This window comes from Micromonospora sp. MW-13 (assembly GCF_003434305.1).
Lineage (GTDB): Bacteria > Actinomycetota > Actinomycetes > Mycobacteriales > Micromonosporaceae > Micromonospora.
Map to the genome: position 1 here is coordinate 1 of NZ_QKKX01000027.1, position 41616 is coordinate 41616.

Here is a 41616-nt window from a genome sequence, read left to right on the forward strand (position 1 = left end):
CCCGACGGTGATGACGTGAACGACTCAGCTCCATAGGCACCGCCGCCCACGTCATCGACCGCCGCCCACAGTCCCGCCCGGGTCACCGTTTCCCCGCCGGCCGGGGACCGCACCCACGACCAGGCAATGGCCCTGCCCCGCGCCACCCTCCAGCCAGGCCACGGCATCGCGTGCGCCCAGGTCAGACACACCTCACCGGTCACCGCCATCGTTGACGGCGGGGGCAGCGGCTGCGGGTTGCGGTCCGCCTCCGGCCCGTCGCCGGGCTGTGGGAGCTGGTGGCTGATCACGCGGGCCTCCTTGGTCGATGGGAGGGGGCCCGCCCCGCCAGGGGGAGTGGAGGGGCGGGCCCGGGCGGTCGCGCCGCGTTCCCGGGGGTGGAAGGGGCAGCGGCTCCGCTGCGTGACAGTGTGCTGATTGCGGGACTACTGTCGGAAGTCGTTCCGCCCCCACCAGCCCAGCCGTCCGACTCGGCCGACGCGCGTGTGCAGAGGTGTGCAGATGAACCGGATGCCCATGTTGGAACTGTTCGCCGGAGAGCTGCGCCGCCTGCGGTCCGGCGCGGGCCTGTCGCAGGAGGCCCTCGGTGAGCGGGTGAACTACTCGGCGTCGCTGGTGGCGGCGGTCGAGCAGTGTCGCCGCCCGCCCCGGGAGGAGTTCACCCAGCGCTGCGACGAGGCGCTGCGGGCCGACGGGCTGCTGGTCCGCATCCGGGAGACGCTGGTGCGGGAGAGCCTGATGCCGTGGTTCCGCGAGTGGGTGACGATCGAGCAGGAGGCGACCGCGCTGCGCAGCTTCGAGCCGCTGGTCGTGCCGGGCCTGCTCCAGACCGAGGCGTACGCCCGCGCGCTGGAGCGCCCGGTCGGCGGCCCCGACGTGATGCGGGAGCAGTTGCGGCACCTGGTCGAGGTGGGCCGCCGGTCCCGGGTGCACCTGCACCTGGTGCCGCGCGGCGTCGGCGCGTACCCGGGGCTCAACGGCGCGTTCGTGCTCGCCACCCCGCCCGACAGCGACGACGTCGGCTACCTCGACAACCAGTTGCAGGGCACCATCGTGGAGCGCACGGTGGACGTACACTTGCTGCGGCAGGTGTGGGAGTCCGTGCGGGCGGAGGCGCTGCCGCACGGGGCCACGCTCACGGCGATCTCGGAGGCGGCAGAGGCATGGACCTGACTGGCGCGGTCTGGCGCAAGAGCACCCGCAGCAGCGGCAATGGCGGCAACTGCGTAGAGGTGGCCGACAACCTCCCGGGGGCGGTCGGGGTGCGGGACAGCAAGGACCGGCGGGGGCCGGTCCTGGTGTTCGCCCCGGCGGACTGGGCGGCGTTCGTGGCCCACGCGAAGCGGCGCTGAGGGCGGCCCGTCCCGCCCGCGTCGTCGCTGGGGATGACCTCGGCGTTCCTTCGGCTGCCGGTCTTGCACCCGCAAGTTACTCGGGAGTAGCGTTCGGGCATGAGCATCGACTCTCGCCAGGTGGCGGCCGGCATGCTGGAGGCCGTGCCCTTCGCCCGTACGCTCGGCGTCGAATTCGTCGAGGTGGCCCCCGAGGCGGAGGGCGGGGTGCGGGCCGTGGTCCGGCTGCCCGACTCGCCGGCCACCCACAACCACGTCGGCGGCCCGCACGCCGGGGCGATGTTCACCCTCGGTGAGACCGCCTCCGGCGCGGCGGTGCTGGCCGCGTTCGGGCAGCTCCTCGACCGGGCCGTCCCGCTGGCGGTGCGGGCGGAGATCGCGTACCGGAAGCTGGCGACGGGGTCGGTGCTGGCCACCGCCCGGCTCGGCCGGCCGGCCTCCGAGGTGATCGCCGAGTTGGACGCCGGCCGTCGGCCGGAGTTCCCCGTCGAGGTCGAGATCAGCACCGAGGACGGCACGCCGACCTCGACGATGACCGTGGTCTGGACGTTGCGCCCGAACCGCTGAGCGCGCCGCCGCCCCGGTCCCCGCGCGTCGCGGGGTGAATCCGGTTTGCCGGCTCCGGCCGGTGGATAGATTCGTACCGTGCTGGGCCTGCCTGCTCGTGTGACTGCCTGTCTCTTCGATCTGGACGGTGTGCTGACGCAGACCGCCCGGGTGCACAACGCGGCCTGGACGCAGACGTTCGACGCGTTCCTCCGGCGGCACGCGGCGGCCACCGGTGAGCCGTACCGGCCGTTCGACCCGGGGCCCGACTACAACCGGTACGTCGACGGGAAGCCCCGGGCCGACGGGGTGCGCTCCTTCCTGGCCTCCCGGGGGATCACCCTGCCCGAGGGCTCGCCCGACGACCCGCCGGAGGCGGACACCGTCAACGGGATGGGTAACCGGAAGAACGTCGTCCTGCGGGAGCGGATCCGCACCGACGGGGTCGAGACCTATCCGGGTTCGGTGACGTACCTGAAGGCGGCGGCCGACGCCGGCCTGCGCCGCGCGGTCGTCTCGGCGAGCGCCAACTGCCGGGACGTGGTCGCCGCCGCCGGGCTGGAACCGCTGCTGGAGGCCCGGGTGGACGGGGTGGTCGCCCGCGAGCAGGGGCTGCGCGGCAAGCCGCACCCGGACAGCTTCCTCGCCGGGGCGAAGCTGCTCGGGGTGGAGCCGGCGCAGGCGGCCGTCTTCGAGGACGCGTTGGCCGGCGTCGCCGCCGGCCGGGCCGGCGGGTTCGGCTACGTGATCGGCGTGGACCGGGTGGGGCAGGCCGACGAGTTGCGCGCGCACGGGGCGGACGTCGTGGTGACGGACCTCGCCGACCTGATCGACAGGGGGACACCCGCATGATCCGCGAACGCGCCTATCCGGTGGAGCCCTGGCACATCCGGGAGACCCGCCTCGACCTGGACGTGCTGGCCCAGTCCGAGTCGGTCTTCGCGCTCTCCAACGGGCACATCGGGCTGCGCGGCAACCTGGACGAGGGCGAGCCGCACGGCCTGCCCGGCACCTACCTGAACTCCTTCTACGAGCTGCGCCCGCTGCCGTACGCCGAGGCGGGCTTCGGCTTTCCCGAGTCCGGCCAGACCATCGTCAACGTCACCAACGGCAAGCTGATCCGGCTGCTCGTCGACGACGAGCCGCTCGACGTGCGGTACGGCGAACTGATCTCCCACGAGCGGGTCCTCGACCTGCGGACCGGGACCCTGCACCGGGAGCTGCACTGGCGTTCCCCGGCCGGCCGGGAGGTCAGGGTCCGCAGCACCCGGCTGGTGTCGTTCACCCAGCGGTCGGTCGCCGCGATCCACTACGAGGTGGAGGCGGTCGGCGGGCCGCTGCGGCTGATCCTCCAGTCCGAACTGGTGGCCAACGAGAACCTGCCGGCGCAGAGCCGCGACCCCCGGGTGGCGGCGGTGCTGGAGTCGCCGTTGCAGGCCGAGGAGGAGCTGACCACCCACGACGGCGGCCTGCTGATCCACCGGACCAAGGTCAGCGGGCTGCGGGTGGCCGCCGCCATGGACCACGACGTGCACGCCCCCGAGCACACCACCGTCGCGACCGAGGGGTACGAGGACTGGGTGCGTACCACCATCGGGTGCGTGCTCAAGCCCGGCGAGACGCTGCGGGTGGTCAAGTACCTGGCGTACGGCTGGTCCAGCCGGCGGTCGCTGCCGGCGCTGCGCGACCAGGTCGGCGCGGCGCTGACCGCCGCCCGCCTGGACGGCTGGGACGGGCTGCGCCGGGAGCAGCGGGAGTACCTCGACGAGTTCTGGGACGCCGCCGACGTCCGGGTGGAGGGTGACCCGGAGGTGCAGCAGGCCGTCCGGTTCGGGCTTTTCCACGTGCTCCAGGCCGGCGCCCGGGCCGAGCGCCGGCCGATCTCCGCGAAGGGCCTGACCGGCCCCGGGTACGACGGGCACGTGTTCTGGGACACCGAGATGTTCGTGCTGCCGGTGCTGACCTACACCCAGCCCAGCGCGGTGCGGAACGCCCTGTACTGGCGGCACTCCACGCTCGGACAGGCACGCGACCGGGCCCGGACGCTGAACCTCGCCGGCGCGGCCTTCCCGTGGCGCACCATCGAGGGCCCGGAGTCGTCGGCGTACTGGCCGGCCGGCACGGCGGCGTTCCACATCGCCGCCGACGTCGCCGAAGCGCTGCGCCGGTACGTGCTGGTCACCGGCGACGAGGGGCTGGAGCGGGAGATCGGCCTGGAGTTGCTGGTCGAGACGGCCCGGCTGTGGCGCTCGCTCGGGCACCACGACCGCGACGGCCGGTTCCACATCGACGGGGTGACCGGCCCGGACGAGTACACCGCCGTGAAGAACGACAACATCTACACCAACCTGATGGCGCAGCGGAACCTGCTCACCGCCGCCGAGTGCGCGATGCGCTTCCGGGACCAGGCCATCGACCTCGGGGTGACCGAGGAGGAGGCGGCGGCCTGGCGGGACGCGGCGAACGCGATGTGCCTCCCGTACGACGCCGGGGTCGACGTGCACGAGCAGGTGGAGGGGTTCACCCGGCTCCAGGAGTGGGACTTCGAGCACACCCCGGCCGAGAAGTACCCGCTGCTGCTGCACTACCCGTACTTCGACCTGTACCGCAAGCAGGTGGTCAAGCAGGCCGACCTGGTGCTCGCCATGCACTGGCGGGGGGACGCGTTCAGCGACGAGGAGAAGCGGCGCAACTTCCTCTACTACGAGCGGCGGACGGTGCGGGACTCGTCCCTGTCGGCGTGCACCCAGGCGGTGATGGCGGCCGAGGTCGGCTACCTGGAGCTGGCACACCGGTACCTGCGCGAGGCCGCGCTGATGGACCTGCACGACCTGAACGAGAACACCCGCGACGGGGTGCACATGGCGTCCCTCGCCGGGGCGTGGATCGCCCTGGTCGCCGGGTTCGGCGGGCTGCGCGACCACGACGGGCTGCTGACGTTCGCGCCCCGGCTGCCGAGCCGGCTGGGCCGGCTGGAGTTCTCGTTGCAGTGGCGGGGCATGCGGCTGCGGGTCGACGTCCGGCCGCACCAGACCACGTACGCGCTGCGGCACAACTGCACCGACGAGGTGGTGGAGCTGCGGCACCACGGCGAGAAGGTGCGGGTCACCTGCGCCGAGCCGGTCACCGTGCCGGTGCCGCCGTTCGACCCGCCCGGCTCCGAGCCGGAGCAGCCGCCCGGCCGGGCGCCCCTGCTGCACCTGCCGGAAGACGTCAGCTAGCCGCCGGCGGCGGGTCCCCGGTCGGGCGGGCGGCGCGCGCCCACCCGACCGGGAGGCTCAGAACTGTCGCCCGTTGGAGGGCCGGCCGGCCGCGTCGCGCGGGGAGACCGTCCGGGGGTCGTCGGCGGTGCGGGCCTGCGCCGCCTCGTCCGCCCAGTCCCGGCCGCGTTCGGCGTCCCGTTCCCGCCGTTCGTCCCGCTCGGCGGCCTGCTGCTGCGACCTGTTCTGCTGTCGGGCCATGACGATCCTCGCGATCCGTCGGGGCGCGGCTGCGCCGGTGCTGCGGTCACCCCGGGCCTTCCCGGCCGGCCCGGGCGCAAACGACGCCGACGGAGCGACGGGCTGCCGGTCAGGGCTCCAGGTGACGGGCGAAGCTCAGCCGCAGGTGGTTCTTCGGCCGGGCCCCGACGATCGAGCCGACCACCTCGCCGCCGCGGAACATCAGCAGGGTCGGCATCGACATCACCCCGTACGCCCGGGCGGTGGCCGGGTTCTCGTCCGTGTCGACGGTGACCACCCGCAGCCGGTCCCCGAACTCCCCGGCCAACTCGGCGAGGCTCCGCGAGACCGCCAGGCAGGGCGGGCACCACTCGGCCCAGAAGTCGACCACCACCGGCCGGTCGGCGGCCAGCACCGTCTCGGCGAACGTGGCGTCGGTGACGGCGGTCAGCGGGGGACGTCCCGTTTCCTGAAGCATGTTTCCTCCCGGTGCGCGATGGCCTGGGTGAGTTGGTCGTGCAACTGCCGCCGCACCGCGCCCGGCCGGTCGAGGTAGGCGTCCACCTCGGCGAGCTTGCGGCGCAGCACGGCCACCGAGTCCGGGCAGACGTCGCCGGAGGAGTGGCCGGCCCGCAGGCAGGCCACGAACGGCCGGATGTCGTCCAGGCCGAACCCCACGGCCAGCAGGGCCCGGATCTCGTGCACCACCCGCAGCTCCGCCTCGTCGTAGACCCGGTAGCCGTTGGCCGAGCGTCGGGGCCGGACCAGCCCCTGCGTCTCGTAGTACCGCAGGGTCCGGGTGCTCGTACCGGCACGTTCCGCCAGTTCGCCGATCCGCATCCGAACCTCCTCCGCCGGCCCGCCCTGCCCGCCACGCTAGACCTTGTCGCCGGTGTCAAGGCAACGGCGAATTCCGGCCGCCGGGGCGGGTAGTCAGGCGGGACGAGGAACAGGAAGGGGTGCCGAGATGGCGGCTCGTGGACAGGCCGGTACGACGACCAGGGGCGGCGAGGTCACGATCCCGGTGGGGGACGCCGGACTGCCGGCCGACGTGCTGGTGCCGGCCGGGGCGACCGGGGTGGTCCTCTTCGCGCACGGCAGCGGCAGCTCGCGGCACAGCCCCCGGAACACGGCCGTCGCCGGGGTGCTGCGCGAACGGGCGCTCGGCACGGTGCTGGTCGACCTGCTCACCCCGGAGGAGGACCGGGTCGACGCCCGGACGGCCGAACTGCGCTTCGACATCGGGCTGCTCGCCGACCGCCTGGCCGCGATCGTGGACTGGATGGCCGGCGATCCGGCCCTGAGCCGGCTGCCGGTGGGCCTGTTCGGGGCGAGTACCGGAGCCGCCGCCGCACTGGTGGCCGCGGCGGCCCGGCCCGAGCGGGTCCGGGCGGTGGTGTCCCGGGGCGGCCGGCCCGACCTGGCCGGCCCCGCCCTGTCCCGGGTGCAGGCCCCGACACTGCTGCTGGTGGGCGGCCTGGACGCGGAGGTGATCGGGCTGAACGAGGAGGCGGCGGCCGACCTCGGCGAGGTGGCCGAGCTGCGGGTGGTGCCCGGCGCGACCCACCTGTTCGAGGAGCCGGGCACCCTGGAGCGGGTCGCCGACGCGGCGGCGGACTGGTTCGCCGGGCATCTGCGCCCCGGGGCCTGACTCAGACGGTGGTCGGCTTTCGGCGACGTCCCTACCCGTCCGGCGACTCTCCGACACCCCCACCGCCGCGCTCGGATCCCGGGGGTGTCGCCTCCGGCGGGTCGGTGCCCGTCCCGGGAGCCCCGACCGGCCCGGTGCCGGTTTGCGGCCGGCGGCCCAGGGAAGGCCCTGCCAGGACCGAGTGGAGGAGGAACGCATGCGCGACTTCATGGACAAGGCGAAGGACTTCGCCGACAAGCACGACAAGCAGGTCGACCAGGGCCTCGACAAGGCAGGCGACCAGGCCGACCAGCGCACCGAGGGCAAGTACGACAAGCAGATCGACAAGGGTGTCGACATGGCCCAGCAGCGCACCGGCGAGGGCGACACCTCGCCGCGCTGACCCGACGCCGGTCGCGGCCCGCGCGCCCGCGAACAGGGCGTGCCAGGCCCGGCCGGCGGCGGGGCTACCCGCCGCCGGCCGGGCCGCCGCGAGCCTCTTCCGGGTACGAAATCCAACCCGGTCACTGGCCGAGGATCGACCTCTCTCGCTACCATCCGCATTCGGGGCATGACTCGCCGTGGAGTCGCGCCCGGCGGTCGGACGGCCCGACGGCGGGGCCGTGGACGAGAGGAATTCATCCGGTGACCGACACATCCGAGGCGACGACCGAGCGCTATCCGTTCAGCGACCCCGACCGGCTCAATCTCGACCCGCGTTACGCCCAGCTGCGCCGCGAGGAGCCGCTGATCCGGGTGCGGCTGCCCTATGGGGAGCCGGCGTGGCTGGCCACCCGGCATACCGACGTGCGTACGGTGCTCGGCGACGCCCGCTTCAGCCGGGCCGCGGCGGTCGGCCGGGACGAGCCGCGCAACACCCCCCGCCAGATCCAGGGCGGCATCCTGTCCATGGACCCGCCGGACCACACCCGGCTGCGCCGGCTCGTCGCCCGGGCCTTCACGGCGCGCCGGGTCGAGGAGCTGCGCCCGCGCACCCGGCAGATCGCCGACGAGCTGGTCGACGGCCTGCTCGCCGCCGGTCCGCCGGCCGACCTGGTGGCCCACCTGGCCACCCCGCTGCCGATCCGGGTCATCTGCGACCTGCTCGGCGTGCCGGTCACCGACCAGGACAAGTTCCACACCTGGTCGGAGGCGATCGTCTCGACCACCTCGCTGGGCGTCGAGCAGGCCGAGCGGTACATCGACAACCTGATCGCGTACATGGGCGAGCTGATCGCGCAGCGCCGCCAGGAGCCCACGGACGACCTGATCGGCGCGATGGTCCGGGCCCGCGACGCCGACGACCGGCTCAGCGAGGAGGAGGTGGTCCAGCTCGCCGCGGGGCTGCTCGCCGCCGGCCACGAGACCACCGTCACCCAGATCCCCAACTTCGTGTACGTCCTGCTGCACCACCCCGGCGAGTGGGCCCGGCTGCGGGCCGACCGGAGCCTCGTGCCGCGCGCCGTCGAGGAGCTGATGCGGTACGTCCCGCTCGGCGCGACCGCCGCCTTCGCCCGCTACCCCAAGGAGGACGTCGAGGTCGGCGGGGTGCTGGTCCGCGCGGGTGAGCCGGTCGTCGTGTCGATCGCGTCGGCCAACCGCGACGAGACCGTCTTCCCGGACGCCGACCGGCTCGACCTGGGCCGGGAGGTCAACCCGCACCTGGGCTTCGGGCACGGCGTGCACCACTGCGTCGGGGCCCAACTCGCCCGGATGGAGCTACAGGTGGTGCTGGACACCCTGCTCGACCGGCTCCCGGGGCTGCGGCTGGCGGTGCCCGAGTCGGAACTGCCCTGGAAGAGCGGCCTGCTGGTACGCGGGCTGACCGCGATGCCGGTGGCCTGGTGACGGGGCGGGGGAGCAGATGAACGCGGAGGAGGAGACGACCGGTTCCGGGTGGCGGTTGCACGTGGACCCGACCCGGTGCATCGGCTCGGGAATCTGCGCCGGGACGGCACCCGAGCACTTCACGCTGGTCGACGGGCTGTCCCGTCCGTTGGCCGAACGGGTGACGCCCGCCCAGGAGGTGATCGACGCCGCCGACTCCTGCCCGATGGAGGCGATCGTGGTCTCCGACGTGGAGAGCCGTCGGCAGATCGCCCCCGGGCCCTGACCCGACGGGTACGGCGTATCGCCGGCTGCCGGTGTGCGGCGCCGGCGGGCCGCGCCCGTCAGCCCTGGCGTACCCGGAAAGGGCCGGCCCCCGGGTGGGGACCGGCCCTCGTGGGTCGTGCCGGATCAGGAGCTGTAGCCGCGGCCCGCGATCCAGTTGGCCAGCTCGGCGACGTCCATCCAGTACTCCTGGACGGCCGGGTCCGCCGGGTCGGCGATCTTCACCGTGTTGCCGTCGTCCCTGTACTCCACCACGGTCAGGTAGTGGCCCGGGTAGCTGTGCTCCCGGCCCTCGGTGTCCACCGCGCCGCCGAGGATGTTGGCCACCACCGGCTCACCCGCGTCCACCGCGGCCTGCACGTCCACCCGCAGCCGCTCGACCTGTTCCTTGGACGCGACGTCCGAGCTGATCTCGGTGGTCTTGTACCTGCCGTTGGTGTACTCGTTCAGCACCCGGGTGATGTCGATGGCCGAGTCGGTGCCGTTCTCGGTCGTGCCGAGCTTGGCGGCCAGCTCGTCCTGGCTGACGGCCTTGCCCTCGGCAGACAGGGCGATCCGGGCCGACGCCGGGCCGCAGTAGTAGAAGTTCGGCTGGGCCTGGTACTCGTAGCCGGCCCGGCGCTCGCCCTTGTCGCCCTTGCCGCTCTTGTTCGTCTTGCTGGTCTTGTCGACGTGGAGCGCGCCGGTGGGCCCGGCCGGGGCCGCGTGCGCCGCCAGGGCGGGGCCGGCGACGGCGCCACCGGTCATCACCAGACCGGCGACGGACAGCATGCTCTTGCGCAGGATCGTGTTCATGTCGAAGCTCCGTTCGGGGGGATTGCCGCCTCCGGGGTCCGGAGGCGCAAGCACCAGGAAGGGGCGCTCGGCTCGTACGAGGGGTTCAACGCCCCGCCCGGCTGCCACGATTCCGGGGCGGGGGCGAGCCCGATCACGTTGATCATGGATTAACCCGGACATACGTCGCAATCGGCGCGGATGGTCGACGCGGTGTGCGGGATGTCGGGGCATCCGGTCGGGCGGAGACCGCCGTGTGCCGTACCTGGAGTTGACATGGCAGACCCGCCACGGGGGCGGCGGCGGCCGGGTCAGGGGACCGGGCGACGGGTCTCCTCGTCGTGGGGCTCCGGCTGACCGGGCAGTCGCCGCTCGGCGGCGCGGCGCTGCTGGACGAGCCGGCCCAGGTAGATCAGGGCAGCGGCGAGCACCCCGATGTCGTCCAGGTAGATCGGGTCGGGCAGCACGTCGATCGGGAAGATCGTGTAGACCAGGGCGCCCCAGAAGGCGACCTTGCCCCCCACCCCCAACGTGCCGAGCATCCTGCGGGTGCGTACCACCCGCACGGCGAGCAGCACGGCGCCGACCAGCGTCGCCGCGACGACCAGGGCGGCGATCGCCAGCAGCCACCAGTAGGGCTCGTTCATGCCGCCACGCTAGCCGAGATCACCAAGATCACGCTCGATAGCGGAAGCCGGGGCAACGGCACGGCCGTACGGCCACTGCTTCCCCGGATCCGGCGGAATGTCGCGGGCCCGGTGCGTCAGGCGGGGACGGTGGCGCGGCCCCGGGCGGCGGAACGTCCCCGGGTCACGGCGGCGCGCCCCCGGGCCACGGTCGGCAGGCCTGCGGCCACGGCCGGCAGGTCCCGGGTGACGGTCGGCAGGCCTGCGGCGACGGTCGGCAGGTCCCGGGTGACGGTCGGCACCTCGCGGGTGGTGAGCACCGGCATCTCGCGGGTCTGCTCGGCGGCCGGCGACCGTCCGTCGGTCACCCCGGGCAGCAGCGGCTGCTCCGGCTCGGCGGGCGCGGTGGCGGCGAACGCCTCCTCCCGGAGGGAGCGTGCGGCGACGACGGCCTGCTCGGCGGCCCGCCAGGCGGCCTGCTCCCGTTCCCGGGCCGCCTGCTGCCGGGTGCGCAGATGGTCCCGTACCGCGCGATGCAGCACCAGTTCCTGCTCGACCGGGTGCAGCCGGGGATCCCAACCGTTGCGGTGCGCGAAGACGTCGCTGAGCTGTTCCTCCGACAACTCCCGACGCCAGTACGCGTCCAGCGCGGCCCGGTGCAGGTAGCGCTCGCGGTCGGCGTACTCGGCGGGGGTGCGCTCGGTGTGCGGCCGGGGCAGGCCGGCGGCGGCGGCCAGCCGGCGGACGGCGTCCTCCGCGACCTCGCACGCCTGCCAGACGGTCTCCACCTCCTCCTGGGCGGACAGCCACTCGGCCCGCAGCCGCTGGGCGGAGGCCGCCGCGCGCTCCGCCGCGGTCGCCACCTCCCCCGCGTAGCGGTGCCGTTCCCGGTCCTCCGCCGCCTGTTCGAGCCGGCCCGGCATGGCGGCCTCGCGGAAGCGCCCGCCGATCACGGAGCGGAACAGGTCCGGCCGGACGACCAGCGCGGTCACCGCGACGGCGGCGACGCCGAGGAGGGCCAGCCAGATTGCGGCGGCCTGGGGCACGTCGAGCAGGACTGAGGAGGTTGCGGTCTGCATGGGGAGCACCTCGGGTGGGACGACGTGGACTGACGGTCATGGCCCGCCGGGCGGGCGGTGGGCCGCACGTGAACCGGTGCCGGACGGGCCCTCGCCGGCCCGTCAGCGCCGCGGGTGACGGTGGGCGTGGTCGTCAGCGGCGCGGGAGGGCGCGGCCGTCGGCGGGCTCGCGGCGAGCCGACGGGGTGCCGGGGCGGCGCGGTGCGGCGCCGCAACGGCCCGGATCGGCGCCTGCTCGGCCCGGGTCAGTGCCGGGGCGGGCCGCGCCGGACGACGGCGCCGCCGGCCGGGTCGACGGCGGGACGGTCGACCCGGCCGGTCGCCGTCGCGGTCGAAACCGGGGCGGTCGCCGAGGGCCGGGCGTTCCCGGGGGCCGGCCGGACGTGCGGGGCGGCCGGCCGGGCGCGCGACTCGGCGGCCGGGCCGGGCCCGGGGCGCAGCTCGGCCACCCGGCTGGTCACCACGGCGGGGCGGGCCAGCTCGGCGGCGGAGGCGGGGGCGGCGGCCGTCAGGGCGGATGCCCCGCCGAGGCCGACCGCGAGGACCAGGGCGGTCAGCGCGAGGCGACCCAGGTCCCGGATGCGGCGCAGCGCCGCCTGCCGCGACGGGCGTGCCCCGCGCAGCGTCACCGGCCGGGAGGGGCGGGCGAACGCTACGGACTGCACGACACCAACCTATCCCCGTTCCGGTCCACCCGCAGCCTCGGCGGAGCGCCGTGGGGGTGAGTCGGGCCACCAACCGTCGCTGTGGACAGACGGGCACCGGTGGAATTCGACGGCGGATCCATCGATGGAGATGGTCTTGTCGACAGTGGCCCGCAGGCCCCTCGTGCTGTCGGCCCGGCTCACTCGGCCCGCAGGCCGTCGGGGCGGGTCAGCCGCCAGAGAACCGGCAGGCTCGCGCCGGTGACCAGCAGCACCACCCCACCGCCGAGGCCGGCCCCCAGCGCGACCACCGGCCAGCTCACCGTGACCGGCGCGCCGACCATGCGCAGCAGCACCGCCCCGAGGCCCAGCCCGAACCCGACCGCGAGGCCGAGACCGACCAGCACCGGCACGGCCGCCTGCCAGAACACCGACCAGCCCAGCGCGCGGCGCGGGGTGCCGACGGCGACCAGCATGGCCAGCAGGCGGCGGCGCTCCCGCAGTTGCTCCAGCACGCCGACCAGCATGCTCGTCCCGAGCAGCAGCAGGGTCACCACGACGCCGACGGCCAGGCCGCGCTTGACGTTGACGAACTGCGTCGACCAGGTGACATCGGTCAGCGCGCTGACCTGGGCGCGCAGGTCCACCTCGGCGGCGGCGTTGCGGACCCGCTCCAGCGCGTCCGGGTCGCCCGGATCGACGCTGATCAGCGCCTCTGCGCTCAGCCCCGTCCACCGGGAGGCGCCGGCCGCGCCGGGGGTGACCAGCAGGCCGCCCCGTACCCAGCCGACCGGGTCCGGCATCGCGGGAACCGTGCGGGTCCGGGCCGGCACCGTCCAGGGGATCTCGTTCGCGCCCACGGTCATCCGGGTTCCGGGGACGGGTCCGGTGCCGGCGGGGCCGGACCTCTTGCCGGCCGGTCCCTCGGCGAGGAAGACGTCCCCGTCCGCGCAGGAGCCGAGCCGGGCGAACTCGGCCAACGCGGCGCAGTCGCCGATCCGCACCTCGGTGAACGGGGGTGCATCCGTGCCGGGCTGCTGCTCCCCGGTCGCCACCGTGGCCAGCGTTCCCGCGCTGCGGGTGACGCCGGGGGCGGCGGCCAGCCGCGCCAGTGCGGCCCCGGGGTCGGGCAGGTCGGCGAACCAGACGTACGCCTGGGCCCGCGAGGTGTCCTGGCCGGTACGCGTCGCGAACCGGTCCTCCACCCCGGCGACCAGCATCTGGAGGCCGATGCTGCCAGCCACCGCCACGGCGACGCCGTTGACCAGGCGGGCGGAGGTGGCACTGTCCAGTTGCAGCCGGCGCACCGCGAGCTGCCACGGCACCGGGCCACCGCGCAGCCGGCCCACCACCAGGTCGATCAGCCAGGGCAGCAGAGTGACCGTGCCGATCAGCACCAGCACCGCGCCGGCCGCCACCTGGTAGTCGTCGCTGCCGGCGGTGCGCTCGCCGACGCCGGTCAGTGGGTACAGCAGCGCCAGGCCGGCGGCCGGCAGCAGCAGCCGCCACCACAGGCGGCGGCGGACCGTCGTCCCCTGCCGGCTCACCCCGAGCGGTTCGACCACCACCCGGCGCTGGGCGACGAGAGCCACCAGCACCGCGAGCACCGGGACCGCGACCCCCACCGCCGCCACCAGCGGCAGGGACGGGCGCAGGTCCGACGCGGACACGCTGACGTTCTGGAGGGTGAGCAGCGGGGCGAGTTGGCGGCCGGCGGCGAAGAGCGCGCCGCCGACGGCGAGGCCGAGCACCGCGCCGGCCGCCGCCTCCCCGGCGGAGATCCGCCGGATCATCCCGGCGTCGGCGCCGAGCAGGCGCAGGGCGGCCAGCCGGCGGTCCCGGCGGTCGCCGCCGAAGCGGACCGCCGCGCCGACGAAGACCACGATCGGCAGCAGCAGCACCACGAATACGACCACGACGAGGACCATCAGGACAGGCGAGAACTCCTCGCTGGGCGGCCCGCCGCCGAAGTGGTCGATCCGCTGCGCCCGGTCCGCCGTCAGGGCGTTGCTGCCCAGGTAGAAGGCCAGCTCGTGCGGGCCGGTGAGACCCTGCGCCGCGATGGTGCCGGTGACCCGGGCGCCGCCGAGCCGGGGCGCGAACAGCGGGCCGTCGGGCGAGTCGAGCAGCTCCCGCAGGGCCGGGGAGACGACCACCTCACCGGCCGCCGGCAGTCGGGGCACCCCCGGCGGCAGCGGCGCGGCCGGGCCCTCGGCTCGGAGGATCCGGCCGCGCACCGGCCGCTCCCGGAAGACGGTGTCAACGGGTGCCACCAGCAGCGTGTTCGCCGCCGAGGTCAGCTCCGGTCCGTTCCCGACGTCCGCCCGGGCGTCGCCGCGCGCCGCCCTGGCGTCGAGCGCGCCCGGCACCGCCGCGGCGAGCAGCAGCATGGCCACCCCGACCCCGACCCCGAGCGCGGTCAGCACGGCCCGGGTCCACCCGTCCCGGCCGCCCGTGACGGCCATCCGCGCGCCCATCAGCAGGTCCGCCAGCGCCCCGGGCAGCCGGCCGGCCGCGCGGGGCGGCACCTCCGGTCCGGTCACGCCGCCCGGCGTCCGTGGCCCGGTCATGCCGCCGGCTCCAGGTTCCGGGTCCGGCCGTCCCGGACCACCACCTCCCGATCCGAGTACGCGGCCACCCGCGCCTCGTGGGTCACCAGCACCACGGCCGCGCCGGTCTCCCGGGCCGCCCCGGTGAGCAGGCGCATCACCCGCTCCCCGTTGAGCGAGTCGAGCGCGCCTGTCGGCTCGTCGGCGAAGACCACCCGGGGAACGGTCACCAGCGCCCGGGCCACCGCGACCCGCTGGCCCTGCCCGCCCGAGACCTCGCCGGGCCGTTTGCCGGCCACCTCGGCGACCTCCAGCCGGCCGAGCCAGTCGGTGGCCCGCCGCTCGGCCTCACGCCGGGCGACCCGCTCCAGCCGTAGCGGCAGGGCCACGTTCTCCAGGCAGGTCAGCTCGGGCACGAGCTGGCCGAACTGGAACACGAAGCCGAACTGCCCCCGGCGCAGGGCGCTGCGCTCCCGGTCGGACATGGCGGTCAGGTCCGCGCCCCGGTAGGTCACCCGGCCGGAGTCGGGCCGGACGATGCCGGCGAGGCAGTGCAGCAGGGTCGACTTGCCGGAGCCGGACGGCCCCATCACCGCCACCACCTCACCGGCCCGTACGGCAAGCGACGCCCCGACCAGCGCCGGCGTCGGGCCGAAGGCGCGGTGCAGGTCCTCGGCGACCAGCAGCTCCGTTCCGGTCGGGTCCTGCCCGGTCGTCGCCCCGCCGGGGGCGGTTGCCGCGTTCACCGCCGCACCGCCACGGCCAGCTCGTCCAGTCGGGCGGCGGTCAGCTCCAACCAGCGCAGGTCGGCTTCCAGGTGGAACAGGGCGTGGTCGCAGATGAGCTGGTCGGCGAGGTCCCCGCCGGTCTTGCGCCGGGTCAGCTCGCGCATCAGCCGCAGGTGCTCGGCGCGCTGGGTGTCCAGCAGGTCGGCGGCGGAGCGGCCGGTCAGCAGCGCCAGCACCACCTTGGTGTAGAGGGTGCTGTGCAGGTACGGCTCTGGCTTCTCCGGCTGGGACAGCCAGCGTTGCACGTCGGTCACCCCGGCCTCGGTGATGGCGTACCGCTTGCGTTCCGGGCCCTCGCCGGACTCGACCGAGTCGACCTCGACGAGGCCGTTGCGCAGCAGCCGGGACAGGGTGGCGTAGACCTGGCCGAAGTGCAGCGGGCGGGCCTGGCCGAACCGTTCGTCGTAGGCGCGTTTCAGGTCGTAGCCGTGGCGGGGGCTGGCCTCGAGGAGCCCGAGGAAGGTCTGACCGATCGACATGGCGCGACTATACACACCATGTATACGCATGATGGATAGCCAGGTCGGAGAAAGGCGCGGGGCCCTCCGGATGGAGGGCCCCGCGCCGTACGGGTGGAGAGGACGGGTCAGCTCGCCCCGAGCACCGGTGGAACGCCGGTGTCGCCGTCCCGCCAGACCATGTCGTCCTCGGTCAGCCAGGTCAACCGCTCGTCGGACTCGTCCTCGGCGGTCCGTCCGTGCCCGCCGAGCACGCCCGCCCGGCCGCCGGAGGCCCCGTTCGCGCCGACCCGGCCCACGCCCGTGGCGGCGCGGTGCTCGGCCGCCGCTAGGCCGCCGGCCGGCCGCGCCGGCACCGTCGCCCCGCCGCGGGCCGACCCGGCCAGCGAGCCGGTACCGCCGCCGAGCACACCGCCGGCCGGTGCCCCGGTGGGCGCCCCGAAGACCAGCCCCGCCCCGGTGCCGGCCGACGCGGCGGCGGTCCCGCCGCCCAGGCCGACCGTGCCCGGCGTGCCGCCGGTCGGCAGCGCCCCGCCGAGCCCCGGATCGGCGCCGGCGAGCGACGTCCCGGCGCCCGGGTCGGTGCCCAGGCCGCCGTCGACCGTGCCGGTGCCGCCGAGCGGCGTCGACCCGGTGTGCGGCGCGGGCGCCGGGCTGTCCGGGGCGGACACCGTCTGGTGGCCGGTGGTCGGGGTGCCCTTGCCGGGGCCCGGTGCGGCTGTCGGGGTATTGGCTCCGGGGCCGGCGGACGGCGTCGTCGTGGAGGTGGTCGGGTCGACCGGCAGGTCCCGGTCCGGCTCCGGCGGGGCGACCAGCCGGCCGTACGCGGACAGGTCGTAACCGGCGGCCAGCTCGGCCACCACCTGCACCATCCGCCGGTGGGCCTTCTCCTGCTCGGCCTTGTCCTTCTGGTGTCCCATGATGCCGCCGACGATCGCGCCGGGCAGGCCGAAGGTCGCGCCGCCCTTGAGCGCCCCGGAGACCGCCTGGTCGTGGTCGTCGGTCTCGTCCGGGCTCTCCGCGTCCTTCTTCGCGGTGCGCAGGTCGGTGGCCATCAGCGTCAGCCCCTGGCGGACGTCGGCCATCCCCTCGGAGAGGGTGGTCGAGTAGTCGACGATCAGCGACAGCCGGCGCTGGAACTCCCGCCCGGCGTCCCCCGTCCAGCCGTTGGCCAGCTTGTCGAGGTCGCTCCGCAGGTCGCGGGCGAGGTCGTCGAGGGTGCCCTTCATCGAGTTCCACTTGGTGGCCAGCCCGTCGATCTGGGCCGGGTCGCCGGCCTTCACGGCGTCGTACAGCTCCTGGTGGCTGACGTGCTCGTAGCGCGCGGTGTACTCAGACACGAGGGTCCTCCTGCCTGCCCAGCGCGTCGTCGACCCCGCCGAGGGCGGCGGCGATGTCGGCGGAGTTGGCCGCGTTGCGCGCCTCGGTGGTCTTGTAGTTGGTCAGGATCGTGCCGGTCGCGCTCTGCGCGGCCCGTACCGCGTCGCGGAGCCGCTCGACCTGCTGGGCGTAGCTCAGGTGCAGGTCGGAGTAGCGCCGGGCGTTGCTGGTCGCGTCCGCGAAGGTGCCCAGCTCCGGCGGCCGGCACTGCATCTCGGTGTTGAGTTTCTTGAGCACGGCCTCGGCCTCGGTGAGCCGACCGGCCAACCGCTTGTGGAAGTCCTCTAGGGACAGTACGTCGACTGTCGTGCGCCCGGTCATGGCAGCATCCCCGTAGTCCTCGTCGATAACCGTTGGCGAGGACCAGGTTAGTGGACGGCGGCCAACCTGGGCGACCCCGGCGAGAGCGGTCCGACGCCACCGACATGGCCGGACCCGGCCACCACGGTCACCCGCCGGTGGCCGGCGCCCCGGTCGCCCCGTCCTCCGCCGGCCGGCTCGGCTCGCCGCTCGCCTCCCGGTCCGGTGTGCGGCTCGCGCCCCCGGCGGGCGGGCGACCCGCTCCCTCGGCCGGGGCGCCGCCGCTCGCGGTGCCCGGGGTGAAGTACGCGAGCGCGTCCTCCCGTTCGAGGGTGGGGCCCGTGGGCACCAGTGACAGCAGCGACGCGGGCACCGCCAGCGGGGCCACTCCGCCGTACCCGAGGGCGGTCAGCGCGTCGCCCGACCGGGTGCCCAGCGGATAGCGCACCCCCTGGGCGCTGATCAGGTAGACCGTCGAGCCCGGCGCGCCCGCGCCGCCGTCCCCGGCGCCCGGGGCGGCCTGGACCAGCACGCCCTTCCCGCCCGGCAGCAGGACCTGCTCGGCGGTGCGGACCGCGTCCCGGGCGCCCTGCCGGACCGGCGGCGCGGCGGGGCCGCTCAGCTCGGCCGGCACCCGGTCGAAGACCTCCAGCGTGGTGGTGGGCGGCCCGTCCACGGCCCCCTTCCGGTAGCTGGCGCAGAGCACCGTGCGGCCCGCCTGGACCGGGTGCAGCGTCGGCAGCGTCCGCGGCGTCCCCTCTGGCTCCACCCGTTCCCGGGTCAGCAGCCGGCCGGCCTGGTCCGGGGTGATGTCGGTGACCCGCCCGCCGTCGCGCAGCAGCAGCAGGGCGGTGACCTCGCCGATCGAGGCCAGCCCCTCCCGGGTCAGCACGTAGTGCTGCTCGGCGGCCCGGAAGACGTCGCCGACCCGGGCCGCCCCGTCGCCCACGGTCAGCCGGCTGGCGTCCCCCTCGCCTTCGATGTCGGGCTCGCGGAGCACCGGACCCGCCGGCACGGCGTTGAGCAACTGCTCGCCGACGGTGACCGTGGGGGCACCGGCCATCCGCAGCGCCGCGGTCGCCGGGTCCCCGCCCGCGATCCGCAGCCGGGCGTCGCCGGTGAGCAGGTACCGCCCGCCGCCGACGGTGACCAGCACCGCCCGGTCGCCGAGCGGCACGCCGCCGGAGAGCGGCCGGTCGATCACCAGGTGGGTGGTGGAGCGGCGCGGGTCGGCCGGGTCGGGCACGTCGCAGACCGACCAGGGCAGCCCGATCAGCGACTTCCGGTCGGGCAGCGCGTCGGGGGCGCCGACGATCCCGACGGTACGCCCGCGCGGCCGGTCGGCGATCGACGCCTGCGACATGGTCCGCACCGCCGGGTCCGCCTCGTTGAGGATCAGCCGGGCCGAGGCGTAGTTCAGGGTCGGGTGCAGCAGGCCGTCCACGTAGACGTAGGTCGCCCCGGTCTCCCGCTCGATCACCAGCGTGTTCGCCTCCAGCGGCGCGGCGTTGCCGGTGAGCTGGCCGTACGCGCCGACGCCGCCGAGCACCACCGCCGCGGCCACCACGCTGCCGACCACCGCGAGGCCGAGTCGCCGCATCGGCAGGTTCGTGGTCTCCGGATCGCCGGACAGCAGCGCGGAGACGATCCGGCGGGTGACGAAGCGGTACGCCTGCACCTGGTCGCGGCGGGTCCGCATGACTTACCTCCGGCGGGATGGGTCCGCGACGATCAGGTCCGAGCTCCGCCGCGGGCTTCCCTACGATAAGGGGCCGTCGGCCGGGGAACGGGACCACCGCCCGCCCCGGACCGGCTCAGGAAGCCGCCCGTCCAGAAGGGACGCCACCGATGCCGCAGGTCCAGGCGCCACCCGGTCGTACGGCCACCGGCTCGGCCGACCCGCCAGCCCTGCCGGCGCCGCCCGACCGCGCGGTCGTCCCGGCCGACCGGCGCAGCCGGGGCCGGCTCGGTCCGGTCGTCGTCGGGCAGCTCGTCGTGGCGGAGCTCGGCGCCATCGCCGTGTCCTCCGCCCTCGGCGGCCCCGGCTGGCTGGTCGGGGTCGTCGCCGCCCTCGCGGTGGCGGCGGTCGCCGCCACCTTCGCCCGTCGCGGCGGCCGTTGGTGGTACGAGGACCTGCTGCTGCGCCGCCGGCTGCGGCGTCGCCGGGACCGGGCCCGGGCCGCGGTGACCGCCGGTGGGCCGGACGAGCCCCGGCTGGCCGCCCTGGCACCGGAGCTGACCGTGACGGAGCTGACCGAGCGGGGCACCCGCCTCGGCATCGGTCAGGACGGCCAGGGCTGGTTCGCCGCCGTGGCGCTGGACCCGCGTCCCGGAGCGCCCGCCGGTTCCGTCGAGGCGGCGGTGGTGGACCGGGCGCTGGCCGTGCTGGCCGAGTTCTCGGCCCCGGTCTCCCTCGCCCAGGTCGTCTCGCACACCCTGGTCTGGTATCCGGCCCCGGGCGCTCCCCCAGCCGCCCACCGCACCGTCTGGGTGGCCGTGCGGCTGTCCGTGCGGGACGCCCGCAACGAGACGGTGACCCGGGGCGGCGGGATGCTGGGCGTGCACCGGACCGTATCCGCCGCGGTCGGCCGGCTCGGCAAGGCGCTGCACGCCGGCGGCCTGAGCCACCGGGTCCTCGGCCGGGACGAACTGCGCGCCGCGGTCGTCTCGGCGGCCGGCATGGACCTGGCGCCCGCGCCGCAGGCGGAGACCTGGACCGGACTGCGCGGCGGCGGCTGGACCCAGCGTTGCCTGGCCCTGCGCGCCCGCCCCGGGGCTACCTGGGGTGCCCTGGTGGACGCGGTCACCGCGACCTCCGCCCCGTCCCACACGCTCGCCGCCGTGGTCCGGCCCGGCGATCGGCCGACCCCGCCGCTGCTGCGCGTCGCGGCCCCCGCCGACCACGTCGAGGCGCTGGTCAAGGTGGTCCGGGACGTCGCCCGACGGGGCGGGGTCCCGGCCCGGCCGCTGGACGGCGAGCACGGCCCCGGCGTCTACGCCACCGCCCCGGTCGCCCTGCGCGTCATCGACCACCGCGCCGAGTGAGTCCGGTACGGCCGGGTGCTCCGCCGACGGGACCGGGCGGGGCCGGTCGTTGCCCGGCGGTGGTGGGCGGGGCCGGTCGTCGCCCGGCGGTGGCGAGTGGGCCGCGTTCTGCCCGGCGGTGGCGAACGGGCCGTCAGGGGCGGAGGTTGACGATCCAGCCGTACAGGCCGCAGACCCAGACCGCGAGCGGGACCAGCGAGATGATCAGCAGGATCTCGACGATGTCCAGGAGCCGGCCCCAGACCGGCGAGATCCGCTTGCCGGCCACGGTCAGCCCGTAGATCAGGCTGATCACGGCCGCCACGACCAGGCCGCCGAGGACCACGCCGAGCCGGAGCGCCGTGGAGCCGGCGGCGAAGGTGGCCGCCGCCGCCAGGCCGAGCCCGAGGGTGCCGGCGAGGAGCACCGGGACGCGCTGGGCGCGGCCGATGAACGGCCGGGCGCGCAGCAGCGACAGCAGGGCCAACACCAGGCAGAGCAGCGTCGCCGGCAACCGGCCGTCGAGGGCGAGGACGACCTCCCCGCCCAGCACCAGCAGCGCCACCGTCCACAGCAGGCCGGTGAGGAACGCGTCGGCCCGCTCGCTGAGCCGCAGCACCCGGCGGCCGTCCACGGTCTCGGTGTCGGTCTTCAGGTCGTCCGGGCCGGTCGGGATGGACGGGACGGGCAGCCGGGCCAGCCGGTAGGACGCCATCGGCAGGGCCGGCAGGGTGGCGAACGCGACCGTGGCGACCACCGCGGCGGCGGCCGGAGCGCCGACGGAGAACGCCAGGCTCACCACCGCGCCGAGGCCCACCGCCGCGCCGACGGCGGTCGCGCCGAAGAAGAGCGGCAGCCGGTCGCCGACCGCCAGCGCCGCGACCGCGCCGAACACCACCACGGCGGTCGCCGCGAGCAGCACGTGCGGGCTGGCCAGCTCGGCCAGCGTCCGGTCACCGGCCAGCACCAGCAGGCCGCCGGTCGCGGCGTGCCCGATGCCGGCCAGCGCGAGCACCGAACCGGTCCGGCTGTCACCGGCCGCCCGGGACAGCACCGCGGCGCTGACCACCAGGGCGACCGCGACCAGCAGGGCGGCGATCGCGCCGGGAAGCTGCGGCGGGCCGGCGAACAGCGCCGCCAGTGCCCCGGCGGACAGCGCCGCCGCGGCGAAGAGCACCGAGAACGAGCGGGTGGTGCCCACCTGCCAGCTACCCGGGCGCTGGTTGGTCGCGGTGGCCACCGCGTCCACCACGTCGTCGAAGACGATCTCCGGGGCCGCCGCGGCGCGGGGGTTGAAGTAGAGCACCTCGCCGTCGCGGATGCCGAGCTGCCCGGCGGTACGGCCACCGTCGAGCGGCTGTCCGCCGAGCCGGGCGAGGCTCCAGCCGCCGTGCCGGACCCCCTCGTCGGCGAGATCCTCCCCGGCGTACCGGAGCAGGGTCGGCAGCAGGTCGGCCAGCGGCACGTCGGAGGGGAGGGCGAGATCCATCCGGGTCCGGGGCGCCACGATGGTGATCCGGCTCAGACCACCGGTCGCCGTCTTCGTCGCCACTGTGGCCTCCTCGCGCTCGCCTACGCTCCACCCCCACCGGGGCGGCACCGCCCCGTGGGTCCACGACGCCCACGGGAGATTACCTACGATGGCGTCCACGTACGATGCCCACCCGACGGCCTGCGGTCGGTCGTCGTGGCCCCCGGCCCGCACGTCGCGCCGCGCCGGTCGGCGGCCGGGCCGCTTCTGGGGAGGAGACAGCCGTGAGCACCGTGGTGTTCCGCCGGCTTCCGCGCCAACCGGGGCCCGCCCTGCCGCGTGGCGAGGTGCTGCTGGAGTCCCCGCCCGAGCTGCCCGAACAGACCCCCCGGGGGATGGGGCAGCTCCTGATGATCCTGCCGATGGTCTGCGGCGTGGGCGCGATGGCGTTCCTCTACGCCGGCCGGGGCGGCGGCATGATGACGTACGTCGCGGGCGGGCTGTTCGGCGTCTCGATGCTCGGCATGGCGATCGGGTCGCTGAGCAACGGCGGCAACGACAAGGCCGAGCTGAACGCCGAGCGCCGCGACTACATGCGCTACCTCGCCCAGATGCGCAAGCGCACCCGGCGCGCGGCCGAGCAGCAGCGGGCCGCGATGACCTGGCGGCACCCGGAGCCCGACGCGCTCTGGTCGATCGCCACCTCCCGCCGGCTCTGGGAGCGGCGGATCACCGAGGACGACTTCGGCGAGTCCCGGATCGCGGTCGGCCCGCAGCGGCTGGCGGTGGAGATCGTGCCGCCGGAGACCAAGCCGGTCGAGGACCTGGAGCCGATGAGCGCCATCGCGCTGCGCCGGTTCGTCCGGGCCCACTCCACGGTGCCGGACCTGCCCACCGCGCTGTCTCTGCGGGCGTTCTCCCGGGTGGTGCTGCGCGGCGAGCGGGAGCCCGTGCTCGACCTGGCCCGGGCGGCGCTGGGCCAGCTCGTCACCTTCCACGCCCCGGAGGACCTGGTCGTCGCGGTGGTCGCCGCCCCCGACCGGCAACCGGCCTGGGACTGGGTGAAGTGGCTGCCGCACGCCCAGCACCCCGGCCGCGCCGACGCGGCGGGCGCCCGCCGGCTGGTCTTCGCCACCCTGACCGAGGCCGAGGAGTCCCTCGCCGACGAGCTGGCCGGCCGGCCCCGGTTCGCCCCGGAGGCGAAGCCGCTGACCACCGCGCCGCACGTGGTGGTGCTGATCGACGGCGGCGAGATCGCCCCCACCTGCCACCTGACCGGGCCGAGCCTGCTCGGCACCACGGTCATCGACCTCTCCGGCACCGTCCCCCGGGACGCCGGCCGCTGGCTGCTCTGCCTCGACGTCGGTGACGGGAGCGCGCTGGACCTCATCCGCGGGGCTTCCTCGTCGCGGCTGGGCCGGCCGGACCGGCTCAGCGCGACCGCGGCCGAGGGCCTGGCCCGGCAGATCGCCCCGTACCGGCTCTCCCAGCAGCAGGCCAGCGCCGACGAGCCGCTGGCCCGCAGCACGGAGCTGCCCGACCTGCTCGGCGTCGGCGACGCCGCCGGGGTCGACGTGCAGCAGACCTGGCGCCCGCGCAGCCAACGGGAGCGGCTGCGCATCCCGCTCGGCGTGGGCCCGGACGGCAACGTCGTCGAGCTGGACTTCAAGGAGTCCGCGCACGAGGGCATGGGCCCGCACGGCCTGGTCATCGGCGCGACCGGCTCCGGCAAGAGCGAGCTGCTGCGTACGGTGGTCGCCGCGCTCGCGGTCACCCACTCGTCGGAGGAGCTGAACTTCGTCCTGGTCGACTTCAAGGGCGGCGCGACGTTCGCCTCGCTGGACGCGCTGCCGCACACCAGCGCGGTGATCACCAACCTCTCCGACGAGCTGCCCCTGGTCGACCGGATGCGCGACGCCCTGGCCGGCGAGATGAACCGCCGCCAGGAGGTGCTGCGCGCCGCCGGCAACTACGTCTCCCGTTACGAGTACGAGAAGGCCCGGGCCGCCGGTGAGCCGCTGGACCCGATGCCGAGCCTGCTCATCATCTGCGACGAGTTCAGCGAGCTGCTCGCCGCGAAGCCGGACTTCATCGACCTGTTCGTGATGATCGGCCGGCTGGGCCGGTCGCTCGGCGTGCACCTGCTCCTGGCCAGCCAGCGGCTGGAGGAGGGCAAGCTGCGCGGCCTGGACACCCACCTGTCGTACCGGATCGGCCTGCGCACGTTCTCGGCGGTGGAGAGCCGGATCGTGCTCGGCGTGCCGGACGCGTACGAGCTGCCCAGCGCCCCCGGCCACGGGTACCTGAAGACCGACACCACCACCATGCTGCGGTTCCGGGCGGCGTACGTGTCCGGGGTGTACCGGGCGCCGGGCGACCAGGCGCGCTCGTCGCAGGCGCTGGTGCAGCGCCGGATCGTGCCGTACGGCACCGACTTCGTGCCGGTGCGTGCGCCGGAGCTGCCGGTTGAGCCGGTCGCCGAGCCGGAGCAGCCGGCCGACGGCAAGGCCGTGGCGATGCTCGACGTGCTGATCGACCGGCTCGCCGGCCGGGGCCGCCCGGCCCACCAGGTCTGGCTGCCGCCGCTGTCCGAGCCGCCGAGCCTGCTCGACCTGCTCGGCCCGCTCGCCGTCGACAAGACGTACGGCCTGACCACCTCGGGCTGGCAGGGCCGGGGCCGGCTCACCGTCCCGGTCGGCGTGGTCGACCGCCCGTACGAGCAGCGGCGCGACCCGATGCTGGTGGAGCTGGCCGGCGCGGGCGGCAACGTGGTCATCGTCGGCGCCTCGCTCAGCGGCAAGAGCACCATGCTGCGCTCGATGCTCGCCTCGCTGGCACTCACCCACACCCCGCGCGAGGTGCAGCTCTTCTGCCTCGACTTCGGCGGCGGCGCGCTACGCAGCCTGGAGGGGCTGCCGCACCTCTCCGGCGTGGCCGGCCGGCGGGACACCGAGGCGGTCCGCCGGACGGTCGCCGAGGTGGTCGGCGTGATCGACGAGCGGGAGCAGCGGTTCGCCCAGCACGGCATCGACTCGGTGGCCGCGTACCGCCGGCGCCGGGCGGCCGGCGAGTTCGCCGACGACCCGTTCGGCGACGTCTTCCTCGTGGTGGACGGCTGGAACACGCTGCGCCAGGAGTACGAGGAGCTGGAGCAGACCATCACGAACCTGGCCAACCGGGGGCTGGGTTTCGGCGTACACGTGGTGATCACGGCGGTGCGCTGGGCGGAGATCCGGATCAACATGCGGGACCTGCTCGGCACCAAGCTGGAGCTGCGGCTCGGCGACGCGGCCGAGTCGGAGATCGACCGTCGGGCGGCGCAGAACGTCCCGGAGAAGACCCCGGGGCGCGGCCTGACCCGCGACAAGCTGCACTTCCTGGCCGCGGTGTCCCGGATCGACGGCCGCCGGGACGTCGACGACCTGACCGAGGCGTCGGTCGCGCTGGCCGGACACGTGGCGCGGGCGTGGCCCGGCGCGCCGGCCCCGAAGGTCCGGCTGCTGCCGCGCCGGCTGCCACTGCACGAGCTGGTCCGGGTCGCCGACCGGTCGGCGCCCGGCCTGCCGATCGGCGTCAACGAGTCGGCGCTCGCCCCGGTGTACCTGGACCTGGTGAGCGAGCCGCACCTGACGGTCTTCGGCGACGCCGAGTGCGGCAAGACCAACCTGCTGCGGACGATCGCGAAGGGGATCGTCGAGCGGTACACCCCGGCGCAGGCGCGGCTGGTCATCGCCGACTACCGGCGCGGCCTGCTGGGCGCGGTCGAGGGCGAGCACCTGCTCGACTACGCGCCGTCCAACCAGGCCTTCGGCCAGGGGCTCGCGTCGATCCGCAGCGCCCTGTCGAACCGGCTGCCCGGGCCGGACGTGACCACCGCCCAGCTCCGCGACCGGAGCTGGTGGAAGGGGCCGGACCTCTACATCCTGGTGGACGACTACGACCTGGTCGCCTCCGGCGGCAACAACCCGCTCAGCGCGTTGCAGGAGCTGCTGCCGCAGGCCCGCGACATCGGCCTGCACCTGATCATCACCCGCCGCGTGGGCGGCGTGGCGCGGGCGCTGTACGAGCCGGTGCTGCAACGCCTCCGCGAGCTGGACTCCCCGGGCCTGCTGATGTCCGGCAACCGGGAGGAGGGGGCGGTCTTCGGCACGCTGCGGCCGAGCCCGCAGCCGCCGGGCCGGGGCACCCTGGTGCGCCGGCGCGACGGTCAGCAGCTCATCCAGACCGCCTGGTCCGAGCCGGCCTAGGGGCGGACGGCGGGCATCCGTTCCGGTAGCGTCGGGCAGACCGTCGCTTGTGAAGAGAGGACCATCGTGAGCACCTCGCGGGGTTACGGCGGCGCCGGTGGCGCTGTGGAGAGCATGTTGCGCCAGGCGCAGGAGCAGCAGCGCCGGCTGGCCGAGTTCCAGCAGCAGCGCGCCGACCTGCGGGTTACCGGGGAGAGCCCGGACGGCCTGGTCCGGGTCACGGTGAACGGCGAGATGAAGGTCGGTGACATCGAGATCAACGCCCGGGCGATGCGGCTGGACAGCTACTCCCTCGCGGAGGCGCTCCAGGCCGCCATCGACGCGGCGTACGCGGCCTTCGGCGAGCGCCAGCAGGAGCTGCTGACGGAGATGCTCGGCGGCTCCGAGCTGGTCCGCCGGGCCCAGGAGGGCACCCTGGCCCCGGAGGACTGGTTCCGCCAGTTCGGGGTGGACCTGACCGACCCGTTCCGCGGCCTGCGCCGCTGAGCTGCGAGGAGACACGGTGGCGAACAAGGTCGACGTCGACGCGATCCGCAAGGCGAGCAAGAAGCTCGACGCCCCGGACGGCCCGATCCAGTACCTGCGCAACGTGCAGGCCCTGCTGGAGAGCGTGAAGCTGCCGAGCGGTGCGCTGACCCTCTTCGGTGGCACGACCGTGGCGGCGCACAACGCCTCGGTCGACGGTCACCTCGAAAACGTGAAGACCGGCATCACGCACCTGCACAAGGCTGCCGAGCAGCTTGAGCAGACCGCCAAGAACTGGGAGAAGTCGGACCAGCCGTGGGTGGTCAAGTGACCGGCCGGGCGCCTGACAGGGGGAACAGCTGATGTCGGAGATCCTGATCGCCAACGCGTCCGGAGCGGTGACCGGCACGCACACGGTCGCCGCGGCGACGGCACCGGTGCGGGGGCTCCTCCCCGCGGCCCGGGCCAACTGGGTCTGGCTGGTCGGCGCCGGCATCCTGGGGGTGATGATCGCCTACCTCGAGACGTTCGACAACGACGAGGTCAACAAGTCCATCAAGGAGTGGGGCGACGCCGCGCGCCTGCTCGGTGGGGACCAGTTCGGCGCGGCGCTGGACCAGGTGCCGCCGTCCGACACCGAGTGGGACTTCGACGACCGGGACGCGTTCGAGCTCTTCCTCCGCAAGCTCGGGGCGGAGATCAACTCGCTGGCCGAGGCCTTCAACGCCAACAAGGACACCCTCACCTCCGCCCGGGACGCCTTCAACGATGCCGTGAACGCGCTGGTCGAGGCGCTCATCCCGATCCTGATCGCGGTGATCGCGTCGGTCGCCCTCCAGGCGTTCCCGCCCACCGCGCCCATCGCGGAGGCGATCGGGGTGGCCGGGATGACCGTGAGCGTGGCCATCCTCGCGCTGATCTTCGGGGACATCAGCGCGATGTTCACCGCCGTGATGGCGGGGTTCCAGAGCAACAACCGGTTCGCCTTCGTGTCGGACTCCCGGCCCGGCTGGGGGCCGACCGGCTCGGATCCGGACATCAAGGACATCACGATCGACTGGGTCAAGGACTCCAAGTTCTACGAGTGACCGAGAGGCGGCGACATGGCCAGAGTGGTCTTGGGGCTCTTCGTGTACTCCCTGGTGACCATCCCGGTCTTCCTCGGGCTGGCGCTGGTCGCCCAACTGGCCCAGGTGACCTGGGCCAGGCGGGCCAGCGAGGCGGTGCTCATCACGGGCGTCGCCGCGCTGATCCCGGTGGTGCTGGACCGGGCGCTGGAGAAGCCGGTGCTCTGGGCGGGCGTGGTGCTGCTGGTGGTGCTGCTGGTGGTCGGCGTGGTGATGCACGTGAAGTCGTACAGCCGGCCGTCCTGAGGGCGGGGCACGGGCGGGTCGGATCCGCCCACATACGGTCCGCACCGGAACGCGCGGTGGACCCCACTTGCCCAGGAACGACGGTACGAAGGCAGGGCTGCGGCGGCTGGACGGGATCGGTTACCGTCTCATCCAGAGTGTCCGTCGGTGGGGTTGTTGCCTTGCCGCGGGGGAGGGCGCGGCAGAGTTCCGCCGCCACAACGATGACGGAAGGGTGTGAAGCATGGCGTTCGAGGTCGAAGCATCGACTCTGCATACCGCGGCGAATGACGTGCGGTCCACGCGCAGCGAGGTCGACGGCGAGCTGAAGAAGCTGTGGAACGTGGTCGACGACCTGGCGATCGCCTGGAAGGGGCAGGCGTCCGGGGGCTTCCAGCAGCTCATGCAGCGCTGGAACGAGGACTCCGCCAAGCTGCTGACGGCGATGGACAACATCGCCGACCTGCTCGACCAGTCCGGTACGACCCACCAGGTCAACGACGAAGAGCAGCAGCAGATGCTGGACAAGTTCCACGCTGCTCTGAACCCGTGACCGGCAGCCAGGCGCAGAGGAGGAAATCGTGACGATCAAGGTTGACTACGCGGTCCTCGAGAGCAGCAACCAGCAGATGACTGCCATCTCGCGGACCATCGACGAGAAGCTCGACACGCTGCGGTCCATGCTGACCAAGCTCCAGTGGGAGGGCGAGGACCGCACCGCCTACCAGCAGCACCAGGCGCAGTGGGACGCCGCCGTCCGGGACATCAACAAGATCCTGAACGACATCGGTGGCGCGGTCGGCCTCGCCCGGGAGAACTACGTCACCACCGAGATGAGCAACTCCAAGGTGTGGACTAGCTGAGAGAATCGCCGGCACGGCTCCGGTCCGGCTCGACCGGACCGGAGCCGTTCTGTGTGACGGGTAGGAGAGCGATGCGTACGGGGAAGCGCCGCCGACCGCTGCTGCGGTCCGCAGCCACCATGCTGGCGCTGGTCACCGTCGCCGGCGGCGGTCTCCTGCCCGGGCCCGCGCCGGCCCGGGCCGCCGACACGGTACGCGGCCTCCAGTGGTACCTCGACGCGCTGCGGATTCCCGAGGCGCACAAGCTGACCCGGGGCGAGGGCGTCACGGTCGCCGTGGTCGACGGTGGGGTGCACGCCGCCCACCCCGACCTGCGGGGCCAGGTGCTGCGGGGCACCTCGCTGTCGAGCGAGGTGCCCGCCGACGGTCGTACCGACCCGGACCGCGAGAACGGCCACGGCACCGCGATGGCCGGCATCATCGCCGGGCGGGGCGGTGGCGCCATGCGCGAGCTGGGCATCGCCCCGGCGGCGAAGATCCTGCCGGTCGCCCTGGGGCCCGAGCGGGACTGGGACCTGCCGGGCGCCATCCGCTGGGCGGCCGACGCCGGCGCGGACGTGATCAACCTGTCCGTCGGCGCCGCCGGCAGCGACCAGCGGACCACCGAGGCGGTGCGGTACGCGCTCGACAAGGGAGCGGTCCTGGTGGCCGCCGCCGGCAACCGGCGGACCGACCGCGCCGTGCCGCTGCCGGCCAACATTCCCGGCGTCCTGGCGGTCGGCGCCACCGGCAGGTCCGGCTCCCTTTGGAGCGGGTCGGTCGCCGGCCCGGAGGTGGGGCTGGCCGCGCCCGGAGAGCGGATCATCGCCCCGGCACCGCCGGCCGTCTCGCCCAACGGCTACGCCGTCTCCGACGGCACCAGCCGGGCGACCGCCGTCGTCTCCGGCGTCGCGGCGCTGGTGCGGTCCCGGTACCCGAAGCTGGACGCCGCCAACGTGGTGAACCGGCTGGTCCGCACCGCGCGCGACCAGGGGGCGCGGGGGCGCGACCCCGAGTACGGCTTCGGCTCGGTCGACGTGCTGGCCGCGCTGACCCGGTCGGTGCCCGGGGTGGCCACGAACCCGCTGCTGTCCGGTGCCTCGCCGACGCCGTCACGGGCCGCCGCCGGGGGCGACGAGGCCGGCGACGATCGTCCGGCGGTCTCCTTCGGCCTGGCCGACAACGCCCCGGTCCAGCTCGCGCTCTGCCTCGCGGCGGTGCTGCTGGCCGGCGGGGTGGCCGTGGTGCTGGTCGTGGTGAACCGACGGGCGGCCCGCCGCCGCGCCGGCCCGGCCGGCGGCCCGCCACCGCCCCCGGGCCCCGGACCGCCGGCCGGTCACGGGCCGTACCCGGGACCCGGGCCGGCACCCGGCGGCCCACCGGCCGGGTACCGGCCGCCACCGGGCCCCGGGCCGCACCCGTACCAGCCGCGTCCGGTCAGCCCGCCACCGGCCCCGCCGCCGTACGGGCAGCAGGGCGGGCATCCGTACGGCCCGGCGGGGCGGCCGGGTCCGCCGCCAGGCGGCGGGCCGGCCGGGGCGGCGCCCCCGGCGGACCCGCAGCCGCGTTGACACCGACACCACAGACACGGGACCAGGGGAGGGCGCCATGGGCGACGAAGACAACGATCCGGACCGGGTGAACGTCGAGTTCGCCGTCCCGATGCCGGTCAACCCGATGTTCCCCAGGGTGGGCGACATCCGGGGGATCAGCTTCGACCGGATCGGCGTGGACCAGGCCGAGACGCCGTCCGGGCTGGTCGCCGGGAAGGGCGAGAAGGGCGTCGAGACGGAGTGGGACGCCGGCAACCTCGACTCGGCCATCACCTGGCTGGAGACGCACGCCAGCTACCTCAACCGGCTGTCCTACGACATGTCCGACATCAAGGAGAAGCTCGGCGGCGACCAGGCCGTCGCCGGCAAGGGTCCGCTCGGCGGCTTCCAGTACGCCCAGCAGCTCGCCCAGCAGCACCACCAGGTGTACGGCAGCACCGAGAGCGGGCTGCGCACCCTCTCGGAGAACCTGTACACGGCGGCCGAGGCGCTGCGCACGGTCAAGCGGAACTACGAGACCGCCGAGGGGGCCAACGCCATGACGGCGCAGGAGATGCAGAAGGCCTTCAACGACGCCGCCCGCGGCGGCGACAGCTAGATCGGGGGTACGGGACGTGGGGGACAAGAGCTGGGAGACGATGGCCCGTGAGGTGCTCGTCGAGGGCCGGCCCGCCGACGTGCAGAGCGCCGCGCTGGGCTGGAAGGAACTGATCAAGAACCTCGATCAGGTCCGGGAGAGCCTGGAGACGAACGTCAAGGATCTCGGCGCGGTCTGGAAGGGCCCGGCGTACAAGTCGTTCAAGACGCACATCGAGGGGCTCGCGAAGAACGCCGAAACCATCGTCGACGACATCGACAAGCCGGGCCGGGGCAAGGTCAGCATCGTGACCACCCTGGAGACCGCCGCCAGCCAACTGGAGCAGGCGCAGAGCAAGATGCCGATCCCGGCGGCCTGCGTCGGTGACGTCATGGCGGCCCGCAACGGCGAGATCACCCTCGGGATCGGACTCTTCGAGACCCGGGTCAAGGCTGACCTGATGGGCAGCTGGCCGGTCGAGCAGCTCGGCAAGCTCGGCGACTGGGTGACCGGCTGGTTCTCCGACCAGGAGGGCGAGGCCCGGCAGGTCTACAACGAGGTGAACGACAACTTCAAGGACCGGGCCATGGAGGCCCCGAGCTCCGTGAACCCGGGGACCCGCGACGACCTCAAGCCGGACATCCCCGACCTGAAGACGGGCGGCGGTGGCGGTGGTGGCGGCGGCGGGGTGCCGAAGGTCGGCGGGATGCCGGACATCGGCGGCGCTAAGTCGCCCGACGTCGGCAACCTGCCGCAGATCGACGGCGGCAAACCCGACCTCGGGTCGACCGCCCACCCGGACCTGTCCACCCCGGGCACGGGGAACCTCCCCGGCAGCGGCTACCCGGGCACCGGCGGACCCGACGACGGCTACGGCACCGGCCTGGCCGGTGCTGGCGCACCGACCACCACGGGCCTCGGCTCGGGCAGCGGGCTGGGTGGTGGCGGCGGAGCGGGCCTGTCCGGCGGCGGCGCGGGCGGGGGCATTCCCGGCGGCGGCGCGCTCGGCAAGGCGGTCAGCCCGGGGCTGCCGCCGATGATGGGCGGCGGGGCGGCCGGCGCGGGCGGCCGGGGCGCGGGCGGTCGGCTCGGTGCCGGCAAGCCCGGCATGGGCGGCATGATGTCCCCCGGCATGGCGGGCGGTGCCGGTGGTCGGGGCGCGGGCGGCAAGGCCGGGGCCGGTCGACCGGGCGGCGCGATGGCCGGCCGGGGCGGCGCGGGCGGGATGGGCCACGGCGGGGCCGGCTACGCCGAGGAGGAGCAGCCGCGCAACACCTGGCTGGAGGAGGACGAGGACGTCTGGGGCGCGGGCGGCGACGGCGGGGCCCCCGGCATCCTCCGCTGATCCCCCGGCCCGTGTCCGACGCCGCTCACGACGGTGCCGTCCCCGCCTCGGCGCGGGCCGGCACCGTCGTGCTCACCGGGACGAGGCCGCGGAGGGTCGGCGTCCCGGGCGCCAGCCGCGCCGCCGGCCCCGGATCAGGATCGGCTTGGCGGCGAGCAGCACGCCGGCCAGCAACGCGCCCACCACGGCCACCCAGACCGCCACGGACCGTTGCCAGCCCAGCGGGTCCCGGGGCGGGGCCGGCGCGGCGAGCGCACCGGGCGGCGGGTCGGTACGGGTGCCGAGCAGGCTGGTCACCGCCCGGTACGGGTTCACCACCCCGTACCCGACCTCGGCGTTGTGCCCGTCCGGCGGGCTGTCCGCCGTGCGGGTGAGCCGGGCGGCGACCTGTTCCGGGGCGAGGCCCGGGTACGCGGCGCGGACCAGCGCGGCGGCGCCGGAGACGTACGCGGCGGCGAAGCTGGTGCCGCCCTGCGGCTCGGCGAGGTACCCCTGCCCGCGGGGCGCCGGGCCGAGGATGTCCAGCCCCGGCGCGGCGATGTCCACGTAGTCGCCGCTGACCGAGCTGCCCACGTGGCCGCCCTGTTGGTCGACCCCGGCAACGGCGATGACCCCCGGGTACGCCGCCGGGTACGCGGGCAGGTTCTGCTGCTGCTCCTGCCGGTTGCCGGCGGCGGCCACCACGACGACCTCGTTGTCCAGGGCGTACTCGACGGCGGCGGCCAGTTCCGGGCGGGGCAGCGTGACCAGCGACAGGTTGATCACGTCGGCGCCCTCGTCGACGGCCCAGCGGATGGCCTGGGCGATCTGCGCCGGCAGGCCCTCGTCGTTGGTGCGCTTGGCGTCGGGCAGCACTCGTACGGGCAGGATGCGGGCGGCCGGGGCGATGCCGGTGAACGGCGAGCCGGTGCCCTCCCGGCCGGCGATGATTCCGGCGACGATCGTGCCGTGCCCGGCCTCGTCGCACTGGCCCTGGTGGGCGGGCAGGTTGTTGAAGTCCCGCCCGGGGCGCACCTGTCCCCGCAGCAGCGGGTGGGTGGCCGAGACGCCGGAGTCGATGACCGCCACGGTGACCCGCTCGCCGCGGGTGATCCGCCACGCCGCGGCGGGGTCCAACCGGGACAGCGCCCAGGGGGTCCCGGTGGGTGCGGGGAGCCCGCTCGGCCCGCAGGCCGGGGCCGCCGAGGCCGGGGCGGGGGGCGCGACGGCGGTGCCGAGCAGCGCTGCCGCGAGTCCACACAGGAACGCGGACCGCGCCCGCCCGGTACGCCCGATCACTGCCATCCCCCTGGCCGGGTAGCTCCCGCGCATCGGCAGAGAGTACCGTCGCGCCGCGCCGGGCGGGGACACGGGCCGTCGGCGGCTCAGGAGTCGGCGGCCCTCTCGGACCGCTCCCCCGTGAAGAGGGCGAGCAGGTCGCCGACCTGGCGGTCCGACTCGGCCGGGTGGCGGAAGTGCCCGCTCGGGTTGACCGTGTACTCGTTGCGCCGGCCCACCCGGGTACGCCGGAGGTAGCCGCCGGCCTCCAGGTCCGCCACGATCGCCTGGGCGGCCCGCTCTGTCACGCCCACCTCGTCCGCGACGTCGCGCAGCCGGGCGGTCGGGTTCCGGGCGATGGCGAGCAGCACGTGCGCGTGGTTGGTGAGGAACGTCCAGTTCCGGGTGTTCCCGCTCGCGCCAGCCGTCGTCGTCATGTCCGACATGTTATGGCGGGCGCGTCCCACCCACGGCCCTGGGCGGCCCGCGGGCGCGGTCGGGGGGGCGCGGGGGCGGCCCACGTGCGCCACTTACGGGCCGCGCCCGTGCGCAAGGACTTCCCGACGTATGAAATGCGTATCACGTAACGCTTGACGTATCTTTAGCTGCGTGTGACGGTGGAGGGACTGGTCGGGTGGCCGAAGGGCGAGGTGGTGGGGCATGGATCATGCGAGCAAGTCGATGGCCGGGACGGGTGTGGGGCGGGTCGCCCCGTCGCCGGCCGCTCGCCCGGGTGACCCCGGCCCGCTCGCCCCGGACCGGGCCCTCGCGGAGCTACAGGCGGGCAACCGCCGGTTCGTCACCGGGGTGCCGCGCCACCCGAACCAGGACGCCAGCCACCGGGCGGCCGTCGCCGACGGCCAGCACCCGTTCGCCGTGATCGTCGGCTGCTCCGACTCCCGGCTGGCCGCCGAGATCATCTTCGACCGGGGGCTGGGTGACCTCTTCGTGGTCCGCACCGCCGGGCACACCGTCGGCCCTGAGGTGCTGGGCAGCGTGGAGTACGCGCTGACCGTGCTGGGCACCCCGCTGGTGGTGGTGCTCGGGCACGACTCCTGCGGCGCCGTGCAGGCGGCCCGGGCGGCGGCCAGCACCGGCACCCCGCCCGTCGGCCACCTGCGGGCCGTGGTGGACGCCGTGGTGCCCAGCCTGCACCGGGCCGCCGAGCGCGGGGTCGAGGACATCGACGGGATCGTCGACATCCACATCGCGCAGACCGTCGAGGCGATGCTCGCCGACTCGCCCGTGCTGGCCGCCGAGGTCGCCGCCGGGCGGTGCGCGGTGGTCGGGATGTCGTACCGGCTCAGCGCGGGCGAGGTGCGGACGGTGGCCGCGGTGCCCGCCGGCTCCGTCCCGGCCGTCGCCGCCGCCCCGGACGCCCCGGATGCCCTGAGCGCCCCGGCTGCCCCGAACGCCCTGAGCGCCCCGGCCGCCCCGAACGCCCTGAGCGCCCCGGCCGCCGCCTGAGGCGCCCGCAGCGGCGCGACACGACGAGGGCCGCCCCGCGCTGGGATGCGGGACGGCCCTCGATCGCGTGGCGGCGTCGTCAGAGCAGCGACATGTGCACGTGGTCGGTGTGGTTGGAGGGCCCGCTGTAGGACTTCCAGCCGGTCGCCGGGAACCAGATCTGCCGGTTCCAGATGACGTAGTAGATGCCGAGCCGGTCGGCGTTGCGGATGAGGAACGCGGCGAGGTTGTTGCCGTACATCCGGGTGTCGTTGTTGTGCCAGGGAGCGAACCCGCTGTTCTGCAACGACCAGTCGCAGGCGCGGCCCTTGGGGTGCTCCCACGGCCCGCCCGGCCGGTAGCAGCCGACGAACCGGCTGAAGCCGGCCCTCTTGGTCTCCTTGTACGCGTGCAGCGTGCGCGGCGTGATGCAGCCGGAGGTGGTCGGGTCGTTCTCGCTGCACGACTCGGGACGCCAGTCGCCGTCCGAGCTCCGGCCCGGCGCGATCCTCGCGACCGGGGACGTGGCGTTGACCAGGCCACCGGTGAAGCCCTTGCCGCCGACCAGCGCGAGGGACTTCTCGGCGTCGTACTTCTTCTTCGCCATGATCGCAGTCTGTTTCTTCTGCTCGCGGATCTCGGCGTCGAGCGCGAGCTTGGCCTGCACCGCGCGCTCCTTGGCGTCGTTCACCTCGCTCAGCTTCCGCGCGTTGATCATGTTGAGCTGGTCGAGGGCGGTGGCGCGCTTGACGAACGAGTCCGGTGCGCCGCTCTCCAGCAGCACCGCCATCGGGCCGATCCGCCCGGTCCGGTACGACTGGGCGGCCATCTCGCCGACCTGCGGGGCGAGCGCCTCCAGTTCCTGCTCGGCCCGCTTCACCTCCATGGCGAGCTGGAGCTGGCGCTTCGTGGACTTGTCGAGCCTCGTCTTGGCCTGGGCGTACTCCCGGTTGGCCGCCTCGATGACGTCGGTGATCAACTGGGGCTCGTCGTCCTCCTCGTGCCCCGACGGTTTGGGGGTGGAGGGCGCGGCCAGCGCCGGGGCGGCCGGCCCGGCGAGGATCGCCAACGCGGCGAACGCGGCCACCACGGGTGTCAACCAGCGGCGCAGGGGTGCCGTCACAGTGTTCCCTTCCATCGACCGCCGACCGGGTTAGCTGACGGGTTCGGGACGGAACCGGCCCCTACCGCTCGCGCGGATGCACCCCAGGTACCTGGATCCCCGGCTCGCCTCGCGGCGATTGGGCGGCGGCACCGCAGGCGCCGCTGCGCGCCTTCGGCGGTGACCGGCAGCGAGGTTACCCGAGAGGCATCCTCGGGATCTACGTCCGGATGCCGACTAAATGCGTCATTTCGTAATCGCTGTCGGTAGTCAGTGACGCGGTTCTCAGGCGTGCCGCCACTCCCGGTCACGCTGCGAGGTGTCACCATGTGCTGTCCGTGCTCCCTTCTCGGCCGGCCCACCGGGCCGGGGGGTCGGTGGGCCGGGCCGGGCCGCCGGGGAACCGGTCGTCGGGCCGCCCGCCGCTGAGCGCCTCCAGCGCGAGGTCCCGCTCCGCAGGACGCCGGTCCCCGCCGGGGGTACGCGAGGCCGGGACGTCCCCGTCGCCGGCCGGCCGCCCGGGTCCGGCCGCGGCGGCCCGGCCCGCCGCGGTGACCACCGCGGCCAGCCCGGTCGTCAGCGGCACGGCGGCGATCAGGCCCAGCGTGGCGACGGCGCTGCGGACGATCTCCTGCGCCATGAACTCGGTGGTCAGGATCTCGGTCACCGGGCGGGAGTCGGCGGTGAGCAGGAGCAGCAGCGGCAGCGACGCGCCCGCGTACGCCAGCACGATGGTGTTCACCGTGGACGCGATGTGCGCCCGGCCGACCCGGGTGGCCGCCCGGTAGAGCTGCAACCGGGACAGCCCCGGGTTGGCCTGCGCCAGCTCGGTCACCGTGGCCGCCTGGGTGACCGTGACGTCGTCGAGCACCCCGAGCGAGCCGATGATGATGCCGGCCAGCAACAGCCCGTGCAGGTCCACGTCGCCCCGGAACATCGACAGGGTGGTGGCGTCCTCGCTGCCGTACCCGGTCAGGTGCGTGGCGGCGGTGGCCAGGGTGCCGAGGACGCCCGTGAGCACCAGGCTGCCCAGGGTGCCGAGGACCGCGACGGAGGTCTGCGCGCTCACCCCGTGGGTCAGGTACAGCACCACGAACATGATCAGCGCCGAGCCGACGACGGCGATCAGCAGCGGCGACCCGCCGGCGCCGATCCCGGGCAGCACGAACGTCAGCAGGATGGCGAAGCTGGCGGCCAGGCCGGCCAGGGCGGCCAGCCCCCGCCAGCGGCCGAACGCGACGATCGCCAGCGCGAACACCACCGCGAGCCAGACCAGCGGGGTGCCGCGCTGGTGCTCGGCGATGTTGTAGGCGCTGGCCGTCGGGTCGGCGGGGTCGGTCAGCTCGACCAGGACGATCCGGTCGTCGACGGCGACGGTGGGCGCGCCGGGACCGGTCGGGATCGGCGTCTCGACCTGTTGCCCGGCGTCCGGCCCCTGCTCCACCCGGACGGTGGCCGTGCCGCACGGGCCGTCCTGCGCGCCCGGCCCGCCCCCGTCCTGCGGCGTCTCCGGCTGCGGCGGGCACGCCTCGGTCACCACCCGGGTCACCGTGCCGTGGTACCGGGGCACCGCCGCACTGTCGTCGCCCTGCGGGCCGCCGTCGCGGGGCCAGAGGACGACCGCCGCGATCACGGTGATCACGAAGAGCGGCACCACGGTCGCGACGAGGATCCGCCGCACCCCGGGCGGGGTGGGCGGGGCAGGTCGGGTGTGGTCGGCGCCCATCGACGGTCTCCAAACGGTGTCAGCGCGGGGCACGGGCCGGCGGCCCGGGGCGGTTCGGCAGCGGCCCGGCCGCCGGGTCGGGCACCACCCGGCGGGGTACGCGGGGCGGGCGATGCGGAATCCGGACGACCATCGCCCGAAATGGTAGCCATCCTCACCTGGGAACGCAGGTCGCGCGCCGGGCGGCCCGCCGGGAGGTGTCCCGGCGAGCCCGGGACAGTCATGATCGACTCCGTATCCCGCACACCGCGCTCTCTCCGTCGATCGAACCCCCGTTGCGCGGCATCCGGAGTCGATCGTGAGGGTATGGCGGTCGATCGTGGGGGTATGGCGGGCGCGTGGTCCGGCGAAGAGGCATGTTGGGACCATGGCCCACCACGAGCCCGCCGGGCGCGACGAGCACGCCGGCCACGTGGGGCGCGACGAGCACGCGGGGCACGACAGGCATGCCGGGCACGACCCGGAGATGTTCCGCCGCCGGTTCTGGCTCTGCCTGGCGCTGGCCCTGCCGATCGTCGCCACCAGCCACATGGTGACGGGCTGGTTCGGCCACCCGGTGGAGTTCCCCGGCCGGGCACTGGTCGGCCCGGTACTCGGCTCGGTGGTCTTCTGGTGGGGCGGCTGGCCGTTCCTCGTCGGCGCGGTCCGCGAGCTGCGCGACCGGACCCCCGGGATGATGCTGCTCATCGCGATGGCGATCACCGTCGCGTACGTCGCGTCGCTGGCCACCAGCGTCGGCGCGTTCGACCTGGACTTCTGGTGGGAGCTGGCCGCGCTGGTCACCATCATGCTGCTCGGGCACTGGCAGGAGATGAAGGCGATCGGCCAGGCCCGGGGTGCCCTCGCGGCGCTGGCCGCGTTGCTGCCCGACGACGCGGAGCGGATCCGGCCGGGCGGCGGCACCGACCAGGTCCCGGTGGCCGAACTGCGCGTCGGTGACGTGCTGCTGGTCCGGCCGGGCGGCCGGGTACCGGCCGACGGGCGGGTGGTCGACGGCGCCGCCGAGCTGGACGAGTCGATGATCACCGGGGAGTCCCGCCCGGTCGGCCGGTCGGCCGGGGACAAGGTGGTGGCCGGCACCGTGGCCACCGACTCGGCGGTCCGGGTCGAGGTGACGGCGCTGGGCGAGGAGACCACCCTGGCCGGTATCCGGCGAATGGTCGCCGAGGCGCAGGGCTCGGGCGGCCGGGCCCAGGTGCTGGCCGACCGCTCCGCGGCCTGGCTGTTCTACGTCGCCACCGCCACGGCCGTGCTGACGGTGCTGGTCTGGGCGAGCCTGGGCGACCCCGGCGAGGCGGTGGTGCGTACCGTCACCGTGCTGGTCATCGCCTGCCCGCACGCCCTCGGCCTGGCGATCCCGCTGGTCGTCGCGCTCTCCACGGCGGTCGCGGCGCGCTGCGGCATCCTGGTCCGCGACCGGCTCGCGTTGGAGCGGATGCGCACCGTCGACGCGGTGCTGTTCGACAAGACCGGCACCCTGACCCGGGGCCGGCATGCGGTCACCGGCGTGGCGGCGGCCCCCGGTGCCGGCGAGGACGAGGTGCTCCGGCTGGCCGCCGGGGTCGAGGCGGACAGCGAGCACCCACTGGCGCGGGCGATCGTCGCGGCCTCCGCCGGGCGGGGCGGGCCGGCGCACGCCACCGGCTTCCGGTCGCTGCCGGGCTGCGGCGTCCAGGCCACCATCGACGGTACGGAGTACGCCGTGGGCGGCCCGGCCCTGCTCCGCGAGCTGGGCGCGGACCCGCCCGCCGAGCTGGACCGGGCCGTCGGGCAGTGGGCCGCACAGGGTGCCGCCGTGCTGCACCTGGTCCGGCTGCCCGGCACGGTGCTGGGCGCGCTCGCCCTCGCCGACGAGGTACGCCCCGAGGCGCGGGCGGCGGTCGCCGAGCTGCGCGCCCAGGGCGTCCGGACCATCGCGATGATCACCGGGGATGCCCGTACGGTGGCCGAGGCGGTCGCCGCGGAACTCCGCTTCCGGCCCGGGGTGGACGAGGTCTTCGCCGAGGTGCTCCCCGGCGACAAGGACGGGAAGGTCGCCGAGCTCCAGCGCCGGGGGCGGACCGTGGCGATGGTCGGCGACGGGGTGAACGACGCCCCGGCGCTCGCCCGAGCCGACGTGGGCATCGCGATCGGGGCGGGCACCGACGTGGCGATCGAGTCCGCGGGTGTGGTGCTCGCCTCGTCCGATCCGCGCGGGGTCGCCGCGGTGGCCCGGCTCTCCCGGGCGTCGTACCGGAAGATGGTGCAGAACCTCGCCTGGGCCGCCGGCTACAACGTGGTCGCCCTTCCGCTGGCCGCCGGGGCCCTGGCCTGGGCAGGCGTGACCCTGAGTCCGGCGGTCGGGGCGATCCTGATGTCGGCGTCCACCATCGTGGTGGCCCTGAACGCCCAGCTGCTGCGCCGCGTGCGCCTCGCCCCCGAGTGACGGCTGGCCCGAACGCTGCGCCGGGGTACGGCGGGCCCGGGACCGGTGGGCGACGGTGCCGTCGTGGCGGGTTCGGCGCGGACGGCCCGGCCGGGCCGGCTAGCGTGGACGGGGTGCGGACGGCGACGGTGCTGACTGCCGGGCGGTGGGCCCGGCTCGTGCTGCTGCTCTGCACCCTGGTCGGGCTGGCCGCGATGCACACCCTCGGCCACGGCGCGCACGGCGGCGGGGGACCCGGTGGCGGGGGTCACGGTGGCGGGGGTCACGGTGGCCACGACCGGTCCGGGCCTCCCGGCGCGCGTCCGGCAGCCTCCGCCTCCGCCACGGTCGCCTCCGGGGTGACCGACGCGATGGGCATGGCCTTCCCCGTCGCCGCCGCCAGGGGCGCGGCCCCATCCGTGACCGACGTCACGGGCGCGGCCCCGTCGGTCGGCCATGTCAGGGGCGCGGCCCCGTCGGTCGGCCATGTCAGGGGCCCGGCGCCGTCGGGCGGCGCCGTGACGGGCGGCGCCGCGTTCCTCGTCGGCCTGACGGGGGTGGGTCCGGTGCCGGTGCCGCCCGGTGGCTGCCCGGTGGACGGGTGCCCGACGGCCTGGCTGCTGCCCGCCGACGATCCCGGTGCCGGTTCACCCGGCTGGAGCATCTGCCTGGCGGTGCTCGGCGCGCTCGCAGCCGCGCTGCTCGTCGCCGTGCTCCTGCTCACCGGGGCGCGGGCGGTGGGCCTGTCCGCTCGTCGGTCCGGCGGGGCACCCGCCGGACCGTCCGCCCCGCCGCCCCGGCCGGTCGGTCTGCGGCTGGCCGAGAGTTCGGTGTCGCGCACGTAGGACGCCCCGGCACGGATGCCCGGCCCTGGCCGGCGACCCGTGTCACCGTCCTGCCCGCGTACGCAATCCACACCGAAGGATCCAGACCGTGACCACTCGTACGATCATGCGCCGCGCCGTCCTGGCCGGCGCGGCGCTCACCGCCGCACTGGCCCTGCCCGCCTGCGGCTCCGCCGACCACTCCTCCTCCGGCCACGGCGCGCCGGCCACCGCGACCGGCGGTGCCCCGGCGAGCGGGTCGACCACGTTCGGCGACGCCGACGTGATGTTCGCCCAGATGAT

The 41616-nt window shown here is 75.0% G+C and carries 42 protein-coding genes, 1 pseudogene and 1 riboswitch; of the genes and pseudogenes, 24 read left to right on the forward strand and 19 right to left on the reverse strand.

What is annotated here, in order from left to right; genetic code table 11:
* Window positions 1-290 (reverse strand): hypothetical protein (locus C5N14_RS32655; RefSeq protein ID WP_207892736.1); only part of this gene is annotated, 290 nt, incomplete at its 3' end.
* A gap of 211 nt (window positions 291-501) precedes the next feature.
* Here C5N14_RS32655 and C5N14_RS14465 point away from each other — a divergent pair.
* The 5 genes from C5N14_RS14465 (at window position 502) to C5N14_RS14485 (ending at window position 5119) form a co-directional block, all read left to right on the forward strand.
* A complete protein-coding gene (locus C5N14_RS14465; protein ID WP_117668614.1) occupies window positions 502-1173 on the forward strand; it encodes a helix-turn-helix transcriptional regulator in 672 nt (223 codons plus the stop codon).
* A complete protein-coding gene (locus tag C5N14_RS14470; protein ID WP_117668615.1) occupies window positions 1164-1352 on the forward strand; it encodes a DUF397 domain-containing protein in 189 nt (62 codons plus the stop codon). Before C5N14_RS14465 ends, C5N14_RS14470 begins: the two co-directional genes overlap by 10 nt.
* Window positions 1353-1451: 99 nt before the next feature.
* Window positions 1452-1919, forward strand: coding sequence for a DUF4442 domain-containing protein (locus tag C5N14_RS14475; protein WP_117668616.1), 468 nt, complete (start codon window positions 1452-1454; stop codon window positions 1917-1919).
* A gap of 78 nt (window positions 1920-1997) precedes the next feature.
* The gene (locus C5N14_RS14480) at window positions 1998-2750 is read left to right on the forward strand and encodes a beta-phosphoglucomutase family hydrolase (protein ID WP_117668617.1); all 753 of its coding nucleotides are present in this window, start codon (window positions 1998-2000) and stop codon (window positions 2748-2750) included.
* On the forward strand, window positions 2747-5119 hold the full coding sequence (locus C5N14_RS14485; protein ID WP_117668618.1) for a glycoside hydrolase family 65 protein: 2373 nt from the start codon (window positions 2747-2749) through the stop codon (window positions 5117-5119). The genes C5N14_RS14480 and C5N14_RS14485 overlap by 4 nt, the downstream gene beginning before the upstream one ends.
* A gap of 57 nt (window positions 5120-5176) precedes the next feature.
* On the opposite strand, the gene C5N14_RS14490 is transcribed toward C5N14_RS14485, so the two are convergent.
* The 3 genes from C5N14_RS14490 to C5N14_RS14500 form a co-directional block, all read right to left on the reverse strand.
* Window positions 5177-5359, reverse strand: coding sequence for a hypothetical protein (locus C5N14_RS14490; protein ID WP_117668619.1), 183 nt, complete (start codon window positions 5357-5359; stop codon window positions 5177-5179).
* Between the two features lie 109 nt (window positions 5360-5468).
* The gene (trxA, locus tag C5N14_RS14495; protein WP_117668620.1) at window positions 5469-5816 is read right to left on the reverse strand and encodes a thioredoxin; all 348 of its coding nucleotides are present in this window, start codon (window positions 5814-5816) and stop codon (window positions 5469-5471) included.
* Window positions 5786-6178, reverse strand: coding sequence for a MerR family transcriptional regulator (locus C5N14_RS14500; protein WP_117668621.1), 393 nt, complete (start codon window positions 6176-6178; stop codon window positions 5786-5788). Before C5N14_RS14500 ends, trxA begins: the two co-directional genes overlap by 31 nt.
* A gap of 127 nt (window positions 6179-6305) precedes the next feature.
* Here C5N14_RS14500 and C5N14_RS14505 point away from each other — a divergent pair, with 127 nt between their 5' ends.
* From C5N14_RS14505 to C5N14_RS14520, 4 genes are all read left to right on the forward strand, one after another.
* Window positions 6306-6989 carry a dienelactone hydrolase family protein gene (locus tag C5N14_RS14505; protein WP_117668622.1) on the forward strand — a complete coding sequence of 228 codons (684 nt, stop codon included), beginning with the start codon at window positions 6306-6308 and terminating at the stop codon, window positions 6987-6989.
* Between the two features lie 196 nt (window positions 6990-7185).
* Window positions 7186-7371: an antitoxin gene (locus C5N14_RS14510; protein ID WP_117668651.1), complete on the forward strand. Its 186-nt coding sequence runs from the start codon at window positions 7186-7188 to the stop codon at window positions 7369-7371.
* Between the two features lie 242 nt (window positions 7372-7613).
* Window positions 7614-8816 carry a cytochrome P450 gene (locus tag C5N14_RS14515; RefSeq protein ID WP_117668623.1) on the forward strand — a complete coding sequence of 401 codons (1203 nt, stop codon included), beginning with the start codon at window positions 7614-7616 and terminating at the stop codon, window positions 8814-8816.
* Between the two features lie 16 nt (window positions 8817-8832).
* The gene (locus C5N14_RS14520; protein ID WP_117668624.1) at window positions 8833-9081 is read left to right on the forward strand and encodes a ferredoxin; all 249 of its coding nucleotides are present in this window, start codon (window positions 8833-8835) and stop codon (window positions 9079-9081) included.
* A 125-nt stretch (window positions 9082-9206) separates the two neighbouring features.
* On the opposite strand, the gene C5N14_RS14525 is transcribed toward C5N14_RS14520, so the two are convergent.
* The 10 genes from C5N14_RS14525 to eccB form a co-directional block, all read right to left on the reverse strand.
* Complete coding sequence (locus C5N14_RS14525; RefSeq protein WP_117668625.1) at window positions 9207-9875, reverse strand: C39 family peptidase; 669 nt, start codon at window positions 9873-9875, stop codon at window positions 9207-9209.
* Between the two features lie 290 nt (window positions 9876-10165).
* The gene (locus tag C5N14_RS14530) at window positions 10166-10501 is read right to left on the reverse strand and encodes a YkvA family protein (protein WP_117668626.1); all 336 of its coding nucleotides are present in this window, start codon (window positions 10499-10501) and stop codon (window positions 10166-10168) included.
* 116 nt (window positions 10502-10617) lie between these two features.
* Entirely contained in the window at window positions 10618-11559 is a 942-nt protein-coding gene (locus C5N14_RS14535) for a hypothetical protein (protein WP_243639596.1), read from the reverse strand.
* A gap of 245 nt (window positions 11560-11804) precedes the next feature.
* Entirely contained in the window at window positions 11805-12224 is a 420-nt protein-coding gene (locus C5N14_RS14540) for a hypothetical protein (protein WP_117668627.1), read from the reverse strand.
* A 179-nt stretch (window positions 12225-12403) separates the two neighbouring features.
* Window positions 12404-14773 (reverse strand): ABC transporter permease, encoded by a 2370-nt coding sequence (locus C5N14_RS14545; RefSeq protein ID WP_207892737.1) that lies wholly within the window; start codon window positions 14771-14773, stop codon window positions 12404-12406.
* Window positions 14770-15498: an ABC transporter ATP-binding protein gene (locus C5N14_RS14550; RefSeq protein ID WP_117668628.1), complete on the reverse strand. Its 729-nt coding sequence runs from the start codon at window positions 15496-15498 to the stop codon at window positions 14770-14772. Before C5N14_RS14550 ends, C5N14_RS14545 begins: the two co-directional genes overlap by 4 nt.
* The gene (locus C5N14_RS14555) at window positions 15495-16019 is read right to left on the reverse strand and encodes a PadR family transcriptional regulator (RefSeq protein ID WP_117668629.1); all 525 of its coding nucleotides are present in this window, start codon (window positions 16017-16019) and stop codon (window positions 15495-15497) included. Before C5N14_RS14555 ends, C5N14_RS14550 begins: the two co-directional genes overlap by 4 nt.
* A gap of 107 nt (window positions 16020-16126) precedes the next feature.
* Window positions 16127-17338 (reverse strand): WXG100 family type VII secretion target, encoded by a 1212-nt coding sequence (locus C5N14_RS14560; protein WP_117668630.1) that lies wholly within the window; start codon window positions 17336-17338, stop codon window positions 16127-16129.
* Window positions 17331-17699 carry a hypothetical protein gene (locus C5N14_RS14565; protein ID WP_117668631.1) on the reverse strand — a complete coding sequence of 123 codons (369 nt, stop codon included), beginning with the start codon at window positions 17697-17699 and terminating at the stop codon, window positions 17331-17333. Before C5N14_RS14565 ends, C5N14_RS14560 begins: the two co-directional genes overlap by 8 nt.
* A gap of 127 nt (window positions 17700-17826) precedes the next feature.
* Entirely contained in the window at window positions 17827-19377 is a 1551-nt protein-coding gene (gene eccB, locus C5N14_RS14570) for a type VII secretion protein EccB (RefSeq protein ID WP_117668632.1), read from the reverse strand.
* Between the two features lie 149 nt (window positions 19378-19526).
* On the opposite strand from eccB, the gene C5N14_RS14575 reads away from it, so the two are divergent.
* The gene (locus C5N14_RS14575; RefSeq protein ID WP_117668633.1) at window positions 19527-20723 is read left to right on the forward strand and encodes a type VII secretion protein EccE; all 1197 of its coding nucleotides are present in this window, start codon (window positions 19527-19529) and stop codon (window positions 20721-20723) included.
* Window positions 20724-20856: 133 nt separating this feature from the next.
* On the opposite strand, the gene eccD is transcribed toward C5N14_RS14575, so the two are convergent.
* Window positions 20857-22254, reverse strand: a complete 1398-nt coding sequence (gene eccD, locus C5N14_RS14580) for a type VII secretion integral membrane protein EccD (protein ID WP_117668634.1) — start codon at window positions 22252-22254, stop codon at window positions 20857-20859.
* 203 nt (window positions 22255-22457) lie between these two features.
* On the opposite strand from eccD, the gene eccCa reads away from it, so the two are divergent.
* The 10 genes from eccCa (at window position 22458) to C5N14_RS33970 (ending at window position 32554) form a co-directional block, all read left to right on the forward strand.
* The gene (gene eccCa / locus C5N14_RS14585) at window positions 22458-26420 is read left to right on the forward strand and encodes a type VII secretion protein EccCa (RefSeq protein WP_117668635.1); all 3963 of its coding nucleotides are present in this window, start codon (window positions 22458-22460) and stop codon (window positions 26418-26420) included.
* A gap of 66 nt (window positions 26421-26486) precedes the next feature.
* Window positions 26487-26906: a YbaB/EbfC family nucleoid-associated protein gene (locus C5N14_RS14590; protein WP_117668636.1), complete on the forward strand. Its 420-nt coding sequence runs from the start codon at window positions 26487-26489 to the stop codon at window positions 26904-26906.
* Window positions 26907-26922: 16 nt separating this feature from the next.
* The gene (locus C5N14_RS14595) at window positions 26923-27216 is read left to right on the forward strand and encodes a hypothetical protein (RefSeq protein ID WP_117668637.1); all 294 of its coding nucleotides are present in this window, start codon (window positions 26923-26925) and stop codon (window positions 27214-27216) included.
* Window positions 27217-27247: 31 nt separating this feature from the next.
* The gene (locus tag C5N14_RS14600; protein ID WP_207892738.1) at window positions 27248-27973 is read left to right on the forward strand and encodes an NADH-quinone oxidoreductase subunit H; all 726 of its coding nucleotides are present in this window, start codon (window positions 27248-27250) and stop codon (window positions 27971-27973) included.
* A 15-nt stretch (window positions 27974-27988) separates the two neighbouring features.
* Window positions 27989-28258 carry a hypothetical protein gene (locus C5N14_RS14605; RefSeq protein ID WP_117668639.1) on the forward strand — a complete coding sequence of 90 codons (270 nt, stop codon included), beginning with the start codon at window positions 27989-27991 and terminating at the stop codon, window positions 28256-28258.
* Between the two features lie 223 nt (window positions 28259-28481).
* Window positions 28482-28790, forward strand: a complete 309-nt coding sequence (locus C5N14_RS14610; RefSeq protein WP_117668640.1) for a WXG100 family type VII secretion target — start codon at window positions 28482-28484, stop codon at window positions 28788-28790.
* A 28-nt stretch (window positions 28791-28818) separates the two neighbouring features.
* Window positions 28819-29100, forward strand: a complete 282-nt coding sequence (locus C5N14_RS14615; protein WP_117668641.1) for a WXG100 family type VII secretion target — start codon at window positions 28819-28821, stop codon at window positions 29098-29100.
* 71 nt (window positions 29101-29171) lie between these two features.
* The gene (locus tag C5N14_RS14620; RefSeq protein ID WP_117668642.1) at window positions 29172-30650 is read left to right on the forward strand and encodes a S8 family serine peptidase; all 1479 of its coding nucleotides are present in this window, start codon (window positions 29172-29174) and stop codon (window positions 30648-30650) included.
* A gap of 37 nt (window positions 30651-30687) precedes the next feature.
* Window positions 30688-31230, forward strand: coding sequence for a hypothetical protein (locus C5N14_RS14625; RefSeq protein ID WP_117668643.1), 543 nt, complete (start codon window positions 30688-30690; stop codon window positions 31228-31230).
* A 16-nt stretch (window positions 31231-31246) separates the two neighbouring features.
* Window positions 31247-32554, forward strand: a complete 1308-nt coding sequence (locus C5N14_RS33970; RefSeq protein WP_128763583.1) for a WXG100 family type VII secretion target — start codon at window positions 31247-31249, stop codon at window positions 32552-32554.
* A 72-nt stretch (window positions 32555-32626) separates the two neighbouring features.
* On the opposite strand, the gene mycP is transcribed toward C5N14_RS33970, so the two are convergent.
* Window positions 32627-33865, reverse strand: coding sequence for a type VII secretion-associated serine protease mycosin (gene mycP / locus C5N14_RS14635; RefSeq protein WP_243639592.1), 1239 nt, complete (start codon window positions 33863-33865; stop codon window positions 32627-32629).
* 53 nt (window positions 33866-33918) lie between these two features.
* Complete coding sequence (locus C5N14_RS14640; protein WP_371685844.1) at window positions 33919-34257, reverse strand: helix-turn-helix transcriptional regulator; 339 nt, start codon at window positions 34255-34257, stop codon at window positions 33919-33921.
* Window positions 34258-34492: 235 nt separating this feature from the next.
* Between C5N14_RS14640 and C5N14_RS14645 the strand changes: the two genes are divergently transcribed.
* The gene (locus tag C5N14_RS14645; RefSeq protein WP_117668646.1) at window positions 34493-35278 is read left to right on the forward strand and encodes a carbonic anhydrase; all 786 of its coding nucleotides are present in this window, start codon (window positions 34493-34495) and stop codon (window positions 35276-35278) included.
* 79 nt (window positions 35279-35357) lie between these two features.
* On the opposite strand, the gene C5N14_RS14650 is transcribed toward C5N14_RS14645, so the two are convergent.
* Together C5N14_RS14650 and C5N14_RS14655 are read right to left on the reverse strand one after the other, a co-directional pair.
* On the reverse strand, window positions 35358-36380 hold the full coding sequence (locus C5N14_RS14650) for a hypothetical protein (protein ID WP_117668647.1): 1023 nt from the start codon (window positions 36378-36380) through the stop codon (window positions 35358-35360).
* 3 nt (window positions 36381-36383) lie between these two features.
* A riboswitch (cyclic di-AMP (ydaO/yuaA leader) is annotated at window positions 36384-36515 on the reverse strand.
* A 166-nt stretch (window positions 36516-36681) separates the two neighbouring features.
* Window positions 36682-38085 (reverse strand): YibE/F family protein, encoded by a 1404-nt coding sequence (locus C5N14_RS14655; protein ID WP_117668648.1) that lies wholly within the window; start codon window positions 38083-38085, stop codon window positions 36682-36684.
* A gap of 367 nt (window positions 38086-38452) precedes the next feature.
* On the opposite strand from C5N14_RS14655, the gene C5N14_RS14660 reads away from it, so the two are divergent.
* The 3 genes and pseudogenes from C5N14_RS14660 to C5N14_RS14670 all read left to right on the forward strand — a co-directional run.
* On the forward strand, window positions 38453-40510 hold the full coding sequence (locus C5N14_RS14660; protein WP_117668649.1) for a heavy metal translocating P-type ATPase: 2058 nt from the start codon (window positions 38453-38455) through the stop codon (window positions 40508-40510).
* Window positions 40511-40623: 113 nt separating this feature from the next.
* Window positions 40624-41334 carry a hypothetical protein gene (locus C5N14_RS14665; protein ID WP_128763584.1) on the forward strand — a complete coding sequence of 237 codons (711 nt, stop codon included), beginning with the start codon at window positions 40624-40626 and terminating at the stop codon, window positions 41332-41334.
* A gap of 88 nt (window positions 41335-41422) precedes the next feature.
* Window positions 41423-41616: pseudogene (locus C5N14_RS14670) on the forward strand (DUF305 domain-containing protein); the annotation flags it as partial.

Bases quoted from the DNA above. Each gene is read 5' to 3' on its own strand.
- C5N14_RS14465 (WP_117668614.1), top strand. From the start codon at position 502: ATGAACCGGATGCCCATGTTGGAACTGTTCGCCGGAGAGCTGCGCCGC.
- C5N14_RS14470 (WP_117668615.1), top strand. From the start codon at position 1,164: ATGGACCTGACTGGCGCGGTCTGGCGCAAGAGCACCCGCAGCAGCGGC.
- C5N14_RS14475 (WP_117668616.1), top strand. From the start codon at position 1,452: ATGAGCATCGACTCTCGCCAGGTGGCGGCCGGCATGCTGGAGGCCGTG.
- C5N14_RS14485 (WP_117668618.1), top strand. From the start codon at position 2,747: ATGATCCGCGAACGCGCCTATCCGGTGGAGCCCTGGCACATCCGGGAG.
- C5N14_RS14490 (WP_117668619.1), bottom strand. From the start codon at position 5,359: ATGGCCCGACAGCAGAACAGGTCGCAGCAGCAGGCCGCCGAGCGGGAC.
- trxA (WP_117668620.1), bottom strand. From the start codon at position 5,816: ATGCTTCAGGAAACGGGACGTCCCCCGCTGACCGCCGTCACCGACGCC.
- C5N14_RS14500 (WP_117668621.1), bottom strand. From the start codon at position 6,178: ATGCGGATCGGCGAACTGGCGGAACGTGCCGGTACGAGCACCCGGACC.
- C5N14_RS14505 (WP_117668622.1), top strand. From the start codon at position 6,306: ATGGCGGCTCGTGGACAGGCCGGTACGACGACCAGGGGCGGCGAGGTC.
- C5N14_RS14510 (WP_117668651.1), top strand. From the start codon at position 7,186: ATGCGCGACTTCATGGACAAGGCGAAGGACTTCGCCGACAAGCACGAC.
- C5N14_RS14520 (WP_117668624.1), top strand. From the start codon at position 8,833: ATGAACGCGGAGGAGGAGACGACCGGTTCCGGGTGGCGGTTGCACGTG.
- C5N14_RS14525 (WP_117668625.1), bottom strand. From the start codon at position 9,875: ATGAACACGATCCTGCGCAAGAGCATGCTGTCCGTCGCCGGTCTGGTG.
- C5N14_RS14530 (WP_117668626.1), bottom strand. From the start codon at position 10,501: ATGAACGAGCCCTACTGGTGGCTGCTGGCGATCGCCGCCCTGGTCGTC.
- C5N14_RS14535 (WP_243639596.1), bottom strand. From the start codon at position 11,559: ATGCAGACCGCAACCTCCTCAGTCCTGCTCGACGTGCCCCAGGCCGCC.
- C5N14_RS14545 (WP_207892737.1), bottom strand. From the start codon at position 14,773: ATGACCGGGCCACGGACGCCGGGCGGCGTGACCGGACCGGAGGTGCCG.
- C5N14_RS14555 (WP_117668629.1), bottom strand. From the start codon at position 16,019: ATGTCGATCGGTCAGACCTTCCTCGGGCTCCTCGAGGCCAGCCCCCGC.
- C5N14_RS14565 (WP_117668631.1), bottom strand. From the start codon at position 17,699: ATGACCGGGCGCACGACAGTCGACGTACTGTCCCTAGAGGACTTCCAC.
- eccB (WP_117668632.1), bottom strand. From the start codon at position 19,377: ATGCGGACCCGCCGCGACCAGGTGCAGGCGTACCGCTTCGTCACCCGC.
- C5N14_RS14575 (WP_117668633.1), top strand. From the start codon at position 19,527: ATGCCGCAGGTCCAGGCGCCACCCGGTCGTACGGCCACCGGCTCGGCC.
- C5N14_RS14600 (WP_207892738.1), top strand. From the start codon at position 27,248: ATGTCGGAGATCCTGATCGCCAACGCGTCCGGAGCGGTGACCGGCACG.
- C5N14_RS14605 (WP_117668639.1), top strand. From the start codon at position 27,989: ATGGCCAGAGTGGTCTTGGGGCTCTTCGTGTACTCCCTGGTGACCATC.
- C5N14_RS14610 (WP_117668640.1), top strand. From the start codon at position 28,482: ATGGCGTTCGAGGTCGAAGCATCGACTCTGCATACCGCGGCGAATGAC.
- C5N14_RS14620 (WP_117668642.1), top strand. From the start codon at position 29,172: ATGCGTACGGGGAAGCGCCGCCGACCGCTGCTGCGGTCCGCAGCCACC.
- C5N14_RS14625 (WP_117668643.1), top strand. From the start codon at position 30,688: ATGGGCGACGAAGACAACGATCCGGACCGGGTGAACGTCGAGTTCGCC.
- mycP (WP_243639592.1), bottom strand. From the start codon at position 33,865: ATGCGCGGGAGCTACCCGGCCAGGGGGATGGCAGTGATCGGGCGTACC.
- C5N14_RS14640 (WP_371685844.1), bottom strand. From the start codon at position 34,257: ATGTCGGACATGACGACGACGGCTGGCGCGAGCGGGAACACCCGGAAC.
- C5N14_RS14645 (WP_117668646.1), top strand. From the start codon at position 34,493: ATGGCCGGGACGGGTGTGGGGCGGGTCGCCCCGTCGCCGGCCGCTCGC.
- C5N14_RS14655 (WP_117668648.1), bottom strand. From the start codon at position 38,085: ATGGGCGCCGACCACACCCGACCTGCCCCGCCCACCCCGCCCGGGGTG.
- C5N14_RS14660 (WP_117668649.1), top strand. From the start codon at position 38,453: ATGGCCCACCACGAGCCCGCCGGGCGCGACGAGCACGCCGGCCACGTG.